Origin of the sequence: Mesorhizobium sp. WSM3866 (genome assembly GCF_002294795.1) — a bacterium.
Taxonomy (GTDB): domain Bacteria; phylum Pseudomonadota; class Alphaproteobacteria; order Rhizobiales; family Rhizobiaceae; genus Mesorhizobium.
In genome coordinates this window covers 664,468-720,451 of sequence record NZ_NSGC01000002.1, presented here as the reverse complement: position 1 = coordinate 720,451, position 55,984 = coordinate 664,468, and the positions used below count along the sequence as shown (strand labels likewise).

The 55,984-nt window shown below is 64.3% G+C and carries 54 protein-coding genes, 1 pseudogene and 1 riboswitch (1 of these 56 cut by a window edge); of the genes and pseudogenes, 30 read left to right on the top strand and 25 right to left on the bottom strand.

The window, feature by feature from the left end:
• Window positions 1-90: 90 nt before the first annotated feature.
• Window positions 91-969: a 3-hydroxybutyryl-CoA dehydrogenase gene (locus tag CK222_RS07765; protein WP_066990182.1), complete on the top strand. Its 879-nt coding sequence runs from the start codon at window positions 91-93 to the stop codon at window positions 967-969.
• Window positions 970-1,000: 31 nt separating this feature from the next.
• Here the strand turns inward: CK222_RS07765 and CK222_RS07760 are convergent, their stop codons facing one another.
• From CK222_RS07760 to CK222_RS07750, 3 genes are all read right to left on the bottom strand, one after another.
• Window positions 1,001-2,962 (bottom strand): PAS domain S-box protein, encoded by a 1,962-nt coding sequence (locus CK222_RS07760; protein WP_245432970.1) that lies wholly within the window; start codon window positions 2,960-2,962, stop codon window positions 1,001-1,003.
• A gap of 132 nt (window positions 2,963-3,094) precedes the next feature.
• Window positions 3,095-3,733, bottom strand: coding sequence for an NrsF family protein (locus CK222_RS07755; RefSeq protein WP_095799911.1), 639 nt, complete (start codon window positions 3,731-3,733; stop codon window positions 3,095-3,097).
• A 1-nt stretch (window position 3,734) separates the two neighbouring features.
• Entirely contained in the window at window positions 3,735-4,271 is a 537-nt protein-coding gene (locus tag CK222_RS07750) for a sigma-70 family RNA polymerase sigma factor (protein WP_066990192.1), read from the bottom strand.
• Window positions 4,272-4,475: 204 nt separating this feature from the next.
• Between CK222_RS07750 and CK222_RS07745 the strand changes: the two genes are divergently transcribed.
• The 3 genes from CK222_RS07745 to CK222_RS07735 all read left to right on the top strand — a co-directional run bounded on the left by CK222_RS07745 (window position 4,476) and on the right by CK222_RS07735 (window position 8,295).
• Window positions 4,476-5,483, top strand: coding sequence for an iron ABC transporter substrate-binding protein (locus CK222_RS07745; RefSeq protein WP_095799910.1), 1,008 nt, complete (start codon window positions 4,476-4,478; stop codon window positions 5,481-5,483).
• Between the two features lie 161 nt (window positions 5,484-5,644).
• Entirely contained in the window at window positions 5,645-7,216 is a 1,572-nt protein-coding gene (locus CK222_RS07740) for an iron ABC transporter permease (RefSeq protein ID WP_095799909.1), read from the top strand.
• Window positions 7,213-8,295, top strand: a complete 1,083-nt coding sequence (locus CK222_RS07735) for an ABC transporter ATP-binding protein (RefSeq protein ID WP_067319100.1) — start codon at window positions 7,213-7,215, stop codon at window positions 8,293-8,295. The genes CK222_RS07740 and CK222_RS07735 overlap by 4 nt, the downstream gene beginning before the upstream one ends.
• Before the next feature lie 7 nt (window positions 8,296-8,302).
• Here the strand turns inward: CK222_RS07735 and CK222_RS07730 are convergent, their stop codons facing one another.
• The 4 genes from CK222_RS07730 to ugpB form a co-directional block, all read right to left on the bottom strand.
• Window positions 8,303-9,385, bottom strand: coding sequence for a sn-glycerol-3-phosphate import ATP-binding protein UgpC (locus tag CK222_RS07730; RefSeq protein WP_095799908.1), 1,083 nt, complete (start codon window positions 9,383-9,385; stop codon window positions 8,303-8,305).
• Window positions 9,386-9,391: 6 nt separating this feature from the next.
• Window positions 9,392-10,240: a sn-glycerol-3-phosphate ABC transporter permease UgpE gene (ugpE, locus tag CK222_RS07725; RefSeq protein WP_066990208.1), complete on the bottom strand. Its 849-nt coding sequence runs from the start codon at window positions 10,238-10,240 to the stop codon at window positions 9,392-9,394.
• A gap of 8 nt (window positions 10,241-10,248) precedes the next feature.
• Window positions 10,249-11,133 (bottom strand): sn-glycerol-3-phosphate ABC transporter permease UgpA, encoded by an 885-nt coding sequence (ugpA, locus tag CK222_RS07720; RefSeq protein WP_067319653.1) that lies wholly within the window; start codon window positions 11,131-11,133, stop codon window positions 10,249-10,251.
• Between the two features lie 70 nt (window positions 11,134-11,203).
• Window positions 11,204-12,514 (bottom strand): sn-glycerol-3-phosphate ABC transporter substrate-binding protein UgpB, encoded by a 1,311-nt coding sequence (ugpB, locus tag CK222_RS07715; RefSeq protein ID WP_066990210.1) that lies wholly within the window; start codon window positions 12,512-12,514, stop codon window positions 11,204-11,206.
• 326 nt (window positions 12,515-12,840) lie between these two features.
• Between ugpB and CK222_RS07710 the strand changes: the two genes are divergently transcribed.
• Entirely contained in the window at window positions 12,841-15,267 is a 2,427-nt protein-coding gene (locus CK222_RS07710) for an EAL domain-containing protein (RefSeq protein WP_095799907.1), read from the top strand.
• On the opposite strand, the gene CK222_RS07705 is transcribed toward CK222_RS07710, so the two are convergent.
• Complete coding sequence (locus CK222_RS07705) at window positions 15,259-15,948, bottom strand: TlpA disulfide reductase family protein (protein ID WP_095799906.1); 690 nt, start codon at window positions 15,946-15,948, stop codon at window positions 15,259-15,261. The two genes, CK222_RS07710 and CK222_RS07705, sit on opposite strands and share 9 nt — an antisense overlap.
• Before the next feature lie 36 nt (window positions 15,949-15,984).
• Here CK222_RS07705 and argH point away from each other — a divergent pair, with 36 nt between their 5' ends.
• From argH to CK222_RS07670, 7 genes are all read left to right on the top strand, one after another.
• The gene (gene argH, locus CK222_RS07700) at window positions 15,985-17,385 is read left to right on the top strand and encodes an argininosuccinate lyase (protein ID WP_095799905.1); all 1,401 of its coding nucleotides are present in this window, start codon (window positions 15,985-15,987) and stop codon (window positions 17,383-17,385) included.
• A 72-nt stretch (window positions 17,386-17,457) separates the two neighbouring features.
• Window positions 17,458-17,664 (top strand): lipoprotein, encoded by a 207-nt coding sequence (locus tag CK222_RS07695; RefSeq protein WP_067319112.1) that lies wholly within the window; start codon window positions 17,458-17,460, stop codon window positions 17,662-17,664.
• A 52-nt stretch (window positions 17,665-17,716) separates the two neighbouring features.
• Entirely contained in the window at window positions 17,717-18,985 is a 1,269-nt protein-coding gene (lysA, locus tag CK222_RS07690) for a diaminopimelate decarboxylase (protein WP_095799904.1), read from the top strand.
• Between the two features lie 34 nt (window positions 18,986-19,019).
• Complete coding sequence (locus CK222_RS07685) at window positions 19,020-19,961, top strand: threonine/serine dehydratase (protein WP_095799903.1); 942 nt, start codon at window positions 19,020-19,022, stop codon at window positions 19,959-19,961.
• A gap of 113 nt (window positions 19,962-20,074) precedes the next feature.
• Window positions 20,075-22,672, top strand: coding sequence for a TIGR02302 family protein (locus CK222_RS07680; protein WP_095799902.1), 2,598 nt, complete (start codon window positions 20,075-20,077; stop codon window positions 22,670-22,672).
• Between the two features lie 23 nt (window positions 22,673-22,695).
• A complete protein-coding gene (locus tag CK222_RS07675) occupies window positions 22,696-23,061 on the top strand; it encodes a glyoxalase superfamily protein (RefSeq protein ID WP_095779352.1) in 366 nt (121 codons plus the stop codon).
• Between the two features lie 87 nt (window positions 23,062-23,148).
• Window positions 23,149-23,751 carry a 2-hydroxychromene-2-carboxylate isomerase gene (locus CK222_RS07670; protein WP_245430709.1) on the top strand — a complete coding sequence of 201 codons (603 nt, stop codon included), beginning with the start codon at window positions 23,149-23,151 and terminating at the stop codon, window positions 23,749-23,751.
• A gap of 17 nt (window positions 23,752-23,768) precedes the next feature.
• Here CK222_RS07670 and CK222_RS07665 read toward each other — a convergent pair whose 3' ends face one another.
• Window positions 23,769-24,653 carry a LysR substrate-binding domain-containing protein gene (locus CK222_RS07665; RefSeq protein ID WP_095782779.1) on the bottom strand — a complete coding sequence of 295 codons (885 nt, stop codon included), beginning with the start codon at window positions 24,651-24,653 and terminating at the stop codon, window positions 23,769-23,771.
• A 189-nt stretch (window positions 24,654-24,842) separates the two neighbouring features.
• Between CK222_RS07665 and CK222_RS07660 the strand changes: the two genes are divergently transcribed.
• Entirely contained in the window at window positions 24,843-25,793 is a 951-nt protein-coding gene (locus CK222_RS07660) for a DMT family transporter (protein WP_066990236.1), read from the top strand.
• A 4-nt stretch (window positions 25,794-25,797) separates the two neighbouring features.
• Here CK222_RS07660 and CK222_RS07655 read toward each other — a convergent pair whose 3' ends face one another.
• The 3 genes from CK222_RS07655 to CK222_RS07645 all read right to left on the bottom strand — a co-directional run bounded on the left by CK222_RS07655 (window position 25,798) and on the right by CK222_RS07645 (window position 27,608).
• Window positions 25,798-26,169, bottom strand: a complete 372-nt coding sequence (locus CK222_RS07655; RefSeq protein WP_095799901.1) for a response regulator — start codon at window positions 26,167-26,169, stop codon at window positions 25,798-25,800.
• Between the two features lie 76 nt (window positions 26,170-26,245).
• Complete coding sequence (gene hpt / locus CK222_RS07650; protein WP_067319657.1) at window positions 26,246-26,788, bottom strand: hypoxanthine phosphoribosyltransferase; 543 nt, start codon at window positions 26,786-26,788, stop codon at window positions 26,246-26,248.
• 178 nt (window positions 26,789-26,966) lie between these two features.
• A complete protein-coding gene (locus tag CK222_RS07645; protein WP_095799900.1) occupies window positions 26,967-27,608 on the bottom strand; it encodes a hypothetical protein in 642 nt (213 codons plus the stop codon).
• Between the two features lie 181 nt (window positions 27,609-27,789).
• On the opposite strand from CK222_RS07645, the gene ftsE reads away from it, so the two are divergent.
• The 3 genes from ftsE to CK222_RS07630 all read left to right on the top strand — a co-directional run bounded on the left by ftsE (window position 27,790) and on the right by CK222_RS07630 (window position 30,344).
• Complete coding sequence (ftsE, locus tag CK222_RS07640) at window positions 27,790-28,449, top strand: cell division ATP-binding protein FtsE (protein WP_066990245.1); 660 nt, start codon at window positions 27,790-27,792, stop codon at window positions 28,447-28,449.
• The gene (locus CK222_RS07635; protein ID WP_095799899.1) at window positions 28,442-29,431 is read left to right on the top strand and encodes an ABC transporter permease; all 990 of its coding nucleotides are present in this window, start codon (window positions 28,442-28,444) and stop codon (window positions 29,429-29,431) included. The genes ftsE and CK222_RS07635 overlap by 8 nt, the downstream gene beginning before the upstream one ends.
• 184 nt (window positions 29,432-29,615) lie before the next feature.
• Window positions 29,616-30,344 carry a YdcF family protein gene (locus CK222_RS07630; protein ID WP_066990251.1) on the top strand — a complete coding sequence of 243 codons (729 nt, stop codon included), beginning with the start codon at window positions 29,616-29,618 and terminating at the stop codon, window positions 30,342-30,344.
• Here the strand turns inward: CK222_RS07630 and CK222_RS07625 are convergent.
• A complete protein-coding gene (locus CK222_RS07625) occupies window positions 30,341-30,961 on the bottom strand; it encodes a pyridoxamine 5'-phosphate oxidase family protein (RefSeq protein ID WP_095799898.1) in 621 nt (206 codons plus the stop codon). The genes CK222_RS07630 and CK222_RS07625 overlap by 4 nt on opposite strands.
• A gap of 102 nt (window positions 30,962-31,063) precedes the next feature.
• Here CK222_RS07625 and CK222_RS07620 point away from each other — a divergent pair, with 102 nt between their 5' ends.
• Together CK222_RS07620 and CK222_RS07615 are read left to right on the top strand one after the other, a co-directional pair.
• Complete coding sequence (locus tag CK222_RS07620) at window positions 31,064-31,966, top strand: LysR family transcriptional regulator (RefSeq protein WP_095799897.1); 903 nt, start codon at window positions 31,064-31,066, stop codon at window positions 31,964-31,966.
• 81 nt (window positions 31,967-32,047) lie between these two features.
• Window positions 32,048-32,842, top strand: coding sequence for a 1-acyl-sn-glycerol-3-phosphate acyltransferase (locus CK222_RS07615; protein ID WP_095779346.1), 795 nt, complete (start codon window positions 32,048-32,050; stop codon window positions 32,840-32,842).
• 7 nt (window positions 32,843-32,849) lie between these two features.
• On the opposite strand, the gene CK222_RS07610 is transcribed toward CK222_RS07615, so the two are convergent.
• From CK222_RS07610 to CK222_RS07600, 3 genes are all read right to left on the bottom strand, one after another.
• Window positions 32,850-33,470: a LysE family translocator gene (locus CK222_RS07610; RefSeq protein WP_095799896.1), complete on the bottom strand. Its 621-nt coding sequence runs from the start codon at window positions 33,468-33,470 to the stop codon at window positions 32,850-32,852.
• Window positions 33,471-33,613: 143 nt separating this feature from the next.
• Window positions 33,614-34,561, bottom strand: a complete 948-nt coding sequence (locus CK222_RS07605) for an aldo/keto reductase (RefSeq protein ID WP_095799895.1) — start codon at window positions 34,559-34,561, stop codon at window positions 33,614-33,616.
• A 118-nt stretch (window positions 34,562-34,679) separates the two neighbouring features.
• A complete protein-coding gene (locus CK222_RS07600; RefSeq protein WP_095799894.1) occupies window positions 34,680-35,210 on the bottom strand; it encodes a gamma-glutamylcyclotransferase in 531 nt (176 codons plus the stop codon).
• A 124-nt stretch (window positions 35,211-35,334) separates the two neighbouring features.
• On the opposite strand from CK222_RS07600, the gene CK222_RS07595 reads away from it, so the two are divergent.
• The gene (locus CK222_RS07595; RefSeq protein WP_095799893.1) at window positions 35,335-36,333 is read left to right on the top strand and encodes a DUF2125 domain-containing protein; all 999 of its coding nucleotides are present in this window, start codon (window positions 35,335-35,337) and stop codon (window positions 36,331-36,333) included.
• A gap of 7 nt (window positions 36,334-36,340) precedes the next feature.
• Window positions 36,341-37,288 (top strand): sugar kinase, encoded by a 948-nt coding sequence (locus tag CK222_RS07590; protein WP_095799892.1) that lies wholly within the window; start codon window positions 36,341-36,343, stop codon window positions 37,286-37,288.
• Here the strand turns inward: CK222_RS07590 and CK222_RS07585 are convergent.
• Window positions 37,285-38,223 (bottom strand): prephenate/arogenate dehydrogenase family protein, encoded by a 939-nt coding sequence (locus CK222_RS07585; RefSeq protein WP_176477584.1) that lies wholly within the window; start codon window positions 38,221-38,223, stop codon window positions 37,285-37,287. The two genes, CK222_RS07590 and CK222_RS07585, sit on opposite strands and share 4 nt — an antisense overlap.
• 6 nt (window positions 38,224-38,229) lie before the next feature.
• On the bottom strand, window positions 38,230-39,333 hold the full coding sequence (hisC, locus tag CK222_RS07580) for a histidinol-phosphate transaminase (RefSeq protein ID WP_095799890.1): 1,104 nt from the start codon (window positions 39,331-39,333) through the stop codon (window positions 38,230-38,232).
• 136 nt (window positions 39,334-39,469) lie between these two features.
• Window positions 39,470-39,547, top strand: a riboswitch (SAM riboswitch).
• A gap of 90 nt (window positions 39,548-39,637) precedes the next feature.
• Between hisC and CK222_RS07575 the strand changes: the two genes are divergently transcribed.
• The 5 genes from CK222_RS07575 to CK222_RS07555 all read left to right on the top strand — a co-directional run bounded on the left by CK222_RS07575 (window position 39,638) and on the right by CK222_RS07555 (window position 44,520).
• A complete protein-coding gene (locus CK222_RS07575) occupies window positions 39,638-40,807 on the top strand; it encodes a homoserine O-acetyltransferase (RefSeq protein ID WP_095782441.1) in 1,170 nt (389 codons plus the stop codon).
• Window positions 40,808-40,895: 88 nt separating this feature from the next.
• Window positions 40,896-41,510, top strand: coding sequence for a methionine biosynthesis protein MetW (metW, locus tag CK222_RS07570; protein ID WP_095799889.1), 615 nt, complete (start codon window positions 40,896-40,898; stop codon window positions 41,508-41,510).
• Entirely contained in the window at window positions 41,459-42,277 is an 819-nt protein-coding gene (locus CK222_RS07565; RefSeq protein ID WP_176477583.1) for a Stf0 family sulfotransferase, read from the top strand. Before metW ends, CK222_RS07565 begins: the two co-directional genes overlap by 52 nt.
• Window positions 42,278-42,392: 115 nt before the next feature.
• Window positions 42,393-43,382 (top strand): glycosyltransferase, encoded by a 990-nt coding sequence (locus CK222_RS07560; RefSeq protein WP_095799887.1) that lies wholly within the window; start codon window positions 42,393-42,395, stop codon window positions 43,380-43,382.
• A 202-nt stretch (window positions 43,383-43,584) separates the two neighbouring features.
• Window positions 43,585-44,520 carry a glycosyltransferase family A protein gene (locus CK222_RS07555; RefSeq protein WP_095782444.1) on the top strand — a complete coding sequence of 312 codons (936 nt, stop codon included), beginning with the start codon at window positions 43,585-43,587 and terminating at the stop codon, window positions 44,518-44,520.
• A gap of 43 nt (window positions 44,521-44,563) precedes the next feature.
• Here the strand turns inward: CK222_RS07555 and CK222_RS07550 are convergent, their stop codons facing one another.
• The 3 genes from CK222_RS07550 to CK222_RS07540 all read right to left on the bottom strand — a co-directional run bounded on the left by CK222_RS07550 (window position 44,564) and on the right by CK222_RS07540 (window position 48,113).
• Window positions 44,564-45,361 carry a DUF1194 domain-containing protein gene (locus tag CK222_RS07550; RefSeq protein ID WP_095799886.1) on the bottom strand — a complete coding sequence of 266 codons (798 nt, stop codon included), beginning with the start codon at window positions 45,359-45,361 and terminating at the stop codon, window positions 44,564-44,566.
• 51 nt (window positions 45,362-45,412) lie between these two features.
• Complete coding sequence (locus CK222_RS07545; protein ID WP_095799885.1) at window positions 45,413-47,224, bottom strand: ABC transporter ATP-binding protein/permease; 1,812 nt, start codon at window positions 47,222-47,224, stop codon at window positions 45,413-45,415.
• Between the two features lie 118 nt (window positions 47,225-47,342).
• Window positions 47,343-48,113, bottom strand: a complete 771-nt coding sequence (locus tag CK222_RS07540) for a methyltransferase domain-containing protein (protein ID WP_067319659.1) — start codon at window positions 48,111-48,113, stop codon at window positions 47,343-47,345.
• Between the two features lie 99 nt (window positions 48,114-48,212).
• On the opposite strand from CK222_RS07540, the gene gloB reads away from it, so the two are divergent.
• Both gloB and CK222_RS07530 read left to right on the top strand, forming a co-directional pair.
• The gene (gene gloB / locus CK222_RS07535) at window positions 48,213-48,980 is read left to right on the top strand and encodes a hydroxyacylglutathione hydrolase (RefSeq protein ID WP_095799983.1); all 768 of its coding nucleotides are present in this window, start codon (window positions 48,213-48,215) and stop codon (window positions 48,978-48,980) included.
• 10 nt (window positions 48,981-48,990) lie between these two features.
• Window positions 48,991-49,422 (top strand): annotated as a pseudogene (locus CK222_RS07530) (cupin domain-containing protein).
• Here CK222_RS07530 and CK222_RS07525 read toward each other — a convergent pair.
• A complete protein-coding gene (locus tag CK222_RS07525; protein ID WP_095799884.1) occupies window positions 49,419-50,090 on the bottom strand; it encodes a lysoplasmalogenase in 672 nt (223 codons plus the stop codon). The pseudogene CK222_RS07530 and the gene CK222_RS07525 overlap by 4 nt on opposite strands.
• A gap of 143 nt (window positions 50,091-50,233) precedes the next feature.
• Window positions 50,234-51,025 carry a DUF3108 domain-containing protein gene (locus tag CK222_RS07520; RefSeq protein WP_067319170.1) on the bottom strand — a complete coding sequence of 264 codons (792 nt, stop codon included), beginning with the start codon at window positions 51,023-51,025 and terminating at the stop codon, window positions 50,234-50,236.
• A gap of 253 nt (window positions 51,026-51,278) precedes the next feature.
• Between CK222_RS07520 and rpmB the strand changes: the two genes are divergently transcribed.
• The 3 genes from rpmB (at window position 51,279) to CK222_RS07505 (ending at window position 54,229) form a co-directional block, all read left to right on the top strand.
• Complete coding sequence (rpmB, locus tag CK222_RS07515) at window positions 51,279-51,575, top strand: 50S ribosomal protein L28 (protein WP_066990317.1); 297 nt, start codon at window positions 51,279-51,281, stop codon at window positions 51,573-51,575.
• A 111-nt stretch (window positions 51,576-51,686) separates the two neighbouring features.
• Window positions 51,687-52,364: a queuosine precursor transporter gene (locus tag CK222_RS07510; protein WP_095799883.1), complete on the top strand. Its 678-nt coding sequence runs from the start codon at window positions 51,687-51,689 to the stop codon at window positions 52,362-52,364.
• An 86-nt stretch (window positions 52,365-52,450) separates the two neighbouring features.
• On the top strand, window positions 52,451-54,229 hold the full coding sequence (locus CK222_RS07505) for a polysaccharide biosynthesis protein GtrA (RefSeq protein ID WP_095799882.1): 1,779 nt from the start codon (window positions 52,451-52,453) through the stop codon (window positions 54,227-54,229).
• Between the two features lie 67 nt (window positions 54,230-54,296).
• On the opposite strand, the gene CK222_RS07500 is transcribed toward CK222_RS07505, so the two are convergent.
• Window positions 54,297-55,319: an esterase-like activity of phytase family protein gene (locus CK222_RS07500; RefSeq protein WP_095799881.1), complete on the bottom strand. Its 1,023-nt coding sequence runs from the start codon at window positions 55,317-55,319 to the stop codon at window positions 54,297-54,299.
• Window positions 55,316-55,984, bottom strand: the 3' portion of a protein-coding gene (gene cobT / locus CK222_RS07495; RefSeq protein WP_095799880.1) for a cobaltochelatase subunit CobT. It continues 1,230 nt past the right edge of the window; only the last 669 of its 1,899 coding nucleotides appear in the window; the start codon falls outside the window, past its right edge; it ends in the stop codon at window positions 55,316-55,318. The genes CK222_RS07500 and cobT overlap by 4 nt, the downstream gene beginning before the upstream one ends.

Genomic DNA, 55,984 nt, shown 5'->3' with positions numbered 1-55,984 from the left:
CCACTTTGCGTCCGGAATTGCGGGAAACAAAGAGAAGGGAGCGCTTCCGTGCCTCGCAGAAGCGGAAATGCTCCAGACGGGATTGGGGTAATGAGCAAGATCGAGACGATCGGCATTGTCGGCGCAGGTCAAATGGGGGGCGGTATCGCCCACGTCTCGGCGCTGGCCGGCTACAAGGTCCTGATCCACGACATCTCGCCCGACCGGGTCGAGAAGGGCATCGCCACCATCAGCGGCAACATGGCCCGTCAGGTCGGTTCGGGAAAGCTCGAGGAGAAGGCGCGCAACGAGGCGATGGCGCGGATCTCATCGGCGTCCGCCATGGCCGATCTCGCCGCCGCCGACCTCGTCATAGAGGCGGCGACCGAGGATGAGACGGTCAAGCGCAAGATCTACGCCCAACTCTGCCCGCAGCTCAATCCGGAGGCGATTCTCGCGACCAACACCTCCTCGATCTCGATCACCCGGCTCGCCGCGCAGACCGACCGGCCTGAGCGCTTCATCGGCATACATTTCATGAACCCGGTGCCGGTGATGAAGCTGGTCGAGCTGGTGCGCGGCATCGCCACCGAGGACCAGACGTTCGAGGCCGCCAAGACCTTCGTGAACAGGCTCGACAAGACGATCACCGTTTCGGAGGATTTCCCGGCCTTCATCGTCAACCGCATCCTGTTGCCCATGATCAACGAGGCGATCTACACGCTCTATGAGGGCGTCGGCACGGTGGACGCCATCGACACCGCCATGCGGCTCGGCGCCAACCATCCGATGGGGCCGCTGCAACTGGCCGACTTCATCGGTCTCGACACCTGCCTGTCGATCATGCAGGTGCTGCATGAGGGCCTGTCGGACTCCAAGTATCGCCCCTGCCCGCTGCTGGTGAAATATGTCGAGGCCGGCTGGCTCGGCCGCAAGACCGGCCGCGGCTTCTACGACTATCGCGGTGACCATCCGGTGCCGACGCGCTGAGCCCCGCGACTGAACGCTCACTGCGCGGCGTTCAGGATGCCGCGGCAAGCGGCAGGGGCGCCGCCTCGTCCTTCGAAACTTCATCGGGTGCTGCCGAAACGCAGCCGCGGCCGGCCGCCTTGGCGGCATAGCAGGCGGCATCGGCGCGGGCGATGATCTCGTCCACCTCGCCGCAGCCGGCGCGGATCGGCGCAAGCCCGATGCTGGCGGCGATCGAATGCGGACGACCGTCCCAGCTGAAGCCCAGGTTGCGGATGGCTTCGATGATGCAACGCGCCGCGACCGTCGCTCGCGCCGGCGCGCCCGATTTCAGTATGACCGCGAACTCGTCGCCGCCGAGACGGGCGACGATATCTTCCGGACCGAGCACGTTGCGGATGGCGTCGGCGACGCGCTTCAGCAGCGCATCGCCCGCCGCGTGGCCGCCAGTGTCGTTGACCGCCTTGAAGTGGTCGAGGTCGACGAACATGAACTGATGCTCGCCGCCATTCAACCGGCACCGATCGACCAGCTCCTCCATCGTGCGGATGAAGCTTGGGCGGTTGGCGAGCCCGGTCAGCGCGTCATGGGCCGCGGCATAAGCGAGCTGGCGCTGCAGGGCGCGCGCGTCGGTGAAATCCTGGAAGACGATGACCAACCCGCAGAACTCGTCGTGGTCGTTCATGATCGGCGACACCATTTGGCGGATGCTGCAGCGCGTGTCGTCGCGCCTGATGAGCACGGCGCGGGCGTTCTGATCGCAATGATGGCGGTCGGCGGCCGAAGATCGTGTCGGGCCGATCCTCTGCCCGGTTTCCTCGTCGACCGCCCAGTAGACATCGCCGAGCACCTTGCCAAGCGCCTCGCCGCTGGCAATGCCGGTGAGCTTTTCGGCGACCGGATTCATGAAGGTGACGCGGTTCGCGGCATCGGTGCAGATCACCGCGTCGCCGATCGATTGCAGCGTCACCCTGAGCCGCTCCTTTTCGTCGGCGAGCATCGCCGCCGAGACCTTGCGCCGTTCTTCGGCCTCCTTGCGCTCCGTGATATCGGTCAAGCTGCCGATCGCCCGGATCAGCCGGCCCTCGCCGTCGCGTTCGATCGCCTTGCCGCGGTCGAGGATCCAGACCCAATGGCCGTCCTTGTGGCGCATCCGGAACTCGGCCTCGAAGAAGGCCGTCTCGCCGTCAAGATGCGCCCGGTCCGCCTCGGCGACGATTTGGCGGTCGTCCGGGTGGATCATCGTCAGCCAGCGGTCGGGGTCGCCGTCCAGCTCGCCATCGTCATAGCCCAGCATTCTGACCCAGGTTTCGGAGTAAGTCGTGCCGCCCTTGCGCATGTCGAGGCTCCAGACGCCTTGTCCGGCGCTGGTCAGCGCGAAATTCCAACGCGTCTCGGCTTCGGCGATGCGCGCTTCGGCCTGCTTGCGCGCATCGATGTCCTCGATCTGCGACACAAGATAGAGCGGCTTGCCGGTCTCGTCTTCGCGAATGACCGAGCCCGCGAGCTGCGCCCAGACCGGAGTGCCGTCCTTCTTGAGGTAGCGCTTCTCGAAATGAAAGGAATCGATCTTTCCCTCTTTCAGCGCGATCATCGTCTCACGGCCGATCTGCAGATCGTCGGGATGCGTGATCTGGAAGAAGGTCAGCGCCTCGATTTCCGCCCGGCTGTAGCCGAGCATCGCCGCGAAGGCGGGATTGGTCTGAAGGATGCGGCCGTCGAGGCCGACGATGGCGACGCCGATCGCCGAATCTTCCATCGCGCGGCGAAAGCGCTGCTCGCTCTCGGCAATCTGCCGGCGGTCGTCGATGATCCTGCGGATGAACAGCGCCGAGACAAAGAGCGTCACGGCGGTGACGGCGACCGATATCTGTAGGCAGAACTTCAGCGCGTCCGCACCGAGCTCCAGCGCCGGCAACAGGACCGATGCCATCAGGGTGATAAGCCCTGCCGCCATCAAGGCGAGCACAGCGCGCTTGCCGGCCCGCGGACCTTTCCAACTCAACCACGCCACAATGCGATCCCACCCCATGCGCAACTGCCACAACCCTGGCGGATCGATTTTAAGGAATGGTTGTAAGCTGCGGCGGCCACGCCGCTAACCGGCAAAGCAATTGCCGGCATGATTAAGGATCGGTGTGTAATCCTACCAGCGGACGAAAAACCGTCCGCCAAGCGCGCCGAGCGCGGTGAGGAACGCGATCGCGATCGTGTACCAGGTGGCGACGAACAGCGGCGAATCGTCGAAGCAATGCGCGGCATAGAAGGTCGCCGCCAAGCCGCCCGCGAGCAGGCCCGCGACCGCGCCGGCCAGCACCGGCCGCGTCGGCGCGCCATAGCGCAGCATGCCGAGGAAGATCGCCAGGGGACCGATGCCGATCAACGGGATGAAGCTCATGCAGATCATCATGTTGGTACCCACGAGCCGCCTGCCCCAGTCCGCCTCGGGCACGACGAAAAGCTCCAGGATGACCGCGATCACGACGAGCGCGGGCGCGGCGAGCATCCATAGTTTCGCTCGCCTGCTCGCCGCACCGGGCGCCGACAGCGCTCGGATCAGAGCGAATGCGCTGGTCGTGAGCGCCAAGGTGAAGACGAACTTCGATATGAAGCGCATCGTATGCATGGCCGGCATGATGTCCGGGCGCGGACCGATGGTCATGAAAAAGACCACCGCCGCGACCACAACCGCCACGCCGACGGCCAGCCACCAGGCGAGGCCAAGCGGCATCGCCTTGTTGCGGGCATCGGCGTCGAGCGCCTTTATGAGGTCCTCGGTTCTCATGTCACCGTCGTCCGAACCTTTTGGCGATCGCGGCAAGGCCGCGATGCAGCGACACGCGCACCGCCGTCTCGCTGATGCCGAGCTTGACCGCCGTTTCGCCGATCGAATGGCCGTCGACCGAGATCGAGGAAACCACGGAACGCTGCGAGGGCGGCAAGCCGTCCAGGGCCCGGTTTATGTCGCGCTCGCTCACCGTCTCCGCTTCCGGCTCGGCGAACGTCTCTGCGATCTCGTCGATCTCGACCTCGATGCGACGGCCGCGCCTGCGGAATGCATCGATCAGCTTGAAGCGGGCGATCGCATAGACCCATGGCAGCACCGGCGCGTCTTCTCGCCACGTGTGCCGTTTGACGTGAATGGCCAGCAAGGTTTCCTGCACGACATCCTCGGGGTCGACCCCGCCCTGGACGATCTTGCGCCGGACGAAGCCGCGAACGAGAGCGGCTATCCGGTGAAGAAAGTCGGCGTAAGCCCTTTCGTCTCCCGCGATCGCGGCCCTGAGCAGCCGGGAAAGCTCGGCCTCGTCCTTGCCGGTCACAAGAGTTTACCCCCGATGTTCGCGTCTCGGCCCTGGTTTGTTACGTGTCCGGCGAAATAATGTCCAAGCCAAAGTACCGGAAAATCACGAAAGTTTGCGGCACGGCGACCGATTGAAGCAGGCCGGAATGTTGACTATTGTAATCAGGTATTTATAGGTGCGCCTGAGCCCGAACCCCTGTCTGCAGATTTGAGGACGATGCCCATGAAAACTGCCTTTTCCACTCTTGCCGGCGCCGCCGCGCTGGCGCTCGGCCTGATCGCCGGACCGGCCATGGCGGAGGATGCAGGCATCATCGTCTACAACGCCCAGCATGAAAGCCTGGCCAAGGAATGGGCGAAGGGCTTCACCAAGGAAACCGGCATCAAGGTCACGCTGCGCAACGGCGGCGACAGCGATTTCTCCAACCAGATCGTCGCCGAGGGTGCTGCCTCGCCGGCCGACGTGTTCCTGACAGAGAATTCGCCTGCAATGGCGCTGGTCGAGGCGGCCGGCATGTTCGCGCCGGTGGATGCCGACACCCTCGCTCAGGTTCCGCAGGAATACCAGCCTTCGAGCGGCAAATGGGTGGGCGTCGCCGCGCGCAGCACCGTCTTTGCCTACAACAAGGACAAGCTCAAGGAAGGCCAGCTGCCCAAGTCGCTGCTCGACCTTGCCGATCCGAGCTGGAAGGGCCGGTGGGCCGCCTCGCCGTCCGGCGCCGATTTCCAGGCCATCGTCAGCGCGATGCTCGAGCTCAAAGGTGAAGCCGCGACTTCCGACTGGCTGAAGGCCATGAAGCAGAACTTCACCGCCTACAAGGGCAACAATACGGTGATGAAGGCGGTCAATGCCGGGGAGATCGATGGCGGCGTGATCTACCACTACTACTATTTCGGCGACCAGGCGAAGACCGGCGAGAACAGCAAGAATGTCGGCCTGCATTATTTCAAGAACCAGGACCCGGGCGCGTTCGTGTCGATCTCTGGCGGCGGCGTGCTGGCCTCGAGCAAGCATCCGAAGGAAGCCCAGGCTTTCTTGAAGTGGGTCACCGGCAAGGCCGGCCAGGAGGTTTTGAAAACCGGGACCTCTTATGAATACGCGGTCGGCAAGAATGCCATGTCGAACCCGAAGCTCGTGCCGCTGGCCGATCTGCAGGCGCCCAAGATCGATCCGACGCACCTGAACTCGAAGAAGGTCATCGACCTGATGACGCAAGCCGGCTTGCTTTAGTCCGCGTTCGTCCTAAAAGGACAACCGACCGTGCTCCCGCCGGAATTCGCTTTCCGCGGGAGCGCTTTTGTTTTGGAGATGGCCTCGTCGATGACGATCATCTGCGTTTCCGACCGCGTTCGCGGTTCATCAGATCGTCTCCAGGCGGTGCATTCCGGCTGATGTCCGCGATCGACCTCACGCATTCGGGGCCGCCGGCTGCCGCAAGGCAGAGCCGGCGGTCCACGTCGTGGATTACGCTTGCGGCCGCCATCGTCTCGCTGATCGCTCTCCTGCCGCTTGCCTTCATCGTCTGGGTGGGCATCCAGACGGGATGGGACACGGTGGTGGCGCTGATCTTTCGGCCTCGCGTCGGCGCGCTCCTGGTCAACACCATCCTGCTTGTCGTCCTGGCCGTCCCGATCGCCATCGCGCTGTCGGTGGCGCTTGCCTGGCTGACCGAGCGCAGCGACCTTCCCGGAAACCGTTGGTGGTCGTGGCTGTCGGTGGCGCCCTTGGCAATTCCCGCCTTCGTCCACAGTTACGCCTGGATCAGCCTAATCCCCGGCCTGCACGGGCTCTGGGCCGGCGTGCTCGTCTCCGTCATCGCCTATTTCCCGTTCCTCTATCTGCCGATCGCAGCGGCGCTGCGCCGGCTTGACCCGGCGCTGGAAGATGCCGCCGCAGCGCTGGGCCTCGGACCCTGGCGCGTCTTCGCGCGTGTCGTGCTGCCGCAGTTGAGGCTGGCCATCTGCGGCGGTTCGCTGCTGGTTGGCCTGCACCTGCTTGCCGAATACGGGCTTTATGTCTTCATCCGCTTCGATACCTTCACCACCGCGATCGTCGACCAGTTCCAGTCGACCTTCAACGGCGCGGCGGCGAACATGCTCGCCGCCGTGCTGGTCGCCTGCTGCTTCGTGCTGCTTGGCGTGGAGGTGATCGTGCGTGGTGAGGAGCGTTATGCCCGCGTCGGCTCCGGGGCGGCGCGCCAGCAGCAGCGTGTCGCCCTCGGCCGCGCCACGCTGCCTTGCTTGCTGCTGCCCGCCGGGACTGCGCTGCTCACGCTCGGCGTGCCCTTTGTGACCGTCGGCCGCTGGCTGCTTGCCGGTGGCGCCGACGTCTGGCGTTGGGACGAGATCAGCCTGGCGCTCGGCCAGACGCTGGTCCTCGCCGTCGCCGGCGCGCTGCTTGCCACGGTCGCCGCAATGCCCATGGCCTGGATCTCGATCCGTGCGCCCGGCCGCTTGCAGCGCCTGCTCGAGAGCTGCAACTACATCGTCGGCTCGCTGCCGGGTGTGGTCGTCGCGCTGGCGCTGGTGACCATCACCGTACGCATCGCCTTGCCGCTCTATCAGACGCTCTTCACCATCCTTTTCGGCTATGCGCTGATGTTCCTGCCGCGCGCGCTGGTCAGCCTGCGCGCCTCGATCGCCCAGGCGCCGGTGGAACTCGAACGCGCGGCTTCGAGCCTCGGCCGCCCGCCGCTCAGGGCGCTATGGTCGACCACGATCCGGCTGTCGGCGCCGGGCGCGGCGGCCGGGATGGCGATGGTGGCACTCGGCATCACCAATGAATTGACCGCCACGCAGATGCTGGCGCCGAACGGCACCCGCACCCTTGCGATGGCGTTCTGGTCCTACAGCGGCGAGATCGACTACGCCTCGGCCGCCCCTTACGCCTTGATCATGGTGGCGATGTCGCTGCCCATGACCTGGGTGCTCTACGTCCAGTCAAAGCGGATGGCCGGCCGATGAGCTTCCTCGAGCTCCGCGACGTAGCAAAACATTATGGCCCGGTGGCAGCACTTGCCGGCGTCGACCTCACCGTCGAAAGCGGCAGCCGCACCGCGATCGTCGGACCCTCCGGCTGCGGCAAGACCACCTTGCTGAGGCTGATCGCCGGCTTCGAGGCGCCAGACCGCGGCCGCATCGCGCTCGACGGCAAGCTGCTCGCCAATGGCGGGGCGGCGGTGCCGGCGCATCGCCGCGGCATCGGCGTGGTGGCGCAGGACGGCGCCCTCTTCCCGCATCTCACCATCGCCGACAATATCGGCTTCGGCATGCCCCGAAGCGCCGAGAAGCGCGCCGAGCACATTGTCGAGCTCGCCTATATCGTCGGGCTTGACAAGGCGATCCTGAAGCGCCGTCCGCACGAGCTTTCCGGCGGCCAGCAGCAGCGTGTCGCGCTTGCCCGTGCCATGGCGATGAAACCCCGGCTGATGCTGCTCGACGAGCCGTTCTCGGCGCTCGACACCGGCCTCCGGGCCTCGATGCGCAAGGCTGTGGCCGAGCTTCTGGAGGATGCGGGCATCACCACCATCCTGGTCACCCACGATCAGGCCGAGGCGCTGTCCTTCGCCAGCCAGGTGGCCGTCATGCGCGACGGCCTGTTCTCGCAAGTCGGCACGCCGCGCGAGCTCTACTTCCAGCCCAGGGACAGGATGGTTGCCGAGTTCCTCGGCGACGCCATCATCGTGCCGGCCAAGATCGCCGACGGCTTTGCCATATCGCCGCTCGGCCGCATCGCGGTCGACATCACCGAGCGGCGCGACGTCGCCCGTATCATGCTCAGGCCCGAGCAGGTGGTGCTTAAACGAACCTCCCGCGAAGGCATGTCGGGGACGCCGGACATGCTGTTCGGCGAGGTGACGGACTCCGAATTCGCCGGCTCGGTCTGCACCATCGCCGTGCGGCTGCTCAATAGCCCGGATCCGCCGGATGCGGCCGCGATCGGCAACACACCGCTCGTCCTGCGCAAGACCGGCATGGACGTGCCGGAGGTCGGCGAGATCGTGCGCCTCACGGTGACCGGCAAGGCGCATGTGTTTGCCTGAAGCTGAGTCAAGAGGAGGGGCTTACGCTGCCGAGGCGCCTGCCGCCCCGATCGAACCAGTGCAACTTCTCGGCTGTGGCGGTGATGCGCAACTTGTCGCCGGGCTTTGCCGCCGTGCGGCCGCCGACCCGTACCACGATATTATTGCCGGCAGCCGAGCAGTGCAGGAAGGTTTCTGCGCCGACCGGCTCCACGGCCTCGACCGTTGCGGGCAGCATCAGCGCCCCGGATCGGTCCTCGGCATCGGCGACGAGTTCGGCGTCCTCGGGCCTGAAGCCTAGCATTGCCGCCTGCCCGCCGGGCGGGGCAAGCCCAAGCAACTTTCCTTCCAGCTCAGTTGCAGAACTTTCTGTGCTCAGTGAGAGCAGGTTCATCGGCGGCGCGCCAATGAAGGACGCGACGAATGTCGAGGCCGGCTTCTCGTAAATGTCGAGAGGAGCGCCGATCTGCTCGACCAGCCCCGCATTCATGACGACAAGCATGTCGGCTAGCGTCATCGCCTCGAGCTGGTCGTGGGTGACATAGACCGAAGTGACGCCGAGCCTGCGCTGCAGGCTCTTGATCTCGACCCGCATCTGGCCGCGCAGCTTGGCGTCGAGGTTGGAGAGCGGTTCGTCGAACAGGAAGACTTTCGGATTGCGCACGATCGCCCGGCCCATGGCGACGCGCTGTCGCTGGCCGCCGGAAAGCTCGCGAGGGCGCCGGTCGAGCAGTCCCGACAATTCCAGCACCTTGGCAGTTGAACGCACTCTGCTGTCGATCTCGGCTTTCGGCGTGCCGCGATTACGCAGGCCATAGGCCATGTTGTCGTAGACCTTCATATGCGGGTAGAGCGCGTAATTCTGGAAGACCATCGCAATGTCGCGTTCGGTCGGCCCGATCGCATTGACGATCTTGCCGTCGATCGCAACCGTTCCGGACGAGATGGTCTCGAGTCCGGCGATCATCCTGAGCAACGTCGATTTGCCGCAGCCGGAGGGACCGACCAGCACGCAAAGCTGCTTGTCCGGAATGGCGATCGAAACGCCTTTCACGGCCTCGACGCCGCCGGCATAGACCTTCCTCACATCATTGAGATCAACCGTCGCCATCGCTCCTCACTTCTCGGATTCGACCAGGCCGCGCACGAACCAGCGCTGCATCAGCACCACGACAAGGATCGGCGGCACGATGGCCAGCATCGCGGTGACCATCACAAGGTGCCACTGGGTATCGGCATCGGCGAAAGAAACCATCTTCTTCAGCGCGATGACGATGGTGTTCATGTCGTTGCTGTTGGTGACCAGCAGCGGCCACAGATATTGCGTCCAGCCATAGATGAAAAGGATGACGAACAGCGCCGCGATGTTGGTGCGCGACAGCGGCAGGAGTATATCGAAGAAGAAGCGCCACGGCCCGGCGCCATCGACGCGCGCCGCCTCGACGAGCTCGCCCGGGATGGTCATGAAGAACTGTCTGAACAATAGCGTGGCCGTGGCCGAGGCGATCAGCGGAATGATCAGACCGGCATAGGTGTCGATCATGCCGAGATCGACCATCACCTTGTAGGTCGGCAGGATGCGGACCTCGACGGGCAGCATCAGAGTGATGAAAATCAGCCAGAAGAAGGTCATGCGCAGCGGGAAACGAAAGAACACGATGGCATAGGCCGACAGGATCGAGATGAAGATCTTCCCCACCGCGACGCCGAGCGCCATGACCGTCGTGTTGAGAAGCAGCCTGCCGACGCTGACGCCGCCGATGCGCCCGACACCGCCGAACAACGCCTCGCTGTAATTGTTCCAGAGCTGGTCACCGGGCAGCAGCGGCAGGGGCGGCTTGAGGATCGTCTGCAGCGTCTGTGTCGAGGCCACGAATGTGTAGTAGATGGGAAATGCAACGATCAAAATGCCGAGAATGAGAGCGGCATGGGCGATCAGGACACGCAACGGGGACTGGCCGATCATCGCTTGCCTCAGCCGTAGTGGACCTTGCGTTCCACATAGCGGAACTGGATGGCGGTGAGCGCGATGACGATGACCATCAGGATCACCGACTGCGCCGCCGAGTCGCCGAGGATCAGGTTGACGAAGCCGTCATTGTAGACCTTGTAGACCAACGTCTCGGTGGTCTTGCCCGGTCCGCCGCCGGTGACGGCATGGACGATGCCGAACGTGTCGAACAGGGCATAGACAGTGTTGACGACCAGCAGGAAGAAGGTCGTCGGCGCGAGCAGCGGGAAGATGATGGTCCAGAAACGCTTGGTCTCGCGAGCGCCGTCCATCGCCGCCGCCTCGATCAGCGTCTTCGGCACCGCCTGCAGCCCGGCGACGAAGAACAGGAAATTGTAGCTAATCTGCTTCCATGCTGCGGCGGAAACCAAAAGGATCATGGCGTGACTGCCGTTGAGCAACGGATCCCAGGCTATGCCGAGACTTCTCAGCACGTAGGATAGCGAGCCGATCGAAGGGTTGAACAGGAACAGCCACAACATGCCGGCGATCGCCGGCGCCACCGCATAGGGCCAGATCATCAGTGTGCGGTAGAGCGCTTTCCCGCGCACCACTTTTTCCGCCATTACGGCAAGCAGCAACGCCACTGCCATCGCCACGATTGCGGTCGCAAGCGAAAATACCACCGTTACCTTGATCGAGTTGAGATAGGCCGGATCGGCAAGCACTTTGCGGAAATTGGCAAACCAGACGAACTTGCTCTTTAGCCCGAATGGATCCTGCCTGAGCATGGACTGGTAGAGCGCCTGCCCGGCCGGCCAATAGAAGAAAACCAGTGTTATGGCGAGTTGCGGCGCCACAAGCAGGTAAGGCAGGACTTTGTTGGGGAAAACGACGCGCGGGGTCAGCTTGGTTTCCTCGTCAAGCAAGGATCGCCCGCGCCGATCCGCGCGGGCGACGTTTCATCCTCGGCCAGGTCTAGTTGCCCAACGCGTCCTTGATCGCCGCGTTGCCGCGCGAGACGGCATTGTCGAGCGCCTGCTGGGCCGTTTCCTGGCCGGCCAGCATCTTCTCGAACTCCTCGTTCTGGATATCGCGCACCTGAGGCAGGTTGGGCAGGCGCACACCCTTCGAATTTTCGGTCGGCGCCTTGCCGGTCATCTGCAGGATCGGTGTCTCGCGGCCCGGGTTCTTGTCGTAGAAGCCGGACTTCTTGGTCGCCTCATAGGCTGCCAGCGTCACCGGCAAGTAGCCCGACTTCTGGTGCAGATATTCCTGCACCTCGGTCTTGGAGAGATAGGCGAAGAAGGCCGCGACGCCCTTGTACTCCGCATCGGATTTGCCGCTGAAAACCCAGAGGCTTGCGCCGCCGGGGGTCGTGTTCTGCGGCGCACCCTTGGCATCGCTGTCATACGGCAGTTGGCCGATGCCGTAGTTCATACCCGACTTGACGATATCGCCGAGCCCGCCCGACGACTCGGTAAAGATGCCGCATTCTCCGGCGAGGAAGATCTGCTTGGCTTCGGAGGTTCGCCCGCCATATTTGAAAGTGCCATCCTTGGCGAGGTCAGCCAGCGCCTGAAAGTGGTTGACGAAAATCGGCGCATTGATCTTGAGCTCGACGTCGCCGCCGGCCAGTCCGTTCTGCTGGGTCGCCCAGGAAACATTATTCCAGGCGGCAAAATTTTCCAGATGGATCCAGGTCAGCCAGGTCGAGGTGTAGCCGCAAGGGGCCGCGCCGCTCGCCTTGATCTTCTTCGCCGCTTCCCAGACCTCGTTCCAGGTCTTAGGCGGGTTGTTCACGTCGAGGCCGGCCTTCTGAAAGATGTCCTTGTTGTAGTAGAGGATCGGCGAGGAGGAATTGTAAGGGAAAGACAACATGGTGCCGTCCGGCTTCGAATAGTAGCCGACAATGCCGGGCAGATACTGGCTCTTATCGAACGTCATCCCCGCGCCCGTCAAAACTTCGGCCACGGGTTTGATCGCGCTCTCGGCCGCCATCATGACGCCGGTGCCGACATCGAACACCTGGATGATGTCCGGCGCCTGGCCGGCGCGGAACGCGGCGATGCCTGCATTCAGCGTCTCGGGATAGGTGCCCTTGAAGACCGGAACGATCTGGTAGTCGCTTTGGCTGGCGTTGAAGTCCTTCGAGATCTTGTCGACGACTTCCGCATTGGCGCCCGTCATCGCATGCCACCAGCTGATCTGCGTGACAGCGAAAGCGGACGTGGTGGAAAGCAGGGTCAAGGTAGCGGCAACACCTGCCGCGAAGCCGAAGAGCTTCATGTTTTCATCTCCCGTTGTGATTGGCGAAAGGGGGCTTCCGCAGAACCAGTATGTGTTGCGCATGACAATCGGACAACGGTTTTGTTATGCGTCGATGAACATCATCTGATCCTAAATCAACGTGCATCGGTCACGGCCGGGCAGATTGCTTGCCGGCTTAGGATTTGAGCGACTCCAACCATCGTATTGCGACAGCCGGCCCAACCTTATCCGTCCTTTACAACCTGAGGCACACGCGTCGGTTGCAGGTCCACTAATCGATTCTTCAGCCGTCGGGCCTTAAGCAATCTTAACTTGATTGATGCGGGAAGATCAGGTGGGGCCAAATGTTGACCGTCTATAATTGCATCGTGCACGAGCACGATCTGAGGTTGGTCGCACTTGCGGCGCTCATCTGCGGAATTTCCTCTTTCTCGGCGGTCAATCTTCTTCGCCATGTCGAGCAATCGACCAGTCGAAATCGCTACGCATGGCTGTTGATTGCAGCCACGGCGACCGGATTCGGTATCTGGGCGACGCATTTCGTCGCCATGATCGCCTTCACGCCGGGAATACCCAACGCCTATAACGCGGAGCTTTCCGCGCTTTCGCTGGCCGCCTCCGTAGTTCTGACAGCGGCCGGAATGTGGATCGCCACCATCCGCGGCGGCATTGATCACTATCTTGTCGGCGGCGCCGTGCTCGGCGTCGGCATCGCCGTGATGCACTATACCGGCATGGCGGCGTTCGAGGTCCAGGGCAGGATCGTCTGGAACGAGCTGCTCGTCGCTCTTTCGCTGGCGGCGGGCGTCACGCTTGCCGCGCTTTCGCTGCTCGTCGTGCTTTGCCGCCCGTCGACGCTTACGACGATCGCTGCCGCCGTCTTGCTCACACTGGCCATCTGCACACTGCATTTTATCGCCATGGCGGCGGTCTCGATCTATCCGGACTCCTCGATAGAGATCTCAAAATTCACCATCGCGCCGATGTCGCAAGCCTTTGCCGCTGCGGCGGCAAGCCTGGTCATTCTGGTGCTCTCGGCCGCGGCGATCCGCATCGACCTGCGGTTCCGCCGGCATCAGGCGGAAGCGCAGCGCATGCACGGCCTGGCCAACGCGGCGGTCGAGGGGCTGATCGTTTGCGACGGCAGCCGCATCGTCAGCGCCAACGACAGCATCGCGGCGCTGAGCGGCATCGCGCCCGGCACGCTGAACGTGATGACGCTCAGCGACCTCTTCGGCGAACGCGTTGCCTCAGCCATCGCCGGCGGCAGCGGTCAGGCGCAGGAAGCCGAGCTGCGCAGCCAGGACGGCACCCGCATTCCGGTCGAGCTGATCGCCCGCAGCATCGACTATTGCGGCAAGCCTCACGACGTCGTCGCCGTCCGCGACATGCGCGAGCGCAAGAAGGCCGAGCAGGAGATCCTTCGCCTGGCGCATTTCGATCCGCTGACCGGGCTTGCCAATCGCCGCAGCTTCACCAGCCGGCTCGAGGCCGAGATCGCCACGGCGAGCGGCAAGGACGGGCAGCTCGCGCTGATGCTTCTCGATCTCGACCGCTTCAAGGAGGTCAACGACCTCTTCGGTCATGCGGCCGGCGATGCAGTGCTGCAGAGGGTGGCGCAATGCGCTTCGGGCGTGCTCCGCCATGGGCAGATGCTCGCCCGCCTCGGCGGCGACGAGTTCGCCATCATCGCGCCGAACCTTCCCGACCCGCAGGCCGCAGGCCGCATCGCCGAGGCGGTGCTTTCCAAGCTGCGCCAAGAGGGCCAACTGTCGCCCGGCGGCGAGCTGGTGTCGGCCAGCATCGGCATTGCTCTTTTCCCGCTGGACGCCGACGAGCAGGCGGCGCTGGTAAGCCATGCCGACACCGCGCTCTACCGCGCCAAGGCCGAGGGCAAGGACACTTATCGCTATTTCGAGGCTTCGATGGGCGCCGAGACGCGCGACAGGCGCGCCATGGAGCACGATCTGCGCCAGGCGGTTGCGCGCGGCGAGTTCCGGTTGGTCTATCAGCCGCAAAAGGAGATCAGCAGCGGCAAGATGATCGGTTTCGAGGCCTTGATCCGCTGGCATCATCCGGAGCGCGGCAACATCCCGCCGTCGGTCTTCATCCCGGTCGCGGAAGACAGCGGCACTATCGCCCAGATCGGCGAATGGGTGCTGGCGACGGCCTGCGAGGAAGCCGTGCGCTGGAAAAATCCGCTGACCATCGCCGTCAATGTCTCGGCGGTGCAGCTCCACAACCCGAATTTCAGCCGCAAAGTACACGAGATCCTGCTGCGTTCGGGACTTCCAGCCGGACGGCTGGAGCTTGAAGTGACCGAGACGGCGCTTATCAAGGATATGCCGCGGGCGCTGGCGACCCTGCGGCAGGTCAAGGCGCTTGGTATTCGCGTCGCGATGGACGATTTTGGAACCGGCTATTCATCGCTTTCCAATCTCCGCGCTTTCCCTTTCGACAAGATCAAGATCGACGGCTCCTTCATCAAGTCGGTCGACAGGAATGGTCAGGTCGCGGCCATCGTGCGCGCCGTGCTGGGGCTGGGGCGCGGCCTGGGCCTGCCTGTTCTGGCCGAAGGCGTCGAAACGCTGGACGAATTGCGCTTCCTCGATGCCGAGGACTGCGAGATCGGCCAAGGATACTATCTCGGCAGGCCAAGCCCGATCGAAACCTTCAGCGAGCTGACCGGCGTGCCGGCGGCGATGGATGCTGTCGAGGCCCGCGGCGGCCGCATCCTCATGCTCGAGCCCGCCGCCGCGCGCTCAGCTTGACGGACCGAGCGCGGCTTCCACCAGTCGCTTGGCGTCGGGACTCGACCATTCCGCCGGTCCGTTCATATGTGCGATCAGGCAGCCTTCGCCGTCGATCAGCATCGTCACCGGCAGGCCAAGCGCCAGCCCGCGCGTCTTGGCCTCGTTGAACAGGCCCATTGTCGCATCCCGGTAGTAGCCGAGCGTCTCGATGCCGATCTCCTTCAGGAACTTTTTCGGCCTGGCGTCATCGCCGGTGTCGACATTGACCGCGACGACCTCGAAAGTCTTGCCGCCTTTTTCCTTCTGCAACGCATCGAGCGCCGGCATTTCGGCGCGGCAGGGCGCGCACCATGTCGCCCACAGATTGAGCAGCACCGTCTTGCCGGCATGGCCGGCGATCGTCGTCGGCTTGCCGTCGGGTCCGTTGAAGGCGAGTCCCTTCAGCGATTGCGGCGGATCCGCCGGCTGCAGTGCCGCGACCTGACCGACCGCCTTTGCCGCAACCTGCTTGGCCCGTTCGGCCTTCGCCTTGCAAGCGACGTCGTCCTTGCCGGTGCTGGCCGCGGCAACCTGATCCGGCGCGTTGTTGCCAGAACCGCTCTCGCTGACATATACCGCGACCGCGCCGGCCAGCACGCCCGCTACAAGCGCGGCGAGGATGAGGCGCGGGGCCGGGAAGAATTTATTGCCGTCTGCCATTTTCTTAAAAACTGCTCCGGAGCACGGGTTATAGCGATGAGCGACAAGAAGGCTAGCAACCAGATGTGGGGCGGACGTTTTGCCTCGGGTCCGGCCGCGATCATGGAAGCGATCAACGCATCGATCGCCTTCGACCGCAAACTCTACGCGCAGGACATCCGCGGCTCGATCGCCCACAGCGAGATGTTGGCTGAAACGGGCATTATTTCGGCCGCCGATCAAGAAAAAATCGCTCACGGCCTGAACACGATCCTGAAAGAGATCGAGGCCGGGAAATTCGAATTCTCGACCAAGCTCGAAGACATCCATATGAATGTCGAGGCGCGTCTGGCCGATCTGATCGGGTCGGCTGCCGGCCGCCTGCATACCGCCCGCTCGCGCAACGATCAGGTGGCGGTCGATCTGAAACTCTGGGTCAAGGAGGAATGCCAGCGCGTCGCCCAGGCGCTGAAGGACCTCATCGGCGCCTTTCTCGAGCGCGCCGAGGAGCACGCCGCGACGGTAATGCCCGGCTTCACCCATATGCAGGCCGCGCAGCCGGTGACCTTCGGTCATCATTGCATGGCTTATGTCGAGATGTTCGGCCGCGATCTGTCACGTGTCCGCGACGCCATCGAGCGCATGGACGAAAGCCCGCTGGGCGCCGCCGCGCTGGCCGGCACGAGCTTTTCCATCGACCGCCATATGTCGGCGAAGGCGCTCGGCTTCCGCGAGCCGATGCGCAATTCCCTCGACAGCGTGTCGGACCGCGACTTCGCGCTCGAATTCCTCTCGATCGCCGCGATCTGCGGCACGCATCTGTCGCGGCTGGCCGAAGAGATCATCATCTGGTCGACGCCGCAATTCGGCTTCATCCGGCTATCGGATTCATTCTCCACCGGCTCCTCGATCATGCCGCAGAAGAAGAACCCCGACGCCGCCGAATTGGTGCGCGGCAAGACCGGCCGCATCAACGGCCATTTGGTCGGCTTGCTGACGGTGATGAAGGGCATGCCGCTGACCTATGGCAAGGACATGCAGGAGGACAAGGAATCGGTTTTCGACGTAGCCGAAACGCTCGACCTGATGCTGGCGGCGACCGCCGGGATGGTCAGCGACATGACCGTCAACGCCATCTCCATGAAAAAGGCCGCCGGTGCCGGCCATGCCACTGCCACCGACCTCGCCGACTGGCTGGTGCGTAATCTGGGCCTTCCTTTCCGAGAGGCCCATCACGTCACCGGCCGCGCCGTCGCGCTCGCCGAGGAGAAGAAGGTCGGCCTGGAAAAGCTCTCGCTGGAGGACCTCCGCTCGATCCATTCCGGTATCACCGACGGCATCTTCTCCGTGCTTGCCGTGCAGAATTCGGTGAAGAGCCGGACCAGCTTCGGCGGCACCGCGCCGTCGGAGGTGAAGAAGCAGATCCGCTACTGGAAAAAGCGGCTCGCCAAGGCGTGATGCCGGGATGCAATGCGCCGAAAACTCGGCTAAAAGCGCGGCTGGACAAAACAGTTTCGAACGGATGGATCGATGACCCGAGGCAGGATTTTGATGACGCTCGCGCTGCTGGCGGCGGTTGTCACCGTCACGGCCTGCGGCAGGAGAGGCGGCCTCGATACGCCTTACGAGGCTGCCGTGCAGGCGCGCAAGGATGCGGAGCGAGCCAAACAGCCGCTGCCGCCCGAGCCTGAGAAACCGGTCAAGGACAAGAAGTTCATTCTCGACCCCTTGCTCTAGAGCCGAGGAGATCATCCGATCTCATCGCGCTCCAATTTTCGGACCTCTCCCCGTGAACCATTTCGACTACCGCGACGGCGTTCTCTACGCCGAGGATGTGGCAATCCCCGGCATCGCCGCCAGCGTCGGCACGCCGTTTTACTGCTATTCGACCGCGACCCTGACCAGGCATTTCCGGGTCTTCAAGGAAGCTTTTGCCGGTCTCGACGCGCTGGTCTGCTACGCCATGAAGGCGAATTCCAACCAGGCCGTGCTGAAGACCTTGGCAAGACAAGGCGCCGGCGCCGACGTGGTGTCGGAAGGTGAACTGCGGCGCGCCTTGGCCGCCGGCATCCCCGCGAGCAAGATCCTGTTTTCCGGCGTCGGCAAGACCGCGCGGGAAATGGACTTCGCCCTCAATGCCGGCATCCTCTGCTTCAACGTCGAGTCCGAACCCGAACTCGAACTGCTGTCGGCGCGCGCCACAGCGCTCGGCAAGGTGGCACCCGTCTCGCTGCGCATCAACCCGGACGTCGACGCCAGGACCCACAAGAAGATCTCCACCGGCAAGGCCGAGAACAAGTTCGGCATCCCGTGGCAGCGGGCGCGCCAGGTCTATGCCCGCGCGGCGGAGCTGCCGGGCATCAAGGTCACCGGCATCGACACCCATATCGGCAGCCAGATCACCGAGCTGCAGCCTTTCGACGACGCTTTCGCGCTGCTGGTGGAACTGGTCGGCGTGCTGCGCGCTGACGGACACGCCATCGAGCATGTCGATCTCGGCGGCGGCCTCGGCATTCCTTACCGCGTCGACAACAGTCCGCCGCCCTTGCCCGACGCCTATGCCGAGATCGTCAGGAAGCATGTCACCCGGCTCGGCCTGAAGGTGATGTTCGAGCCTGGCCGGCTGATCGTCGGCAATGCCGGCATCCTGGTCTCGGAAGTGATCTATGTGAAGGAAGGCGACGCCAAGAACTTCCTCGTCGTCGACGCCGCCATGAACGACCTGATCCGGCCGACGCTTTACGACGCCTTCCATGATATCAAGCCGGTGGTGCAGCCGCCGGCCGCCACGCCGCGCATGACGGTCGATATCGTCGGGCCGGTCTGCGAGACAGGCGATTTCCTCGGCCTCGACCGCGACCTCCCCAGGCTGAATCCTGGCGACCTCATCGCCGTCGCCACCGCTGGAGCTTACGGCGCCGTGCAGGCCGGCACCTACAACACCCGGCTCCTGGTGCCGGAAGTGCTGGTCGACGGCGACCGTTTTCACGTCGTGCGGCCGCGCCAGACCCATGAGGAGCTGATCGGGCTGGATTCATTGCCGGAGTGGCTGAAATAGAAGCACGAGGGTCCCGCGCTCAAAGGAGCAAGCCATGCTGGAGACTGGAGCTATCACGCGCGATCGCATCGCCGCGGTGGAACCGCGCATCCGCCCGTTCGTCCGCCACACGCCGGTAATGCGCGTCGACATGGCTGACTTCGGCCGGCCGGCCTTTCCGGTCGATCTGAAGCTCGAATGTCTGCAGCATTCCGGCTCGTTCAAGGCGCGCGGCGCATTCACCAACCTGCTCGAGCGGCAGGTGCCCGCAGCGGGTGTGGTCGCCGCCTCCGGCGGCAATCATGGCGCCGCCGTCGCCTATGCCGCCATGAAGCTCGGGCACAGGGCCACCATCTTCGTGCCCGAGGTCAGCCCGCCGGCAAAGCTCGAGCGCATCCGCAGCTATGGCGCCGAGCTGGTGGTCGGCGGTGCGCGCTATGCCGAGGCGCTGGCTGCCAGCGAGGATTTTGCCGAACGAACCGGCGCCCTGCAGATCCACGCCTTCAACCAGGAAGAGACGCTAATCGGCCAAGGCACTCTCGGGCTCGAGATCGAAGCCGATCTGCCGCAGATCGACACACTGCTTGTCGCGGTCGGCGGCGGCGGCCTGATCGGCGGCATCGCCGCCTGGTTCGCTGGCCGCATCCGCATCATCGCCATCGAGCCCGAGGGCGCGCCGACGCTTCACCGCGCCTTCGAAGCCGGCAAGCCGGTCGATGCACCGGCCGAGGGCATCGCCGCCGATTCGCTGGCGCCGAAGCGCGTCGGCGAAATGATGTTCCCGATCGCGAAAGCTTTCGTCGAGCGCTCGATCCTGGTCAGCGACGACGACATCGTGGCGGCGCAGAAAGCGCTCTGGGACCGGGCGCGAATCATCGCCGAGCCGGGCGGGGCCGCTGCCTTTGCCGCGATGCTTTCCGGCCGCTACGCGCCGGCTCCCGGCGAGCGCGTGGCCGTCCTGGTCTGTGGTTCCAACACGAATCCCGCGAATTTCTGATCGTAAAGACGGCGAACCCGTCACAGATTTTGGAACCCGCCTCGCCTTCGCCGTGTTTGGTGTTATCCTCTGCTCATGAGGTCCGGGCGATCCTGCCCGGGCAGGAAGGGCCGATGACGGAACGACCCATTTCCAGCGGCGAACGCGGTCTGGCCGGGCGCCTTGCCTTGACCCGGCGGGCGACGCGGGCCTCGATGATCTTCGAGCGCGGCTGGCCGTTGCTGTTGCCGCTGGCGGTGGTCGCCGGCCTGTTCCTCAGTGTCTCGTGGCTGGGCTTGTTCCAGCGCCTGCCGGATCTGGCGCGGATCGGCCTCCTGATCCTCTTCTCCATCTCGGCGCTCGCCGCGCTCTTTGCGCTGCGCTTCTTCCGCATTCCTTCCGCCGCCGAGGTCGACCGACGCATCGAGGCAGCGAACGAGCTGCTGCACAGCCCCGTGCAGGTGCAGACCGACCGGCCGAGCGGCGCGGACAGCCTCTTCTCGCAGGCGCTGTGGCGCGAGCACCAGAAGCGCATGGCCGAGCGGCTCTCCGACCTGGGCGCCGACAGGCCGCGCACAAGCGTGCCGGATTACGACCGCTGGGGCCTGCGGGCTGTGGTGGGGCTGCTGTTCGTCACCGCTTTTGCCTTCTCGTTCGGACCTTTCGGCGGCAGGATCAGCGACGGCTTCGTCGCCAGCGCCGCGCGAGATAGCGTGCCGCCGCGCATCGATGCCTGGGTGACGCCGCCTTCCTATACCGGCAAGCCGCCGCTGTTCTTGACCGCCGACGTCAACCAGGCCGCTCAGGTCTTCAGCGTCCCTGAGGGCAGCGACGTCTCGCTGCGCGTCACTGGCGGAACCGGCGAAGAAACGCTGAGCTATGCCGACGCGAACGGCAATGATCGCGCCATCGAGCCGGTTGCGCCGAAGGGCGCCACGCCAGCCGCGGCACAGCCGGGGTCCCCAGCCGGGCTCAAAGTGCGCCAGTTCTCCGGCAAGCTGAACAACAACGGCACGCTGCGGCTCAAGACCGGCGAGGACGATCTCGGCCACTGGGCCTTCGCCATCATCCCGGACAAACCGCCGACGATCCGTTTCGTCGGCGAGCCCAAGCGTGCCGTCAATGGCGCCATCGAGCTCAACTACCAGATCGACGACGACTACGGCGCGGCCTCCGCCAAGGCCGTCTTGGAGCTGTCTGAGCCGCCGCCGGCCAATGCGCATCCGCTCTATGGCCCGCCCGACATGCCGCTGACGCTGCCGCGCCGCGGCGGCAAGGCGAACGCCGCTAAGACGACCAAGGATCTGACCGAGCATGTCTGGGCCGGCAGCACCATCAAGCTGACGCTCACCGCCACCGACGATGCCGGCCATACCGCCACCAGTGAGACCAAGACGCTGGTAATGCCGGAGCGGCCCTTCTCCAATCCCCTGGCCCGCGCGGTGATCGAGCAGCGCCGCCTGCTGGCGCTCGACGCCAACGCCAAGCCGCGCGTGCTCGACCTGATGGACGCGATCGCCCTGCGCCCGGAGGATACTTTCGACAACATGTCGCATTACCTCGCGATCATGAGCGCCAGGAGCCGGCTGAAGCTTGCCGAGAACGACGACCAGCTGCGCAACGAGGTGGCTTATCTGTGGGAGATCGCGCTCGGCATCGAGGAAGGCAATCTGTCGGCCGCCGAGCGTCGGCTGCGCCAGGCGCAGCAGGCGCTACAGGACGCCATCAAAAACGGCGCCAGCGACGAAGAGCTCGAAAAGGCGATGAAGGAACTTCGCGAGGCGATGAACCAGTTCCTGCAGGAATTCGCCCAGCGCGCCCAGCAGAACCCGAACGCGCCGCAGATGCAGCAGAACGGTCGGGAACTGCGCCAGAGCGACATCAACCGGATGATGGACGAGATCGAGAATCTCGCCAAATCCGGCGACCGAGACCGGGCCCAGCAGTTGTTGTCGGAACTGCAGGACATGATGAACAACCTGCAGGCCGGCCGCCAGCAGCAGGCCGGCGAGCAGGACAGCGAGATGCGCCAGCAGATGGACAAGCTGGGCGAGATCATGCGGCGCCAGCAGGAGATGATGAACGATACCTTCCGCCTCGATCAGATGCAGCGCGGCGATCGCCAGCGCGGTGCAAATCGCGACGAGCAGCTGGGCGAGGATGGCGAGCAGTCGCAGGACGGGCAGAAGCCCGGTGATGACCGCGACCCGCTCGGCCGGCCGAAGCAAATGACGCCGCAGGAATTCGCGGATGCGCTGAAGCAGCTGCAGGAAGGTCAGGGCCAGCTGCAGAGCGAGCTCGACAAGCTGAAGAAGGGCCTCGAAGGCATGGGCATGCAGCCCAATGAGGGCTTCGGCGAGGCCGGCAAATCCATGGGCGATGCCGAGCAGGCGCTGGGCGAAGGCGAGGGCGACGAGGCGGTCGGCCACCAGGGCCGTGCGCTGGAGGCGCTGCGCCGCGGCGCCAAGGAGATGATGAAGCAGATGCAGGCCATGCAGGGCGACCAGGGCGGCAGCGAACAGGGCGGACGTCAGCAGGACGCTGACCGCGACCCGCTTGGCCGGCCGCGCGCCACGAAGGGCCCCGACGACGGCAACTCCGTCAAGGTGCCCGACGAGATCGACGTGCAGCGCGCCCGCCAGATCCTCGAAGCGATCCGCAAGCGCCTCGGCAACGCGCTCAGCCCGGACATCGAGCGCAGCTACCTCGAACGCCTGCTCGAACTGAAATAGCGCCCACACCGGTCACCGCCGACATGCCGAAGCTTGGAACCGTCACCCCGATTCTGCGCATGTTCGATATCGTCAAGGCGCGAGAGTTCTATCTCGACTTCCTCGGTTTCGAGGTCCGCTTCGAGCATCGCTTCGACGACGACGCGCCGCTCTATATGGGCATCGCCCGCGACGGCTGCGAGCTGCATCTGAGCGAGCATCATGGCGACGGCTCGCCCGGTGCCCATGTCCGCATCGAAACGGACGGCATCGCTGAGCTGCATCGCGAGTTCAAGGCCAAGAACTACCGCTTCAACAGGCCGGGCCTTGAGACGACGCCTTGGCAGACGAAGGAGGTCACGGTGATCGATCCATTCGGGAATCGCCTGACCTTTTTCGAAGGAGAGTGAGCCAGCGGGCAGCCGCAGGTCGCTCTCGGCACACGCATTGCAGGGCTCGCTGCCTGCCGGTATCGTCATCGTCAAGGGAGAATGGCGATGATCGACTTCTGGTTCTCCATCGGCAGCACCTACACCTATCTTTCGGTGATGCGTCTCGCCGAGGTTGCGGCTGAGACCGGCATCGAGTTCCGCTGGCGACCCTTCAATGTGCGCGCCATCATGATCGAGATGGACAACATTCCCTTTGCCAAGAAGCCGGCGAAGGCCGCTTATATGTGGCGCGACATCGAGCGCCGAGCGGCGATGTACAGGATGGTGCCGAAACTGCCGGCCCCCTACCCGCTGGCCGAGCTCGAACGCGCCAATCGCGTGGCTCTCATCGCGGCGCGCGAGGGCTGGTGCGAAGCCTATGCCCGGGAAAGCTACCGGCGCTGGTTCGAAATGGGTGAGCCGGCGGGTAGCGAGCCAAACATTTCGGCGAGCATCGAGAAGGCCGGACAGAAAGCGGAGCCGGTTCTTCGGCGGGCCGACAGCGATGACGCCAAGGCCGAGCTCGCGGCCGCGACGGAGCAGGCCAAGGCGCTCGGCATCTTCGGGTCGCCGAGCTTCGTCGTCGACGGCGAGCTGTTCTGGGGCGACGATCGCCTTGAGGATGCCATGCGCTGGCTCAAGCAGATGGAGAGCGGACCGCCGGATTGAGCGGACCGTTTCGTAAGTCAAAGACTGACTGTTGCCTGTGCCTGCCTGGTCAGCATGAAAGCCTCGCGGATCGCGTTTTCCATCCCGTCGATCGCTTCGCCCGTCGCCAGCGGGTTGCGGTGAAGCACCACATTCGAGGAATCGATGTCGCCGAAGCCGTCGGCGGCGGTCAGTTCGCGGCAATCGGGCGGGATGTTGCTGCGCGAGATCGGTGCGATCGCCAGGCCAGAAGTGACCGCCAGCGTCAGGCCGCCATTGGTGTCGCTGGTGTAGGCGACGCGGTAGTCGAGGCCGCGCTGCTGCAGCGACTTGATCGCGAAGTCCCGGCACCAGCCATTGCGGCTGTAAAGCGCGATCGGCACCGGCCGTTCCTCATGCATGTGATGCAGCGTTGACGTCACCCATACCGTGGGATCGTGCATCAGCACATCGCCGCCGGAAAAACCTTCCCACTCGAACACCACCGCAAGGTCGAGTTCGCCGGCCGCAAGCGCCCTCACCTGCGAGTCGGAATGCGCGTAACGTACCGTGACCTCCACGCGCGGGTGGCGTTTGGCGAATTCTCCAAGTGCCCGCGACAAGATTGACCGCCCGTATTCGGCAGGAATGCCGATGCGCACCAGCCCGCCGAGCGGCGGCGCCACCAGCGATGCCGCCGTCTCGTCGAGCAGCGAGACGATGCGGCGGGCGTTGGCGATGAGCTCGCCGCCGCGGCGTGTCAGCGCCACTCCGCGAGAGCCGCGCTCGAACAGGCTGTCGCCCACCATGTCCTCCAGCTTCTTCATCTGCATGGACACCGCCGACTGGGTGCGTCCGGCCTTTTCCGCCGCCTTGGTGAAATTGCCGGTCTCGGCGACCGCCACGAAGGTGCGCAGGAGGTCGCTGTCGAGGGTGGGCTTCATCGATGTCGCCATAAGAAATTTTGATTGCTGGTATCATTCCAATTCGTTTGCAACATGTCAAACGCCGCAGGATAGTTGCTCTACCCATTGGATATGCGGCCGTGAGATTCGGCCGCGGACCAATTCGAAGAGTCCTCACTCGTGCCCGCTGCCCGAAACGGTGGCGGGCTCTTTTTCACTGGAACGAACATGCAGAACCGGATGGTGCTTGGCATTTTGAGCCTCTGCCTCGGCGTTCTCGTCTTTTCGTTGCAGGACCCGCTGGTGAAGGCGGTATCGGGCAGCTATCCGGTGACGGAAGTGATGGCGATCCGCGCCCTGGTGGCGCTGCCGATCCTGGTCGTTATCGTCCAGGCCGATGTCGGCCTGACAGCCTTGCTGTCGAAACGAGCGGGCATGCTGACGCTGCGCGGCTTCATCCAATTCAGCTCCTACACCGTCTACTATCTGGCGATTGCCGCCCTCTCGCTGGCCGACGCGATAGCGCTCTATTTCATGGCGCCGCTCTTTATCATGTTGCTGGCCGGGCCTTATCTCGGCGAGCACGTCTCCGGGCGGACGCTGACGACGGTGCTGATCGGCCTCGTGGGCGTGGTCGTGATGTTGCGTCCGGGCGCCGGATTGTTCGACTGGGCGGCACTGCTGTCGCTCGGCTCGGCATTCCTCTACGGGTTCTCGCAGCTGATGGCGCGCCGGATCGGCGAGACCGAATCCTCGACGGTGATGGCCTTCTACCAGAACGGCGCCTATCTCACCGGCGCTGTGGCGGTCGCCGCGGTGTTTCATCTTGCCGGCATCACCCATGCGGGCCACCCGAGCCTCGACTTCCTGGTGCGGCCCTGGGTCTGGCCGGCGCTGCCGGACTTCCTGAAGATGGCGGCCTGCGGCTTCGTTGCCTCCGCCGGCATGATCTTGCTGTCGCAGGCCTACCGGATGGCGCCCGCCAACCGGGTCGCAACCTTCGAATACACGGGCATCCTCTGGTCGCCGCTGTGGGGCTTCCTGTTCTTCGCCGAGGTCCCGCGGTCAACGACGGTGCTGGGCGCGGCGCTGATCATCGGCGCCGGTCTGGTTGCACTGAACGGTGAGCGCCGACGCGGCGCAGCACCTGCAATCGCAGCGACCGGCGATGCCGTCTAAACGATCAAGCGAAGCAGCTTAATGCCCGTCCGACGCGGGCGCGTATTTCGGCAAGCGTGAACGGCTTCTGCACGACGTCGAGGATGATGCCGTTCAATTCCTCGGCGCGCTCGCGCTGGTCGGCATAGCCGGTCATCAGCATGATCTTCATGGCCGGAAACTGTTTTGCCGCCGCGGTCGCCATCTCGATGCCGTCCATCTCCGGCATGCGGATATCGGATACCACGAGATCGTAGCTGCCGCGCTGCTGGCGGATCAGGGTGAGCCCCTTCGCGCCATCGGCGGCGATGGTGACACTGTGCCCATCACGCTCCAGCGCGCGGGCAGCGAGGGTGCGGACGGATTCATCGTCCTCGACGATCAAAAGCTTTGCCATGCCGAGATAGATGCCGCCGAAACGTTGACGTTTTCTGAAAATTTGAAACGTCTATGCGGCCTCTTTCGGCGCGACCTTACTTGTCGCCTTTCACGACCCCGACAAACGGCAATTCCCGGAAAGCATGCGCGACGTCCATGCCGTAGCCGACGACGAAATAATCGGGGCAGTCGAAGCCGACATAATCGGCGTTGAGCGTGGTCTGGCGGCGCATGCGCTTGTCGAGCAGCACCGCGATGGCGCAGCTCCTGGCGCCGCGCGACAGCATCAGGTCGCGGGTGAAGGAAAGCGTCTTGCCGGATTCGAGGATGTCGTCGATCAAAAGAACGTCGCGGCCGGCGACCTCGTTGTCGATGTCGCGCAGCACCTTGACCTCGCCGCTTGTGGTGCCGGCGCCGTAGCTGGAGATGAAGATGAATTCGACCTCGGGCGACAGGCCGACGTCGTGCATGGCGCGGATAAGATCGGCGGCAAAGACGAACGAGCCTTTCAGGATCGATATCACAAGCAGGTCGTGATAGTCGCGCCCGGCGATTTCCTTGGCGAGCTCGAGATTGCGCCGGGCGATCGCCGACGCCGAAAACAGGACCTCGATGTCCTTGCCGCGTACAACTGGCATAGCTTTTTCCTTCAGAATCGCCTGCAACGCCGGAAGGGCTAGGTTCATCAATATTCAGGTCAGGCCGAACCCAAAATAGCGGGTTCCGAGAACCGGTGCAGAGCGTACTCAAGCACGTGAGCACCTAAGCGCAGGAAACCACTAATTGCAGGCCGGCATCACCTGAATATCGATGCACCTACCCGGCGAAGGTGACCGATACGGCCTTCACGCCGTTTCTAGGGACATCGAGCCGGCTGGAAAAGCCGAATCTTTCGCCGGGCGCCAGCGAGCGGTTGGATGTCCCCAACCTGTAGCGGATGACATTGCTGGCATTGTCGGTGACGCGGATCTCGAGCGGCGGCAGCGACTCCGCCCTTACGCCGTCATTGGCGGCCTCGCCGTCGATGAACAGGATGGGCTTCAGCCCCGAGGCATCGATTCGCGACGTCACACCGGAAATGCTGAGCGCGCTTGCCGGCTGCGCAGCCGCCCAGAAGGGGCTGTGACGCACCAGGGCATGTCCGCCCGACACCCAGAAAGCCACGAGGGCGGCGCCCACTCCGGCGGCCCAGAAGATCGGACCGCCCCGAGAGGCCGGCCGCGCCGGCGCAGCCGCCGGTTTGCGCAGCATGCCCATGCCCGCGATGGATGGCGTCGAGGGCGCTTGCGGCGGCAACGGCGCCGCAAGCGGTTCCGAACGGGCGGCGAATCGCGGCAGCACCACATAGTCGGCATCGACGACATCGGTGTCGAGAATGACGCGCTCCGGCGCGGCCTTTGTCGCCGTGCCGGTCATGATTTCGCCGGAAACAGAGCGCGCGGTTCTATCCTCAGCCATTACGGCCCCAGTGCAATCTTCGTTGCTTTTGGGTAAACGCAAATGGTTAACGCTTCCCCACCGGAACTGCTGTGAAACGTCGAAAGCGCGCAGAAATTAACCAACGATTAACCATGCCGGCCGATGGTCTTGGCAGAGAACAGGCTGGCGGGATGCCGCCTAAGGTTTCAGGTCGCCGAACGTGATCCGCTTCGAAAATGTCGGCCTCCGCTATGGCATGGGTCCGGAGATTCTCCGCGACATTTCCCTGCACATTCCGGAGCGCTCCTTTCAGTTCCTGAGCGGCCCCTCGGGCGCCGGCAAGACCACCTTGCTGCGCCTGCTTTTCATGTCGCTGAAGCCGACGCGCGGCCTGATCACCATTTTCGGCAAGGATCGTTCGCGCATCTCGCGCGGCGAGTTGCCGCTGCTCAGGCGCCGCATCGGCGTGGTGTTCCAGGATTTCCGCCTGCTTGACCACATGACCACTTACGAGAACGTGGCGCTGCCGTTGCGCGTGCGCGGGCGCGAGGAGGCGAGCTATCGCACCGACGTCACCGAACTCCTGAAATGGGTTGGCCTCGGGGAGCGCATGCATGTGCTGCCGCCGGTGCTGTCGGGCGGCGAGAAGCAGCGTGCTGCGATCGCGCGCGCGCTGATCGAGCAGCCGGAGATCCTGCTTGCCGACGAGCCGACCGGCAACGTCGATCCGCCGCTCGCGCGCCGGCTGCTGAGGCTCTTCATCGAGCTCAACCGGCTCGGCACCGCCGTGGTGATCGCAACCCACGACCTCGGCCTGATGGAGCAGGTCGATGCCCGGCGCATGATTCTGGCCGGCGGAAGGCTGGACGTCTATGACTGAACTTCCGGCCGATCACCTGCACGAGGAAGCCGTCGAGACGCCGGCTGTCGTTCGCCGTGTACAGCGCAAGATGGCGCCGATCGTGCCGGCGCACAACATCGCCGGCCGGGCCCTGGTGCTGGTCATCGCCATCATGACCTTCCTGTCCTGCCTAACCTTCGGCGCCGTGACGCTGGTGCGCGACACCGCCTCGGTGTGGGAGAACCAGATCTCGCGCGAGGCGACGATCCAGATCAAGCCCGTCGAGGGCCTCGACATGGAAGCAGCCCTCGCGCAGGCCTCTGAAATCGCCAGCGAGTTCCGGGGTGTGAAGGGTACGAGGATCGTCGACCGCGATGCGACGGCGCGCCTTTTGGAGCCGTGGCTGGGCACCGGCCTCAACATCGATGAACTGCCGGTGCCGCGCCTCATCGTCGTCACCATCGACGAGGCCAATCCGCCCGACTTCGCGGCCATGCGCGCCGCGATCACGCCCAAGCTGCCGAGCGCCGCGCTCGACGACCATCGCACCTGGGTCGACCGGCTGGTCGCCATGGCGCATACGACAGTGACGATCGGCTTTGCCGTTTTGGCGCTGATATTATCGGCGACGGTGCTGACGGTGGTGTTCGCCACGCGCGGCGCCATGGCCGGCAACGGCCACATCATCGAGGTCCTGCATTTTGTCGGCGCCGAGGCCCGCTTCATCGCGCGCGAATTCCGTTGGCATTTCCTGGTCACCGGCATGAAAGGCGCCGCCGCCGGAGGTGCCGCCGCTATCATGGTCTTCATCGTCTTTTCCTGGTGGTCGTCGCGCAACATGGCGACGCCTGAGGCCGACCAGGCGACCGCGCTGTTCGGCAATTTCGCGATCGGCTCCACCGGCTATCTCGGCGTCGCCCTGATGGTGCTGGTGATCGGCGCGCTGACCGCTGCGACCTCGCATGCCACGGTCGTCGCCTATCTCAGCGAGATCGATATCCGGCAGCCGGAGGCGGTCTGATCATGACGCGTAGCCAAGGGTGGCGCGAATGCAAGAGGTGGCAAGTTGGGTTTCCAATGCGATCCGGACTCCACAAGTGCATGATCACGCAAGGGAAACTGCCGTAACGCAATGTGCGCCGTGCTATCTATGAAAGGCGACGTTTCAGAGTTAACCATTGGATGTTTTCAGGATTAACCTGGGGATGATGGACGCGCGGGACTCGATCGGAACGGCTGGACGGATGCCAGCGGCGCTTACGCGCGGTGCTGCGTCTGCAAGAACCGGTCGTCTCAGATTTGCGCTTCGTCTCTGCGGTTTCTTCGTGCTCGCCCTGCTGGCGCTTTTCGCCGGCGGCTTCGGCTGGTTTGCCGACAAGGTCAGCAACATGACGACGCCGGTCAATCCGGCCAGGGCCGACGCAATCATCGTGCTCACCGGTGGTCAGTCGAGGCTCGACGCCGCCATGGATCTGCTGGCATCAGGCAAGGGCGAGCGGCTCTTGATCAGCGGTGTTCACCCCACGGCGAGCCGCCGCCAATTGCAAGCGGCGATGGGCGGCGACAAGCAGCTGTTCTCCTGCTGCGTCGACATCGACCGCGCCGCGCTCGACACGATCGGCAATGCCGAGGAGAGCGCCAAATGGGTGGAAAGCCACGCCTATGGCAGCATCATCGTCGTCACCAACAACTACCACATGCCGCGCAGCCTGCTCGAGATGGGCCGGCTGCTGCATGGCGCGCGGCTTGAGCCCTATCCGGTGGTCAACAACAAGCTCGGCAATGGCAGCTGGCTGACCAAGCCGGAAGCACTGCGCGTGCTGCTCACCGAATACAGCAAATATGTGTTGGCGCTGGCGCGCGGCATCGTCCCGCTTCGGCCGACCACCGAGGGCGTCACGCTCGCCGAAGCCTCTACGGTGAGCAAGAACTAAGCTTCGCCAGACGCGCTGTTGCGCAGGCGTGCGATCTCCTGCTCCAGACCGGCAATGCGTCTATCCCGCTCGGCAAGCGCGGCGGCCACATCCGCCGCCTCGAAGCGCTGCGGAATATGCTGCGGGCAATTTGCATCCCAGGCCGTGACGCTGAACAGGATCGCCTGCTCCGGCCGCGCCTTGTAGTTGGCCGGCATCAGCCTCGCCGTCAGCTCCGCATCGTCCTCGACGACGCGCGCTGTGCCCCAGATCTTGATGCGCTGCCGAAGCATGTAGTCGATCAGGAACAGGAAGGCCTGGGCATTGTCCGCAAGATTGCCCTGGGTGATGAACTGCCGGTTCCCCGAGAAATCGGCAAAGCCGATCGTTTGCTCGTCCAGCACCTTCAGGAAGCCGGCTGGCCCGCCGCGATGCTGAACATAGGGTTGACCTCCGCCATTGGCTGTCGCCAGGAACACACTGGTCTGCGCCTCGACGAAGGCGGCGAGGTCGGGCCTGATCGTCGCCCGCCAGCCGCCGCGCTCCTCGACCCGCGCATAAGATGCGCGCGAGCCCTTGCGGGACTGGATGGCCTTGACCGTAGGGGTAAAGGCGACGTCGCTGGTGAAGGCGTCCATGGCGGCTGTCCTCTGCCAAAGTGGAACGACATGTAGCCCCTTCCGAAATCCGGAGGTAGAAGGCATAGTTGCAATCCATCCTTCCACATTTCGGAAGAATAAATGGACCGCCTCGACGCCATGTCCTTGTTCGTAGCCACGGTGGAGGCCGGCAGCCTTTCCGCCGTCGCGCGACACGCCGGCGTACCGCTCGCCACCGTCAGCCGCAAGCTCTCCGAACTGGAGAGGCACCTCAAGACGCGTCTGCTCAACCGGTCGACGCGGCGCCTCACCTTGACGGACGCTGGTCGTTCCTATCTCGCCGCCTGCCGCCGTATCCTCGATGAGGTGGGCGAAGCCGAACGAGCCGCCGCTGGCGAATATTTGAGCCCGACCGGCGAGCTGGTGATCACTGCGCCGGTCGTCTTCGGCCGCCTGCATGTGCTGCCGGTCGTCACAGATTTTCTGGCCGCCTATCCCGACGTCGACATCCGCCTGACGCTGTCCGATCGGATCACGCAACTGATCGAGGAGCATATCGATCTTGCCGTGCGCATCGGCGAGCTGCCGGATTCCGCCATGGTCGCAGCGCCCGTCGGCCAGATCCGCCGCATCGTCTGCGCCAGCCCGGCATATCTTGCGAAGCATGGCACGCCGTTCGAACCGCGCGACCTTTCAGGCCACAACTGCATCACCTTCGAAGGGCTTGCCTCTCCCGCGACGTGGAGCTTCGGCACCGGCAAGAGCGAAACCGTGGTTCCGGTCCGCTCGCGGCTGCAGCTCAACACCGCCGAGGCAGCAATCGATGCGGCGATCGCCGGCCTCGGCCTGACGAGGGTGCTCTCCTATCAGGCGGACGCCGCGGTGCGCGCCGGCGCGCTTCATGTCGTGCTCGAGCCGTTCGAGCCGCCGCCATGGCCGGTCAATCTCCTGCATGCCGGTCAGGGCCTGCTGCCGGTGAAGCTGCGCGCCTTCCTCGATTTCGCGGCGCCCCGCCTGAAGGAGCGGCTGGCGCGCTCGCTGTGATGCGCCCCACCGTCGCGCCGTTTCCTTTTTGCCCGCGCTTGGTGTAACCAACGCTCACTTCCACACCGGGCCCTTTCCCGCATGCTCATTATCCGCTCGCTGGCGTTCAACCTAGCCTTCTATCTCAGCCTGGTCGTTCAGATGATCTTCTGGACGCCCTTCTATTTCCTGTCGCCCCGCCACCGCGCCTGGTTCGTGCCGAAATTCTGGTCGCGCACCTCGATGTGGCTTTACGACAAGATCGCCGGCACCAGGAGCGAAATCACGGGCGCCGAGAACCTGCCTGAGGGGTCCTTCATCCTGGCGCCGAAGCATCAGTCGTTCTGGGACGCGATCGCCTTTTTTCCTTATCTCGACGACGCCTTGTATATCCTGAAGCGGGAACTGACCTGGATCCCCTTCTTCGGCTGGTACATCATGAAGATGCGCATGATCCCGGTCGACCGCGGCAGCCGCTCCAAGGCGCTGAAAGCGGTCGTTGCCGCGACAAGGCAGGAGATGGCGCGCAACCCGCGTCAGCTTATCATCTACCCGGAAGGCACTCGTCGCCCACCGGGCGCCGAGCCGTCCTACAAATACGGCATCGTCGAGCTCTATACCCAGCTGGGCGTTCCCGTGGTGCCGGTCGCCCATGTCGCCGGCCTCTACTGGCCGCGCCGCAAGTTCATGCGTTATCCGGGCACCATAAAGGCCCGTTTCCTGCCGCCGATTCCTCCGGGGCTCGACAAGGAGGAGTTCATGCAGCGGCTGATCGGCGAGACCGAGACCGCCTGCGACGAGCTGCTGGTCGAGGCCTCGCGCGCGCCGAATCCGCCGCCGATGCCGCCGACGGCGGTGAAGCGGCTGGCGGAGCTCGGTGCTGCGGCGAAGGCCTGAGCTCCCCTTACGGCAGCCCCGCCAGTGCAGTCGTCAGCACCAGCGTCGCCGCGAAGACAAGATTGATGATCCGCGACGCCAATGGATCGCGCAGCAGCCTCGCGAAAATCGTCCCAGCGAGAAGCCAGAGCACATGAATGGCAACGATCATTGCTGCGAGCACCAAAAGTTTGGCCGAAATCCCGAGCCCGTCGACCGTCGATGAAGCTCCCGCGAAGACCGCGCCGATCGCCACATAGGCTTTCGGGTTGGCGACGGCGAGCATGAAGCCGCCGGAGAAGGTGGGACGCGCCGCCGCATTGCCGCCTTGGGCAAGCGGCGGCGCTGTCGCAATCCTGAAGGCAAGGTAGAGGATATAGAGGGCCGAAGCGACCGTCAGCAACGGTGCCAGCCCCGGCACCGAGGCGAGCATGCCGAATATCCCGGCGGCCACAACCAGGAGCACGGCCGTCGTTCCAAGCACGATGCCGGACGTATAACCCAGCGAAGGCCGCAGCCCGAAAGCGGCGCCGACGGCGGTGACGCTGATCGTCGCCGGACCTGGGCTACCCATGACAACGGTCGCCGCCATGACCAGCGCCAGCACCTGCTGCCAGGGCTGCGCTTCGGACAAAACGTCTCCGACCATGCCGAACCTCAATTCCTGCCGCGATCGGGTAGGAATTATCGCGAGGCTATCTGCAAGGTCTTGGACGATCGTGCGGGGGACCTGCTGCACTAACGCATGTTGGATCCAGGTCAGGCCGGCATCCGCCTGAATATCGACACGCCTTAAGCGCTGGCGCGATCGAGCGCTGCGATGTCGTCGGCGGAAAGCTTGAGCGATGCGGCGCGGATCAGGCTTTCCATCTGTGCGGGCGTCGTGGCGCTGGCAATCGGCGCGGTGATGCCCGGCCGCGCCATGACCCAGGCGAGCGCCACTTCGGCCTGCTTGGCTGAATGGCGCCCGGCCGCGGCATCGAGCGCGGAGAGAATGCGCATGCCGCGTTCGTTGAGATACTCGGCCACGTCTTCGCCACGCTCGCTCCGGCCAAGGTCGGCCTTGCTGCGGTATTTGCCGCTGAGGAACCCCTTGGCCAGGCCGAAATAGGTGATGACGCCGAGGCCTTCCGCCTTGCACAGGTCGAGCAGCGGGCCGTCCAGCGAAGAGCGATCGTACAGATTGTATTCGGGCTGCAGAACCTCGTAACGCGGCAGGCCCCGCAGGCTGGCGACATCCAGGGCCGCGCGCAATTGCCCCGCATCGAGATTGGAGCAGCCCGGATAGCGGATCTTGCCCTTCTCGAGCAGGCGCTGATAGGCGCCGAGCGTTTCCTCGTAAGGCGTGGCCGGGTCCGGCCAGTGCGACAGATAGAGGTCGATGACGTCGGTCTGCAGCCGCTTGAGCGATTGGTCGACCGCCTTTTCGATATAGGCTGCGGAGAGGTCCCGCCTGCCCTGTCCCATGTCGGAGCCGCCCTTGGTGATGACGACGATGCTGTCCCGGTTGCCGCGGCTCTTCATCCAGTTACCGATGATGGTTTCGGATTCGCCGCCTTTGTTGCCCGGCGCCCAGCGCGAATAGGCGTCCGCCGTGTCGACTGCGTTGAAGCCGGCCTCGGCAAAGCGGTCGAGCAGGTCGAACGAGGTCTTCTCGTCGGCGGTCCAGCCGAAGACGTTGCCTCCAAGGACCAGCGGCGCGATGGAAAGGTCGGTGCGACCGAGACGGCGTTTCTGCAAGACTGATCTCCGTGATGCTGGGAAGGGCCTGGGTGCCCAGAGGATGGATTGCGGCTAAGCTAGGTCGTGCCTTGCCGAGGTCAAAGGCATGGTTTTGCTTTTTGATCGGGCCAGATCTTCACGAAGACGCGACCTGCCGCCCCACCTCTTCCAGCCAGTGGTCGCGGATGCCGAGCGCCCTCAGACGCTCCACTGTGCTCAGGACATAGTCTTCGTTCCTGCCCGATTGGCCCACGGCGCCGCGCACGACTTTTGCCGCATGGCCGGCGTCGAGCCCGCCGGCATATTGCTCATGCGCGCGGTCGACGATGTAGGCGACCGCTTCGACCGTTCCGCCTTGTCCCGCCCCATCCAGCCGGACATCGAGAGTGCGTTCGAGATAGACGCTGGTCACCAGCTCGCGCTCGCGCAGATAGGAAAGCACTTCGTCACGCAAATCGCCGGGCACGCGGAAGGCGAGCCCGACGCAGGAGCCGCCGCGGTCGAGGCCGAGCACCAGGCCCGGCCGCTCACGCGTACCGCGATGGACGAAGGAATAGACGCAGAGCGACCGGCGGAAGCCGTAAAGACGGGCGCGCCGCGTCTCGACATGTGCGAAACCGGGCCGCCAGATCAGCGACCCGTAGCCAAAAACCCAAAAATCGCCCATATCGCCAAGCCTGATTGCATTCGAGTGACGACACCACACCGGTAAGGTGCTTCTTCTGTCCCCGCTTGTCGTGCGTAAGAACAACCACCCGCTCGCCGCATGAGGGGTTAACGAGAGCCGCAGCATGACGTCAAGTGACGAGCGATCGCGCAAACCTCGCCGCCGGCTGTTCTGGCTTGCGGCGTTCATCTTGGTGCTGTTCGCGCTCTACAGCGGCGGATGGTTCTATCTCGCCGGCAAGGTCAAGACCGAGGCCGAGCGGGCCGTGGCCGAGCTTGGAGGCAAGGGCATCAAGGCCGACTGCGCCAATCTCACGGTCAGCGGTTATCCACTGGACTTCACGGTCGCCTGCGACAGCCTGGCCTATCAGGACGATGCCAGGAATGTAGCGGCCTCGACCGGCGATATGAACGTCGTCGCTCGCATCACCCAGCCTCTGTCGCCCGTGGCGAACCTGCGCGGGCCGTTGCGGACTGTGGCGCCGGGCATGCCGCCACTTTGGCTCGACTGGGACAAGCTGCACGCCACGGTCAAGCTGTCATGGCCGCTTCCGCGCCGCATTTCGCTTCAGGCGGAAGGCTTGTCTGGACAGACCGATCCGGCCGACGACACCGATCCCGTGCAGCTGTTCAGCGCCGGCCAGGCGGCCGGCCAGCTGCAGCCGAACGGCCAGGACCTCGTCTATACCGGCAGCTTTGGCGACCTGAAGATCGACGCGGAAGCTGTCGGCGGACGCGTGCTGCCGGAACTCGACGGCGCCGGCGAAGCGACAGTGAAGAACGGCGTCGCGCTGATTAAGGCGCCGCCGAAAAGCCTGCGCGGCCAGTCGGTCGAGATTGCCAGCCTCGACGTGTCATCAGGCACGGCGCGCGTAACTGTGTCCGGGCCGATCTCGATCGACGCCGACGGCCTGATCGATGCAAATCTGTCGATCAAGCTAAAGGACCCAAAGGCCGTAGCGGCGATCCTCGCCAGCGCCATTCCCGAGCACAAGAGCGAGATCGAGCAGGGTTTTGCCGGCATTGCCATGCTCGGCAACCAACCGTCCATGCCGCTCAAGATCGTGAAGGGTAAAGCTTCGCTTGGCTTCATCCCGCTCGGCAAGATCAAGCCGGTCGATTGAGACTGCGATGGCCGGACCGATCAAACTGCTCAGCGTCGGCGCGTTCACCCTCGACACGATCCTGCGTGTCGAGACGCTGCCCGCGCATCAGGGCAAGTTCATCGCCAGCGACGGTGTCCAGATCGCCTCCGGCATGGCGACGAGTGCGGCCTGCGCCGCGCATCGCCTCGGCGCCGATGTGTCGCTTTGGGCGAGCGCGGGAGACGATGCGGTCGGCGACCGGCTGATTGCCGAGATCGAGGCGGAAGGCGTCGATTGCAGCCTGGTCCGCCGCGTCGCCGGCGCGCGCTCCGCGCTGGCCGCGATCCTGGTGGATGCCCATGGCGAGCGCATCATCGTGCCCTTCTATGACAGCAGGGCGCAAGCCGATCCCGACACGCTGCCGCTTGCCGAACTTTCCGCCTTCGACGCCGTGCTGGTGGACGTCCGCTGGCCGGGCGCCGCGGCACTTGCCTTGGCGGCCACGCGGGACGCCGGCCGTCCGGCGATCCTCGACGCCGACATCGCGCCGATCGACGTGCTCGAGCGGCTTTTGCCGTTGGCCTCGCACATCGTCGCCTCGGAGCCGGCGGCGCGGATCGTCTGCGGCCATGCGCTCGATCCGGAAAGCGCATGCGCCGATCTCGCCTCGCGCACCGACGCCTTCGTCGCGGTGACGGGCGGCGCTGCCGGAACCTGGTGGCATGATCGGGGAACCGGTCGCGTCCGGCATGTCGAGGCGCCGAAGGTCAAGGCGGTCGACACGCTCGCCGCCGGCGACGTCTTCCACGGCGCCTTCGCCGTCGGCCTTGCCGAAGCCATGCCGTCCGAGCAGGCGCTGCGCTTTGCCAGCGCCGCCGCCGCGCTTAAATGCCTGCGCTTCGGCGGCCGGCTCGGCGCTCCGGACAGAGCCGAGACAATGGCCATGATGGCGGCGCACTGGCCCCCATCGGGACAGATCGAGCAGAAGGCCTAGGGCTTGGCCCCCGGGTGCTCCACGGCCTGACGGCCGAAATCCGGCACATCGATATCCTGGCCGGCCTCAATGATCGAGCGGCGGATGGCGCGCGTGCGGGTGAACAGGTCGAACAGCTTTTCGCCGTCGCCCCAGCGGATCGCTCGCTGCAACGAGGCCAGATCCTCCGAGAAGCGCGCCAGCATTTCCAGGATCGCGTCCTTGTTGTGCAGGCACACGTCCCGCCACATGGTCGGGTCGGAAGCGGCCAGTCGGGTAAAGTCGCGAAAACCGGAAGCGGAGTATTTGATGACTTCCGTCTTGGTCACCGATTCCAGGTCGTCGGCGGTGCCGACGATGTTGTAGGCGATGATATGCGGCAGATGCGAGACGATGGCCAAGGTCATGTCGTGATGCTGCGGGTCCATCGTGTCGATGTTGGAGCCGCAGCGCCGCCAGAATTCGGAGAGCTTTTCCAGCGCCTCCGGATCCGTGCCCGGCAGCGGCGTGAAGATGCACCAGCGGTTGTCGAAGAGATCGGCGAAGCCGGCATCCGGCCCGGACTTTTCCGTGCCCGCCAGCGGGTGCCCGGGGATGAAATGCACACCGACGGGCACATGCGGCTGCATTTGCGCGATCACCGAAGCTTTGGTTGAGCCGACATCGGTGAGGATCGCGCCTTTCTTCAGCGCCGGCGCGATCTCGGCCGCGACCTCGCCGGACGAGCCGACCGGAACCGAGACGATGACGAGATCCGCGTCGCGCACCGCGTCTTCGGCCTCGGTCGTGTAGGAATCGCCGAGACCCAGTTCCTCGGCGCGCTTGAGCGTCGATTGGCTGCGCGTCGCGACAGCGATGTGGCGCGCCAGGCCTTCCCGGCGGATGACGCGGGCGAGCGACGAACCAATCAGGCCGATGCCGACCAGCGCTATTCTTCCGAACATCGGTGCTGTCATGGTGCTTCAGCTTTTCAGAAATGTCTTGAGCGCCTCGACGACGCCGCGATTGGCCTCCTCGATGCCGATGCTCATGCGCAGCGCGTTGGGAAAGCCGTAGCCGGTGACGCGCCGCAGGATGTAGCCGCGCGCGCTGAGATAGTCGTCCGCTGCCGCTGCCGAATGCTTTTTGTTGTCGGGGAAGTGGATCAGCAGGAAATTGCCGACGCTGGGCGTCACGCGCAGCCCGAGCCCGGTCAGCTCCTCGCTGACCCAGGCAAGCCACTTCTCGTTATGCGCCACGCTGCGCTCGACATGGGCGCGGTCGCGGATGGCCGCGATGCCGGCCTCGATCGCGGTTGCATTGACGTTGAAGGGCCCGCGCACCCGGTTAATGGCATCGACGATATGCGCCGGTCCGTACATCCAGCCGATGCGTGCGCCGCCGAGGCCGAGCTTGGAGAAGGTGCGGGTCATGACCACGTTCTCCGAGCTCCCGGCCAGCTCGATGCCGGCTTCATAGTCGTTGCGCCGCACATATTCGGCATAGGCCGCGTCGAGCACTAGGAGCACGCTCTTGGGCAGTCCGGCATGCAGCCGGCGCACCTCCTGGAACGGCACATAAGTGCCGGTCGGATTGTTGGGGTTGGCGAGGAACACGATCCGCGTCGCCGGCGTCACCGCGGCGAGGATTGCGTCGATGTCGGCGCGCTCGTCCGTCTCCTTGACCGCCACCGGCTTGGCGCCGGCGGCTTGGATATAGATCTTGTAAACCATGAAGGCGTGTTCGGTGAACACGGCCTCGTCTCCCGGCGCGAGATAGGTCTGCGCCAGCAGCCCCAGGATCTCGTCGGAGCCATTGGAGCAGACGATGTTTGCCGGATTGAGGCCGTGCACATCGGCGATCGCCTCGCGCAGCCGGCGGGCGGAGCCGTCGGGATAAACGTCCAATTTGGCAGCCACCTCCCGGGCGGCCTCGATCGCCTTCGGCGAGGGCCCGAGCGGATTCTCATTGGACGACAGCTTGTAGACCTTCGTCACGCCGGCCGGCGCGGTACTTTTTCCCGGCACATAGGCCTCGATGTCCATGATGCCCGCGCGGGGCGTCGGACGTGGCTGATCCTGCTTCATGTCACAAATCCGTCGAGAGGCCCTGGTTCGAGGCCGCAGCGGAAATACAGGCGGTGGCCCCGAATGTCGAGGGGCCGGCGCGCTCGCGCGTAGGCAGACCGTTGACGAAGCGCGGCGCTGGCCCTAGAACAACAGCCGGATCTCCCGTGGTGATTTGGCCGGTCGGCTTGCAGCCACGTTAAACAATTCGCTAAAGGGCCGTTTGCAACCTGTAACCGGCTTTGCGAAGGCAGGCCGGTTTTTTGTTGTCCGTTGCCGGCCGGACGCCGTATCGCGAGATCGATGCGACTGGATGGGGAATGCAATGGCCGCTCAGCGCGCTCCAAGGACCAACCACGAGGCCGACCAACCGTCGAGCCCGGTGTTGCAGTTCGGTCCCGACAAGCCGCTAAAACTCGATGCGGGCACCGTGCTGTCGCCGTTCCAGGTCGCTTACCAGACCTACGGCGCCCTCAACGACGCCCGCTCCAACGCCATCCTCGTCTGCCACGCGCTGACCGGCGACCAGCATGTCGCCAGCACCAACCCGGTGACCGGCAAGCCGGGCTGGTGGGAGGTGCTGATCGGCCCCGGCAGGATCATCGACACCAGCCGCTTTTTTGTCATTTGCGCCAACGTCATCGGCGGCTGCCTCGGCTCCACCGGCCCGGCCTCGACCGATCCGGCGACAGGCAGGCCCTATGGGCTCGACCTGCCGATCATCACCATCCGCGACATGGTGCGGGCGCAGCTGATGCTGGTCGATCATTTCGGCATCGAGAAGCTGTTCTGCGTGCTCGGCGGCTCGATGGGCGGCATGCAGGTGCTGCAATGGGCCGCAAGCTACCCGGAACGCGTCTTCTCCGCGTTGCCAATCGCCACCGGCGCCCGCCATTCCTCGCAGAACATCGCCTTCCACGAGGTCGGGCGGCAGGCCGTCATGGCCGATCCGGACTGGCACGGCGGCAAATATCTCGATTTCGGCAGGCGGCCGGAAAAGGGCCTCGCCGTGGCGCGCATGGCCGCGCACATCACTTACCTCTCGGAAGCAGCGCTGCACCGCAAGTTCGGCCGCAACCTGCAGGATCGCGAGGCGCTGACCTTCGGCTTCGACGCCGATTTCCAGATCGAAAGCTATCTGCGCCATCAAGGCATGACCTTCGTCGACCGCTTCGACGCCAACTCCTACCTCTATCTGACCCGCGCTATGGACTATTTCGACCTCGCCGCCGACCACGGCGGACGGCTGGCGGATGCCTTCGCCGGCACCAAGACACGCTTCTGCCTCGTGTCGTTCACAAGCGACTGGCTGTTCCCGACCGAGGAAAGCCGCTCGATCGTGCATGCGCTGAACGCCGCCGGCGCGTCCGTCTCCTTCGTCGAGATCGAGACCGATCGCGGCCATGACGCTTTCCTGCTCGACGAACCGGAATTGTTCGCGGCCATCAACGGCTTCATAGCCTCGGCCGCGCGCGCAAGGGGGCTCAGCCTATGAGTGGCGCGCGATCCCTGTGTCCTGGCCGCACTTCTGAGACGCCGAGATTCCCATTGGCTGCAAATGCTCAAAGGCCGGAGGTGTGCCCATGAGCGTTAATCGCGCTCAGCGCGTCGACCTCGAAGTCGTCACCGATCTCATCCCGCCGCATTCGCGCGTGCTCGATGTCGGCTCCGGCGATGGCGTGCTTCTGGAGGTTCTGCAGGCGACCAAGCAGGTTGATGGCCGCGGCCTGGAGCTGTCACAGCGCGGCGTCAACGAATGCGTGGCGCGCGGCCTTTCCGTCGTCCAGGGCGATGCCGACAAGGACCTCGAATTCTACCCCGACAAAGGTTTTGATTTCGTCGTCCTGTCGCAAACGCTGCAGGCGACCCGCAACCCGAAACTTGTGCTCGACGAGCTGCTTCGGATCGGCAACCGCGCGATCGTCTCCTTCCCCAATTTCGGCCATTGGCGCGTGCGCTTCTCGCTGCTGATGAAGGGCAGGATGCCGGTCACCAAGGACCTGCCCTATTCCTGGTACGACACGCCGAACATCCACTTCTGCACCATTCGCGACTTCGTCAATCTGTGCGAAGAGCTCGGCGCGACGGTCGAGAAGGCGACCGCGCTCGACGCCAACGGCCAGAAGATCGGCCTGTCGATGCCCTGGTGGTTCTGGAACTTCTTCGGCCAGCAGGCGGTGTTCTTGCTGAAACGATGATCTCGCTCGATCTCTTTCGACGCCGGCCGGCCGTGGTTCAAATCCCGTCGGAAATTCTGTCGGAGATAAGCACAGGGATTCTTGTGTGCACTTCGCCGCGTACCGGCAGCAATCATCTTGCAGGACTGATGGCTTCCGCCGGGCTGGGCAATCCACTGGAGTGGTTTGGCGGGCGCCGGCTGCTCGAACAGCCAGGCTATCCGCGCGATGCCAGAGGGCAGCTTCTGAGGGCGCTGACGGAAGGACGGTCCTCTTCCGGAATCTACGCGATCAAGCTTTTTGCGAGTCAATTCGCTCAAGTTGCCAAGAAGGTGAACCTCCCCGCCAGTCTTCCCAACCTTCACTATGTGCGCCTGACGCGCAGCGATTTGCTGGGTCAGGCGATCTCATGGGCGCGTGCGCGCCAAACCCGCAGATTCCGCTCTAGCGAGGTCAATCGCGCATCCCCACGCTATGACGGCGAGGCTATCGCCGAATCGCTCGAAAAGATTCTGATGGAAAATCTGGCCTGGGACGGGTGGTTCGCGAAAAACGGGCTGTCCTTTCTTGCGCTAACTTACGAGCAGGTCCAGCAAAACCCGAGAGGAAGCCTCGAGAAAATTGCCCAGTTGGCCGGGGTCGAGCCTGTCTGGGGAACGAATCTCGGATCAGGTCTCGAAATCCAGCGCGACGCGACCAATGACGAATGGAGAAAACGTTTCCTGTCTGAATATGCCGACCCGTCGAGCTTCCCGCACAGAAAAAAGCGCGTGTTCCTGAAGATCTAGAAAGAATCATGCGATTGAAGCGCAAACTTGCAAATAGAATGGCACCGAGAATCGTTTGACGGCATACCCCGCAGGGCTATAGCGACTGTACCGGCAAAACTGGTGGTGATTATCTATGGCTGAACACCCGATCTATTCGATCGTCATGGAGATGGAGAACGCCAAATCCATCGACTGGAACGAGATCGGCCTGGGGCTGAAGTCACTGGCGCGCGAAATCGCGGCTGTTCCCGCTACGGGTTTTGCAAGGCCAAAAGTTGTCGTGTCGCATGGCGGGCCCGATTCGGACGGCAGCTTGCTGCAAGCGAGCATTGAAGCTGAAGCGCCTGAATTGATGCAGGTTGCCGACCTGACGATCACAGCTTGCCCCGACGGCCGGTATTACGAACTCAAGAACAACGGCGTGCTTTTGACCGAAGGGGACATCGTCGTTTTCCTGGATTCGGACACGGTCCCTCAGCCAGGTTGGCTTTCAAATCTGCTGCAGCCGTTTCAACAGCCGCAAACCGTGTGCGTGAACGGCCATACCTATCTGTCCTATGACGACTTCTTCTCGAGAACCTTCGCCTTGATCTGGTTCTTCCCGATGGCCCGTGGAGACGAAAGATTCGCCTCGAAGCGGGCGATCAATGCCAACAATGTCGCCTTCCGGCGCCATTGGATCGTCAGCCACCCTTTCCCGGCACATAACGGCTTCAAGGTGTCCTGCACGCTGCTGATGCACCAGCTTCGGCGCGAGGGCCACAAGATCGTCAACGTTGATGCGCGCGTCTACCACTACTCTCCGCGAGGCTGGCGGTTCTTCTATTGGCGCGCGTTGGTGACCGGCAGGGACGCCGACCGCAAGTTCGTCGCGCTTCATGCCCCCAGTCGCAGCCAGCGGATCGTCAAGTCGTTCAGTCGCTGGTGGACCATGTCGTGGCGCACAACGCGACGCGTGCTCAGCCACGCGCCGCAAACGGGTATGCCTCTTTGGCAGATTCCGTTTTCACTGGTGGTAGGCCTGGCTTTTTATACCCTGGCATTTCTTGGTCATTTCAGCCTCGCTGCCGGTCTCGTAAGCGACGAAATCGAAACCGTGCCTGACTATGTCGGGCATAGTTGAAGGATAAACCGCCGCGAAGTGTTGCTTTCAAACCGCATGACTTTGAGGAAACACGCTCTGAACTTGACCCCGATGCGACACCTCAGGTGACATAGGCGGCTCTTTTCTGTAGCGTTTGCCGAACCCATCCGGGGGGCGGACATGGAGGCAGGTTGTGCGAGTATCTTACGGTCATCGTTTATCTGCCCATAACGAAAGTTAGATGCCGACTGCCTCCGACCCAGCTCCGCTGATCACCGTGATCACGCCGACGCACAACCGGCGAAGCCAGGTCGTGCGCGCGGTGGAAAGTGTTCTTGCCCAGACACTTACCCGCTTCGAGCACATTGTTGTCGACGACGGTTCGACCGACGGAACGGCCTTGGCGCTGGCCGAGATTCGCGATCCCAGACTGATCTATGTCGGCGCGAAATGGCGCGGCGCCAATGCCGCGCGCAACGCGGGCATCGAGCGCGCGCGGGCGCCGATCGTGACCTTTCTTGATTCGGACGATGTCTATCTGCCGGACCGCCTCGACCGGACGCTGTCGCACTTCGACAGGAACCCCTCGCTCGAAGTGCTGATCAGTTCCTTCATCTCGGTCAAGGGCGGCCGCAGCACCAAATGCATCAATCGTCAGGCCTTGCTCGACAAGAGCAGGCTGCAGCGCGCCCTGGTCTCGCAGACGATCTTCATCGCTGGCTCGGCGATCACCGCCCGGCACGAATCGCTGCTTGCGATCGGCGGCTTTGACAGCGATATCACGCGCATGCAGGACCGCGAATTGCTGCTGCGTTTTGCCAACCGCAGCGGCGCCTTGCTGTCGGATGATATCGACTGGAAGAAATACAATTCGGAAAATTCGATCTCCGGCCGGCGCGACGGCTATGTCGAGGCCTACGCCAACCTGATCGGCAAACATCCTTATATTGCCGACCGCTATCCCGACGTGCCGCCCTATATGATCGCGCGGCAGATCATCGCCGACATATTGAAGGGGAGGCTGCCACAGGCCTTTTCGGGCTATCTCGCCAATCGGTCGTCAAAGGCGCTCGGCTACTCGCCGACCGAACTGCTGCGCGGCTATGTCGTCGGCCGGCGCTGGCGCCGCGATTGCTATGACGAGTTCCGCGCCAAATACGGCGCCAGAGCGGCCTGAGGCACAGCGCGGCGCTCTGGCCGAAACAGTGCAAATTGGGACCTCACCGATCCAGCTCCGGAAAATACGGATCGGAAAACCGCTGCCGCAGCCGTTCGCCAAGCAGGCAGTCGGTCGGCGCCTCCGCGTCGACGCGGATGCTTCCGGCGTCGCCGATCCCGCTCACCTCCTGGATCAGCTTGCGGCGGATAGCCGTCGAGAATTCCGACGCCGCATAGATCGGCAACACGAACGAACCGGGGCCGCCGGTGACGCAATCGGCATAATAGCGGTCGAGACGAATGACGCTCGGCGACGGATTGATCAGGATCGGCAGGCCGTTGACCACGATGCCTTTGGCCAAAGCCGCATCACGGATCATCGCGACGGGCAGCCCGGCATTGTTGGGCCCGTCCCCCGATATGTCGATGACCCGGCGCGGCGCCGAGTAGCTGTTTTTCTCCAGAAGTCCGGCGCCGAATCCGAGAGCGCCTGAAATCGACGTGCCGCGAAAGCTCCGGAACGGACGACCCGCGATGGTGTCGGCGAAGGCGTTGGCGCTGTCCGCGCCGTCGATCACTTGCCAGCCGATCACGCCGTCGTCGCGCACGACGCCCGCCCATTCGAAATAGGCGAGCGCGATGCGGCCCCTCGGGCCCGAGCGCGCGGCGCTGATGAAGTCGGGATGGCGCAGCGCCTCGACATAGCCGGCGCGCTGCAGGGCGAACTCTTCTTCGTCCATCGATTGCGAGATGTCGACGGCCAGCACGAGTTCCACATCGACGGCAGTGCCTCCGATGGCAGGCATTGGCGCTGCCTCGGCGCAGGCAAGGCATGCAAGCAGGCTGAACAGCTTGAGCATGGCAGGCTCCACCACGCCGGGATTCTTCCCGGCGATCGCGGCGAAATAAAGCTATTTCTTGGCGCGCGCGGCAACAGGCGGGGGTTCGATCGCCCCGGCGCGGAGACGGGCCGGCTTCAGCGCCGATCCGCTGCTGTCCTTGACGATGGTGAGCGCGCGCGGGAAGAACTGGTTGTTGTGCAGACCGCGCCCGATATTGAGGATAGCGGCGTGCGGCAGTCTGGCCTGCAGCATCGCCAGTACGCGCCGAAGCGTGGCGCCGTCGAACGTATCCAGCGCTTCGTCGATGATCACCCATTTCGGCTTCCTCAGCGCCAGCCGGGCGAAGGCGAGCAGCCGCTGCTCGTCGTCGGCCAGCTCATGCTCCCAGCGCGCCGAGCGGTCGAGCTGGAACGAGAGGCGCTCGAGGCCGACTTCACCGAGCACGGCGGAAATCTCGTCGTCGTCGATCTTGGTGCCTTCGGCATGGTTGAGCACGTCGCGCAGCGTGCCGAGCGGGAAATAGGGGGTGCGCGGCACGAAGAACGGTGTCTCTCCGGCCGGCATGCCAATGCGGCCGCCGCCCCATGGCCAGAGGCCGGCGATCGCGCGGAAGAACAGCGTCTTGCCGGCGCGCGGATCGCCGGTGATCATGACGCGCTCGCCGGCCTTTATCTCGACCTCCGTCTCCGCAAGCCTGGTGCAGCCGTCGGGCGAGGCGACTTCGAGCTTGTCGAACGTCAGCGTGCCATTGGCGTTTTCGCCGAACGCGATGCGCTTTTGCTTGGCATGCAGGATGTCCGTTTCGCCGAGCGCGATACGAAAATCGGCAACGCGCATCAGTGTAGCCCGCCAATCGGCGATGGCGCCGATGTTGTTGATGAACCAGCGCAGCGAGGAATTCACCTGGTTGAAGGCGCCGACAGCCATCATCAAACCGCCGAAGCTAATGTCGCCTGCGAAATAGACCGGTGCGGCGACCAGAATCGGCGCCACCACGGTGATCCAGCCATAGGCGTCGGTAACCCAGGACAGGTTGATCTGGGCGCTGTAGATGCGCCGCATGGCGTCGAGCACGCCGCCGAGGTCGAGCTCGAGCTGCCGCCTGGCGTCCGCCTCGCCATGGGCGAGCGCGATGGCGTCGACATTCTCGTTGACGCGGACCACGGAGGAGCGCAGCACGGCCTCGCGCGTGTAGCGATCGCTGTTGAAGCGGATCAGCGGCCGGCCTACCAGCCAGCTCAGCCAGGAGGCGATGCCGGCATAAAGGATCGCCGCCCAGACCATGTAGCCCGGTATTTCCAGCGAATGGCCGCCGACATGGAAGACGAAGCCGGAAGAGAGCTCCCACAGCACGCCGATGAAGGATACAAGCAGGATGAAGGATTGCAGCAGGCCGACGCCGAGATCGGTCGACAGGTCGGAGAGATGCCCCGCGTCCTGCTGCATGCGCTGATCGGGATTGACGCCGATCGCACCCGCATGGGTGAGCCGGAACGCACGCGCCGGCCGCATCCATTCATCGATCAGGTCGAGCGTCAGCGCCTCGCGCAACTTCAGCCGGATCGTCTGGTTGAGCCAGGTCTGGCCGACATTGAGCACCAGGAGGCTGCCGGCAATTGCGGCAAATACCATCAGCTGATGCAGGAAGCCCGGCAGGTCGCGCCGCGCCAGGGCATCATAGAAAGGCTGGTTCCAGCGATTGAGCAGCACTTGCCCGATCGAGGTCGCGACGATGACGCCGACAATGCCGATCGAGGCCCACAGGAGCCGCCTGCGCACCGGCGATGCCTTCAGCGCCAGCCTGATCGCCGCCAGCTGGTCTGAGAGGCGGCTCGTCTCGACTGAGAACGCGGCCTGTTCGATACTGGGCGTGTGGTCCATATGCGAGATCCCTGCTGCCAGGAACGGTCATTGGCGGCGATGCCGCACCCCGAACCCGCCCCTGAGATAGGGTGACGATTGCCGTATGACGCAAGGCTTGGCCCCGATCACGAACGCGTCATCCGCCCGCCCGCGGCACCGGGCCGTCGGCCCGACGTCCGAGCGTCGTTGCGCCCTGCGGCGAGAACACCGGCACGAAGACGCGGCGCGACGCGCGCTGCGCGACAGGCACGCCCTGGTAGAGCCGCTTCTGCGCCTCGACGACGATGACCCCGGAAAAGATCGGCCAGAGCCGCCGGCCGGCTCGCTCCAGCACGTTGTGGAACTGCATCATGGAGCGCCGCGGCGATGGCGGGAAGAACAGCGCGTCTGACCATGCGGCCGGCGTGAAATTGGCCTCGCGTAGCAATTCGGTGAGCTGGCCGCGCGAGAACGGCCGGCCGTTGCCGAAGGGCGTGTGCTCGAAACGCGCCCAGACGCCGCGCCGGTTGGGCACGACGATGACGACCCTGCCCGCCGGCGACAGCACGCGCCAGATCTCGTTCAGCGTCTCGCGCGGATTTTCGACATGTTCGAGCGAGTGGACGAGCAGCATGCGGTCGATGCAGGAATCGACCAGCGGCAGCTCCTCGTCGAAGACCAGCGCCGTCGCCGTCGGCCCCGTCGCCGGCCAGACCACCGCCCCTTGCGTCGCCGGCATGAAGGCAAAGACGCGCTCGGCATCGGCGCCGAACCGCTCCAGCCACGGCAGCGTGTAGCCGAGACCGACCAGGCGCTCGTTCGGAACGGGCGCCCATATCGACGACAGCGACATGGTGATCGCGCGCTCGGCGAGGCGCCCGAGCGTGGTCGAATAGAAGGACCGGAGATCGACGATATCGGAATGCATGCGCCGGACGGTAGCCGCGATATCCGGCGAGTTCAACAAAGGCGGATGACATCCGCCGCCGGGCGCCCTATGTCTGCGGCCATAACGGAGAGCGACGAGATGCCGGTCGAAATCGAACAGTTCATGTGCCGTACCGACAATTTCGGCGTTCTGGTGCATGACGCCAGAAGCGGGCAGACGGCGATCATCGACGCCCCGGAAGAAGCGCCGATCCTGGCTGCGATCAAGCGCACCGGCTGGACCCCGACGATGATCCTGACCACGCATCATCATGGCGACCATGTCGAGGCCAATCTGGCCCTGAAGGAGCGCTTCAAGCTCACCATCGTCGGACCGGAAGCGGAACAGGCGAAGATCCCCGGCATCGACGAGACGGTCAGCCAGGGTTCCGTCATCCGCCTCGGCGAGGAAAAGATCGAGGTCATCGAGACGCCCGGCCATACCGCCGGCCATGTCTCTTACCATTTGCCGGCCTCGAAAGTGGCCTTCACCGCCGACACGCTGTTTGCGCTGGGCTGCGGTCGGCTCTTCGAATGCAAGCCGCCGGTTATGCACGATTCGCTGAAGAAACTTGCCGCCCTTCCGGCCGAGACCGTCATCTATTGCGGCCACGAATACACATTGGCCAACGCGCGCTTCGCCCTGACCGTCGACCCCAGCAATTCAGCATTGAAAGAGCGCGCCGCCAGGATCGAGAAGCTGCGCGCCGACAATAAGCCGACCCTGCCGACGACGATCGGCGAGGAACTGTCGACCAATCCGTTCCTGCGCTGGCACGACCCGGCGATCCGCAGACATCTCGGCATGGAGAGGGCGAGCGATACGGACGTGTTCGCCGAGATCCGCAAGCGCAAGGATAACTTCTGAGCGCTCCTTTATGACCAGCGCCGCCGAAATCATCGCCGCGCTCGGCCTCGAGCCGCACCCCGAGGGCGGCTGATATGCCGAGACGTTTCGCGACGCGGAGGGTGGCACGCGCGGCCATTCGACCGCGATCTATTTCCTTTTGGAGCAAGGCCAGCGTTCGGCCTGGCACCGGGTCAAGGACGCGGCCGAGGTCTGGCATTTCTATGCCGGCGCGCCGCTGGCTCTCGCCACGCACGAAGAAGGCTCCGGCACCGTCGTCGAACATCTATTGGGCGCGGCACTTTCCGCCGGCGAGCGGCCGCAGATCGTGGTCCCGGCCGGCTGTTGGCAGTCGGCGCGCAGCCTCGGCGGATGGACGCTGGTCGGCTGCACGGTGGCACCGGGCTTCGATTTCGCCGCCTTCGAGCTGGCCGAGCCGGACTGGCAGCCGAAAACAGCCTAGGCCAGCAGGAAACCAAGCGTGATCGCCAACTGGGCCGCATAATAGAGCACCCAGACCGCGTAGCGCATCCAGACGCGATGCGGCGAGCTCGCGGCCAGCAGGAAGCGCTCTGCCGCCAGCAGCCCGTCCGATATGATGAACAGCACGGCTCCGGCGATGACCCAGGGATGAAAGGTCGTGAGCGCCGAAACACCCATGGCGAGGATCGCCCCGGCATAGACGGCGACCGGAACGCGCAGGGCAGCTCCGACGCGCCGCCAAAGCGCGGCGAGCATCGTGATAACGAAAACCGCCAGCGCCAGCGCAATGGCGCCGCGCCAGGACTCGGCGGTGAGCAGGCCGATTCCGCCACCGGCGTTCAGGAACAAGGCGACATAGGCGACATGTGCGGCAAGAAAGCTCGCCAGCCCTGCAAGAAAGGCTTTTTCACCGTCTTGGGAGAGGAACGCGTCGCCGGCGGCGCTGAGCGCCAGCGCTGCGACGAGCAGCGGCGGACTGCCCTGCATGACGGCGAGCGCCGCCAACAAGGCCACGGCAAGCGTCTTGGCGGCGGAACGGGCGAGGCGTGGCGGCAGCTCGAGCGCAAGGACGTAAATCGCGGCGGCGGCGATCGAGAACAAAAGCGTCGCATTGGGATTGGCGTCGATGCCGCCCGGAAACGGCATCATGCGCGCGCTCCGCCGGTCGCCGGCTTGCGCAGCCCCGAGGCTTTGGTGAGCAGTGCAAACAGCGCCCACAGGGCGTCCGCCGAGAAACCGATCAGTGTTGCGCGCCCCATGCCCCATCCCCGGCGGCGCGCCGTGGCGCCTAACTATTCGGCTGCTTCGAACCGTCTTGCGCTGATGGTCAGCGGGCCGATCTGGGTCCCGACCGTGGCGCGGATCGGCGCATATACGCCGGATTGGCCGACGGGTGCAAATGTCACCATCATGCGGCTTTTGTTCTTCAGGAAGTCCAGCGCCTTGCGGCCCTTGCGATAGCCCGCCACCGGCTCGAAGCCCATCTTGCAGGTCACGGTGTCGCCTTTGTAGCCCGGCACCGAGATCGAGCCTTTCGAGGCATAGGTCAGCGACAGGTTGGCGCGCATCTCGCCATCGTAGAATTTGACGGTCCGCCCGCAGACCTTGTCCAGGCTGTCGGCATGGACGACGGTCGCGGCCATCGGATCGACCACCGATTTCAGGTCGCCGGAGCCGACCGGCACCCAATTCTTGGGATCGCGCTTGCCGGGCTCCGGAACGACCTTCGTCGAGGAGACGTCGCCATCGGCGAAGCGTATGTCGACCACCGATGCCTTCTTGCCGGAAGTATAGTCGGCCCGGAAGGCCCGCGGCCGCATCTGCTGGCCCGAAATCGTACCCTTCGACGAGATCGTGCCTTTCGTATCGTCGAACAGCTTGGCGATGCCGGCGGCCGAGACGGTGCCATTGATGGCATAGGTGTCGCCGTCGTAACGGCTGGAAAACGTTGCCCTGGCGACCGAAAGGCCCAGGAACGACACGGTGTATTCGCCCTTGAAGGACTGCGGCGAGGCAGCAGCGAAGGCGGTTGTAGGCACAGCGACGGCGAGCAGCGCGGCAAGGGCTTGGGAGGGGCGAAGCATGGCGGCGGCAGGTCCTTGATACTGGCGGAAACGCAACGGTTCCAGCCTGGCAATCCCTTCGCGCAGGGCTTATACGACGAATTCCGGCCTTTATATGGAGCGAGCTTGGCCGCCGCGTAGGTGCCGGAGCTTGACGTAGTGGCGAAATGCAACTATGGAACGCCAACTTTTCCAAAGGCCGCCTGACCGAGACCGCGCGCCGCCTGGCGCGGGCAGAATGGTTTGGCAGGTTTAGAACTGAAGGTTAGACAAGATGTCCCGCACCTGCGAGCTCACTGCCAAGGCAGTCCAGACCGGCCACAATGTGAGCCATGCCAACAACAAGACCAAGCGTCGCTTCCTGCCCAACCTGGTCAATGTGACGCTGATTTCCGAAGTGCTGAACCAGAACGTTCGCCTGCGCATTTCGGCCAACGCGCTGCGTTCGGTCGAGCATCGCGGCGGCCTCGACGCGTTCCTGGCCAAGGCCGACGCCAAGGAGCTGTCGCAGCGCGCTCGCCTGCTGAAGAAGCAGATCGCGAAGAAGCTCGCCGAGCAGTCGGCCGCCTAAAGCTCTCTTTTCAGGCGGGGGACGACCGCCTCGAGCACCGGCTCCAAACTGGTGCTCGGACAGTGAGCGCGGTCATGACGCTCGGCTGGTTCCATTACCCAGGATAAAAAAATGAACTTACTTTCACGATACCTGCCTTTCGTGGCCGCCATGGCGCTTGTCGTCGTGGCGTCCAATATCCTTGTCCAGTTCCCGATGCAGGGCCAGATCGGCGGCCTGTCGCTGGCCGACCTGCTCACCTGGGGCGCCTTCACCTATCCTTTCTCATTCCTGGTCACCGATCTTGCCAATCGTCGCTACGGCCCCGCGGTGGCGCGCAAAGTGGTCTTCGTCGGCTTCATGACGGCGGTCGTCTGCTCGATCCTTGTTCCGCCCTTCCTGTTCCGCCACGGTCTGATCGCGTTCGAGACCGCCGCTGACCGGCTGGTGCGAATCGCGGCCGCGTCCGGCGCCGCCTTCCTCGCCGCACAACTGCTCGACGTAACCGTGTTCAATCGTCTGCGCCGGCAAAGCTGGTGGCGCGCGCCGATCGTCGGCACGCTGGTCGGCTCTGTCTTCGACACGGTGGTGTTCTTCGGCGTCGGCTTCTCCGCCGCCTTCGCCTTTGTCGGGCCGAACGACGGCTTCGCGCTGGAGACGGCACCGCTGATGGGCGTGCTGCCTGTCGAAACCATGCGCTGGGTGTCCTGGGCGCTTGGCGATCTCTCGGTCAAACTGATCATCGCGGTGGTGGCACTGATCCCCTACCGGCTGCTTGCCGCCCGCTGGAGCCAGCCGGCCATCGCCTGACCCTTGAAGCGGCCCTTCGCGGCTTTACGCTTTGTTACGGCCATTGGTGCAGGATCGCCAAAACGATCCAGGACATTGCCATCAGCATGACCATCCAGGGCACCGGTTGGAAACATGACCTTCTGCTTGCGCTCTGCGCGACGCTGCTCGTGCTGGGGATCAATGCGATCTCCGGCTTCCCAACGATCGCGGACCTTGGCGCCGACAATGACAGCATGCTGAGGCTGGTCGAAGTTCGCGACCTCTTGGCTGGACAGGGCTGGTTCGATCTTCATCAATACAGGATGGGCCTGACCGGCGGCTTCGTCATGCACTGGTCGCGGCTGGTCGACACCCCGATCGCGCTGATCATCTTCACCTTCCAGGCCCTGGGCGCCAGCACGGCTGCCGCTGAAAAGGCAGCGCAGATCATCTGGCCGCTTTCCCTATATGGGCTCACCATATTCGTCATCCTGCGCGCTTCCCGGCGTTTCGCCGGTACGGACGTGGCGATGCCTGCGCTGGTGCTGTCCACTGCGGCGCTGTTCTTTATCGGCATTTTCCACCCTGGCACCCTTGACCACCACAACGTCCAGCTCCTGCTCACGGCAGCCAGTCTCTGGCTTATGACGGAGGCTCCCTTCCGGCGGTCAGCCGCTCTTCTGTCCGGCCTGTGCGCAGGCCTCACCCTTGCCGTCGGGATGGAGACAGCGCCTTATGTGGCCACACTTGGCGCCTGCGCCGCCGTGCTCTTCATCTTCGATGAAAGGGAGCGCCAGACCGCGCGCGGCTTCGGCATCGGATTTGCCGCGATAGCCTTGGTGGTTCTTGTTGCCACCATACCGCCGTCGGCCTGGGGCGTGGCCGAGTGCGACGCCTTCTCGGCTTTCCAGTTCGTCATCGCGGCGCCGTCGGGCTTTGGACTGGCGGCGATTGCGGGTCTACCCGGACAGTCGACGGCTAAGAGGCGGTTCCTCTCAATGTCCGCGTTGGCCGTTGCAATTGCGGCCGCTGCATTCCTGTTCTTCCCGCAATGCCTGGCATCGCCCTATGCCGGCATGGATGAGCGCATTCGCACCTATTGGCTGAACGACGTCGTCGAGGCGCAGCCCTTCCTCAGCGTGGCCGTCAACGAGCCGAAGCTGATGGCGGCGCGTTATGTGACGCCCTTCATCGCAATCCTGTTGATTGGCCTTCAGCTGCGCAGCCGCCGCCTCCGCCGCGAGGAAGCCCTTACCGCCGTGCTGCTGATCGTCGCTTTCGCCGTCAGCCTATGGCAGGTGCGCGGCTCGACCTTCTCGGTTGCCTTCGCGGTGCTGCCGCTCTCGACCTGGATCGCCGGGGTTCGCCTGCAGGCAAGCGCCGCGCAGCCGTGGCGCGTCTCCACCCGCATCGCGGCGGCATGGCTGGTGTCGCTCAATGCGACCTGGGCCGGCGTCGCCGTCGCCGCGCAGTCCGTGGTCCAAAAGGCACCCGCAAAGATCAATTCCGATGCCGATCATGCGCTGACCTGCGGCAAGGCCTCGGACTTCAGCGACCTGGCCGGCATGCCGGCAACGACGGTGCTTGCGTCCTCCAATCTCGGCTCCCCCATCTTGATGTTTACCGGCCATAGGGCGTTGGCCGGCCCCTATCATCGCAATGTCGGCGGCAATCTCGCCATGCTCGACGCCTTCATGGGAACGCCGGATGCCGCCCGCGCCATCATTGAGCGCGAGCATGTCAGGCTGGTCGCCATATGCCGCGGCAATTCGGAAGAGCTTTCGCTCGCCGCCCAAGCTCCCAAGGGCCTGGCCGCGAGGCTGCTGAAGCGGGACGTTCCCGATTGGCTGGAACTGGACAGGGCGACGGCGAGCAAGCCGGTCGAGATCTATAAAGTCCGCTGAGGGCGGGCAACTTCGGGACAAATGCGCAGCGGTTTTCCGTTGCGAATTGGACAAAACCAAGCACCGCTCAATCCTGGTGCAGGATGAATTCCAGGTAGAGGTTCCGCTGCAGGATCGATTGATTGTCGTCCGACACCAGCGACACCATCAGCGCGCCGTCGTCGCGGGTCCAGACGTCGAGCCCTTCCATATTGTCGATCTGGTAGCCCATATCGGCGTCGATCAGCACCGGGCCGTCGGCGACCGCGCCCTTCTCGATGCTCTCGCCATAGATACGCCTCAGCCGCATCTTCACCCCGCGCGCCATCGAGAAGCTGCGTTCGAGTAGCAGCAGGTCGCCATCGGGCAGGAAGGCGCCGTCGGTGATGTCGAAATTGCCGTTGCGCTTGACGGTGAAGACGCCCTTACTCGGTCCCTCGATGATGGCGGCATAGATGTTGCCGGCCTTGTCGAGGCTCTTTTCCGACACCACGACCAGGCCGCCCTCGTGCTGGCCGTAAGGGTTGGCGTGTGTGACCGTCTCGAAGCCGCGGTTCTGGCGCAGCTCCCGCGCCGGGACCAGATAGTCGAGCGTCTTGAACGGCGCCTTCATATTGTCTGGCTCGACCTTGAACTGGACGACGCGCTGGTCGCGCTCGAAACCGACGGTGGCGATACCGTCCTTGACCGCGAGGCCTTCGGCGTCGACCTCCCATTTCTTCTCGATCGGCTGGCCCGAGGCGTCGACCATCTGCTGCATGCGGAAATTCGACACGCCCGAGGGGCGCTTGTCGGCATCGTGGGTGATGGTGCCGAAGAACCACAAGCCGGTATCGGCGACGCCAATGAAATCGCTGCCTGATTTGAGGAAGCGGAAAGCCGAAAGTGCGCCGAAATCGCGCGACGGCGAGGTCATCTCCAGCCCGCCGACGAACTCGAGCGACCCGAACTGTTTCCGGTCGCGGCCGATATGGAACTCGGTGATCGGCCGCGCTGAAACTTCGATCGTCTCGACCGCAGCGCCTCCCTCGGCGAAGACCGGAGAGGCGGCCGAACAGACCAGCGCGCAAACAAAAGCCGTCCGCCGGAATCCGCCCCGCGAAAGGATCATCCGGCGCGCCTCAAGCCACCGCGCCGCGTGTCGCGCGCGCTCTCCTCGCCGAACAGCGATGCCAATTGCTCCGTCATGGCGCCGGCCAGCTCTTCGGCATCGACGATGGTGACGGCGCGGCGATAGTAGCGCGTGACATCGTGGCCGATGCCGATGGCTAGAAGCTCCACCGGCGAGCGCGTCTCGATGAGATCGATCACCGCGCGCAAATGGCGCTCCAGATAGTTGCCGGGGTTGACCGAGAGCGTGGAATCGTCGACCGGCGCGCCGTCCGAGATCATCATCAGGATCTTGCGCTGTTCCGGCCGGCCGATCAGCCGGTTGTGCGCCCAAAGCAGCGCCTCGCCGTCGATGTTTTCCTTGAGCAGGCCCTCGCGCATCATCAGGCCGAGATTGCGGCGCGCGCGCCGCCACGGATGGTCGGCGGACTTGTAGATGATGTGGCGCAGATCGTTGAGCCGGCCCGGATTCGACGGCTTGCCGTCCTTCAGCCACTTCTCGCGTGCCTGCCCACCTTTCCACGCGCGTGTGGTGAAGCCGAGGATTTCCACCGAAACCCCGCAGCGCTCCAGGGTGCGCGCCAGGATGTCGGCGCAAGTCGCGGCAACCGTGATCGGCCGCCCGCGCATCGAGCCCGAATTGTCGAGCACCAGCGACACCACCGT

Coding starts and splice junctions, on each gene's coding strand:
- CK222_RS07575 (WP_095782441.1), top strand. CDS start 39,638: ATGGCCGCTCAGCGCGCTCCAAGGACCAACCACGAGGCCGACCAACCG.
- metW (WP_095799889.1), top strand. CDS start 40,896: ATGAGCGTTAATCGCGCTCAGCGCGTCGACCTCGAAGTCGTCACCGAT.
- CK222_RS07615 (WP_095779346.1), top strand. CDS start 32,048: ATGCTCATTATCCGCTCGCTGGCGTTCAACCTAGCCTTCTATCTCAGC.
- hisC (WP_095799890.1), bottom strand. CDS start 39,333: ATGAAGCAGGATCAGCCACGTCCGACGCCCCGCGCGGGCATCATGGAC.
- CK222_RS07685 (WP_095799903.1), top strand. CDS start 19,020: ATGCTGGAGACTGGAGCTATCACGCGCGATCGCATCGCCGCGGTGGAA.
- CK222_RS07675 (WP_095779352.1), top strand. CDS start 22,696: ATGCCGAAGCTTGGAACCGTCACCCCGATTCTGCGCATGTTCGATATC.
- CK222_RS07510 (WP_095799883.1), top strand. CDS start 51,687: ATGAACTTACTTTCACGATACCTGCCTTTCGTGGCCGCCATGGCGCTT.
- CK222_RS07655 (WP_095799901.1), bottom strand. CDS start 26,169: ATGGCAAAGCTTTTGATCGTCGAGGACGATGAATCCGTCCGCACCCTC.
- ugpB (WP_066990210.1), bottom strand. CDS start 12,514: ATGAAGCTCTTCGGCTTCGCGGCAGGTGTTGCCGCTACCTTGACCCTG.
- CK222_RS07670 (WP_245430709.1), top strand. CDS start 23,149: ATGATCGACTTCTGGTTCTCCATCGGCAGCACCTACACCTATCTTTCG.
- CK222_RS07525 (WP_095799884.1), bottom strand. CDS start 50,090: ATGATGCCGTTTCCGGGCGGCATCGACGCCAATCCCAATGCGACGCTT.
- CK222_RS07665 (WP_095782779.1), bottom strand. CDS start 24,653: ATGAAGCCCACCCTCGACAGCGACCTCCTGCGCACCTTCGTGGCGGTC.
- CK222_RS07540 (WP_067319659.1), bottom strand. CDS start 48,113: ATGCATTCCGATATCGTCGATCTCCGGTCCTTCTATTCGACCACGCTC.
- CK222_RS07500 (WP_095799881.1), bottom strand. CDS start 55,319: ATGATCCTTTCGCGGGGCGGATTCCGGCGGACGGCTTTTGTTTGCGCG.
- CK222_RS07560 (WP_095799887.1), top strand. CDS start 42,393: ATGGCTGAACACCCGATCTATTCGATCGTCATGGAGATGGAGAACGCC.
- CK222_RS07585 (WP_176477584.1), bottom strand. CDS start 38,223: ATGACAGCACCGATGTTCGGAAGAATAGCGCTGGTCGGCATCGGCCTG.
- CK222_RS07745 (WP_095799910.1), top strand. CDS start 4,476: ATGAAAACTGCCTTTTCCACTCTTGCCGGCGCCGCCGCGCTGGCGCTC.
- CK222_RS07620 (WP_095799897.1), top strand. CDS start 31,064: ATGGACCGCCTCGACGCCATGTCCTTGTTCGTAGCCACGGTGGAGGCC.
- CK222_RS07520 (WP_067319170.1), bottom strand. CDS start 51,025: ATGCTTCGCCCCTCCCAAGCCCTTGCCGCGCTGCTCGCCGTCGCTGTG.
- hpt (WP_067319657.1), bottom strand. CDS start 26,788: ATGCCAGTTGTACGCGGCAAGGACATCGAGGTCCTGTTTTCGGCGTCG.
- CK222_RS07505 (WP_095799882.1), top strand. CDS start 52,451: ATGACCATCCAGGGCACCGGTTGGAAACATGACCTTCTGCTTGCGCTC.
- rpmB (WP_066990317.1), top strand. CDS start 51,279: ATGTCCCGCACCTGCGAGCTCACTGCCAAGGCAGTCCAGACCGGCCAC.
- CK222_RS07680 (WP_095799902.1), top strand. CDS start 20,075: ATGACGGAACGACCCATTTCCAGCGGCGAACGCGGTCTGGCCGGGCGC.
- CK222_RS07600 (WP_095799894.1), bottom strand. CDS start 35,210: ATGGGCGATTTTTGGGTTTTTGGCTACGGGTCGCTGATCTGGCGGCCC.
- CK222_RS07555 (WP_095782444.1), top strand. CDS start 43,585: ATGCCGACTGCCTCCGACCCAGCTCCGCTGATCACCGTGATCACGCCG.
- CK222_RS07755 (WP_095799911.1), bottom strand. CDS start 3,733: ATGAGAACCGAGGACCTCATAAAGGCGCTCGACGCCGATGCCCGCAAC.
- CK222_RS07630 (WP_066990251.1), top strand. CDS start 29,616: ATGATGGACGCGCGGGACTCGATCGGAACGGCTGGACGGATGCCAGCG.
- CK222_RS07660 (WP_066990236.1), top strand. CDS start 24,843: ATGCAGAACCGGATGGTGCTTGGCATTTTGAGCCTCTGCCTCGGCGTT.
- CK222_RS07695 (WP_067319112.1), top strand. CDS start 17,458: ATGACCCGAGGCAGGATTTTGATGACGCTCGCGCTGCTGGCGGCGGTT.
- CK222_RS07550 (WP_095799886.1), bottom strand. CDS start 45,361: ATGCTCAAGCTGTTCAGCCTGCTTGCATGCCTTGCCTGCGCCGAGGCA.
- CK222_RS07645 (WP_095799900.1), bottom strand. CDS start 27,608: ATGGCTGAGGATAGAACCGCGCGCTCTGTTTCCGGCGAAATCATGACC.
- CK222_RS07740 (WP_095799909.1), top strand. CDS start 5,645: ATGTCCGCGATCGACCTCACGCATTCGGGGCCGCCGGCTGCCGCAAGG.
- gloB (WP_095799983.1), top strand. CDS start 48,213: ATGCCGGTCGAAATCGAACAGTTCATGTGCCGTACCGACAATTTCGGC.
- CK222_RS07705 (WP_095799906.1), bottom strand. CDS start 15,948: ATGGCAGACGGCAATAAATTCTTCCCGGCCCCGCGCCTCATCCTCGCC.
- CK222_RS07610 (WP_095799896.1), bottom strand. CDS start 33,470: ATGGTCGGAGACGTTTTGTCCGAAGCGCAGCCCTGGCAGCAGGTGCTG.
- CK222_RS07710 (WP_095799907.1), top strand. CDS start 12,841: ATGTTGACCGTCTATAATTGCATCGTGCACGAGCACGATCTGAGGTTG.
- CK222_RS07595 (WP_095799893.1), top strand. CDS start 35,335: ATGACGTCAAGTGACGAGCGATCGCGCAAACCTCGCCGCCGGCTGTTC.
- argH (WP_095799905.1), top strand. CDS start 15,985: ATGAGCGACAAGAAGGCTAGCAACCAGATGTGGGGCGGACGTTTTGCC.
- CK222_RS07545 (WP_095799885.1), bottom strand. CDS start 47,224: ATGGACCACACGCCCAGTATCGAACAGGCCGCGTTCTCAGTCGAGACG.
- CK222_RS07635 (WP_095799899.1), top strand. CDS start 28,442: ATGACTGAACTTCCGGCCGATCACCTGCACGAGGAAGCCGTCGAGACG.
- CK222_RS07625 (WP_095799898.1), bottom strand. CDS start 30,961: ATGGACGCCTTCACCAGCGACGTCGCCTTTACCCCTACGGTCAAGGCC.
- CK222_RS07735 (WP_067319100.1), top strand. CDS start 7,213: ATGAGCTTCCTCGAGCTCCGCGACGTAGCAAAACATTATGGCCCGGTG.
- CK222_RS07590 (WP_095799892.1), top strand. CDS start 36,341: ATGGCCGGACCGATCAAACTGCTCAGCGTCGGCGCGTTCACCCTCGAC.
- CK222_RS07730 (WP_095799908.1), bottom strand. CDS start 9,385: ATGGCGACGGTTGATCTCAATGATGTGAGGAAGGTCTATGCCGGCGGC.
- CK222_RS07765 (WP_066990182.1), top strand. CDS start 91: ATGAGCAAGATCGAGACGATCGGCATTGTCGGCGCAGGTCAAATGGGG.
- ugpE (WP_066990208.1), bottom strand. CDS start 10,240: ATGATCGGCCAGTCCCCGTTGCGTGTCCTGATCGCCCATGCCGCTCTC.